54 protein-coding genes (1 of these 54 only partly in view) are annotated in these 56,589 nt (G+C 70.8%); 27 read left to right on the top strand and 27 right to left on the bottom strand.

What is annotated here, in order from left to right; translation table 11 throughout:
* Window positions 1-909: the 3' portion of a DUF5009 domain-containing protein gene (locus VKN16_21215; protein HME96729.1), read on the top strand. Its footprint begins 207 nt before the window's first position; 909 of the gene's 1,116 nt are visible here — the last part of the coding sequence; the start codon falls outside the window, past its left edge; the stop codon is at window positions 907-909.
* Window positions 910-930: 21 nt separating this feature from the next.
* On the opposite strand, the gene VKN16_21210 is transcribed toward VKN16_21215, so the two are convergent.
* The 7 genes from VKN16_21210 to VKN16_21180 form a co-directional block, all read right to left on the bottom strand.
* Window positions 931-1,524 (bottom strand): DNA-3-methyladenine glycosylase, encoded by a 594-nt coding sequence (locus tag VKN16_21210; GenBank protein HME96728.1) that lies wholly within the window; start codon window positions 1,522-1,524, stop codon window positions 931-933.
* Entirely contained in the window at window positions 1,521-3,518 is a 1,998-nt protein-coding gene (locus VKN16_21205; GenBank protein HME96727.1) for an LTA synthase family protein, read from the bottom strand. Before VKN16_21205 ends, VKN16_21210 begins: the two co-directional genes overlap by 4 nt.
* Window positions 3,515-4,888 (bottom strand): hypothetical protein, encoded by a 1,374-nt coding sequence (locus tag VKN16_21200; GenBank protein ID HME96726.1) that lies wholly within the window; start codon window positions 4,886-4,888, stop codon window positions 3,515-3,517. Before VKN16_21200 ends, VKN16_21205 begins: the two co-directional genes overlap by 4 nt.
* A gap of 1 nt (window position 4,889) precedes the next feature.
* Window positions 4,890-5,144: an acyl carrier protein gene (locus VKN16_21195; protein HME96725.1), complete on the bottom strand. Its 255-nt coding sequence runs from the start codon at window positions 5,142-5,144 to the stop codon at window positions 4,890-4,892.
* Window position 5,145: 1 nt separating this feature from the next.
* Entirely contained in the window at window positions 5,146-6,585 is a 1,440-nt protein-coding gene (locus VKN16_21190) for a class I adenylate-forming enzyme family protein (protein ID HME96724.1), read from the bottom strand.
* A 175-nt stretch (window positions 6,586-6,760) separates the two neighbouring features.
* Entirely contained in the window at window positions 6,761-6,982 is a 222-nt protein-coding gene (locus VKN16_21185) for a DUF3185 domain-containing protein (GenBank protein ID HME96723.1), read from the bottom strand.
* 43 nt (window positions 6,983-7,025) lie between these two features.
* On the bottom strand, window positions 7,026-7,175 hold the full coding sequence (locus VKN16_21180) for a lmo0937 family membrane protein (protein ID HME96722.1): 150 nt from the start codon (window positions 7,173-7,175) through the stop codon (window positions 7,026-7,028).
* A gap of 263 nt (window positions 7,176-7,438) precedes the next feature.
* Between VKN16_21180 and VKN16_21175 the strand changes: the two genes are divergently transcribed.
* Both VKN16_21175 and VKN16_21170 read left to right on the top strand, forming a co-directional pair.
* The gene (locus VKN16_21175; GenBank protein HME96721.1) at window positions 7,439-7,786 is read left to right on the top strand and encodes a hypothetical protein; all 348 of its coding nucleotides are present in this window, start codon (window positions 7,439-7,441) and stop codon (window positions 7,784-7,786) included.
* Entirely contained in the window at window positions 7,783-7,986 is a 204-nt protein-coding gene (locus VKN16_21170; protein ID HME96720.1) for a hypothetical protein, read from the top strand. The genes VKN16_21175 and VKN16_21170 overlap by 4 nt, the downstream gene beginning before the upstream one ends.
* Here the strand turns inward: VKN16_21170 and VKN16_21165 are convergent.
* The 6 genes from VKN16_21165 to VKN16_21140 all read right to left on the bottom strand — a co-directional run bounded on the left by VKN16_21165 (window position 7,983) and on the right by VKN16_21140 (window position 16,282).
* Entirely contained in the window at window positions 7,983-9,428 is a 1,446-nt protein-coding gene (locus VKN16_21165; GenBank protein HME96719.1) for a hypothetical protein, read from the bottom strand. The two genes, VKN16_21170 and VKN16_21165, sit on opposite strands and share 4 nt — an antisense overlap.
* The gene (gene treS / locus VKN16_21160; protein HME96718.1) at window positions 9,403-11,082 is read right to left on the bottom strand and encodes a maltose alpha-D-glucosyltransferase; all 1,680 of its coding nucleotides are present in this window, start codon (window positions 11,080-11,082) and stop codon (window positions 9,403-9,405) included. The genes VKN16_21165 and treS overlap by 26 nt, the downstream gene beginning before the upstream one ends.
* A 120-nt stretch (window positions 11,083-11,202) precedes the next feature.
* A complete protein-coding gene (locus tag VKN16_21155; GenBank protein ID HME96717.1) occupies window positions 11,203-13,185 on the bottom strand; it encodes an alpha-1,4-glucan--maltose-1-phosphate maltosyltransferase in 1,983 nt (660 codons plus the stop codon).
* A complete protein-coding gene (locus tag VKN16_21150; protein ID HME96716.1) occupies window positions 13,182-14,417 on the bottom strand; it encodes a hypothetical protein in 1,236 nt (411 codons plus the stop codon). The genes VKN16_21155 and VKN16_21150 overlap by 4 nt, the downstream gene beginning before the upstream one ends.
* Complete coding sequence (locus VKN16_21145) at window positions 14,418-15,620, bottom strand: glycosyltransferase (GenBank protein ID HME96715.1); 1,203 nt, start codon at window positions 15,618-15,620, stop codon at window positions 14,418-14,420.
* Window positions 15,620-16,282, bottom strand: a complete 663-nt coding sequence (locus tag VKN16_21140; GenBank protein HME96714.1) for a DUF5752 family protein — start codon at window positions 16,280-16,282, stop codon at window positions 15,620-15,622. The genes VKN16_21145 and VKN16_21140 overlap by 1 nt, the downstream gene beginning before the upstream one ends.
* Before the next feature lie 29 nt (window positions 16,283-16,311).
* On the opposite strand from VKN16_21140, the gene glgA reads away from it, so the two are divergent.
* On the top strand, window positions 16,312-17,481 hold the full coding sequence (glgA, locus tag VKN16_21135; protein ID HME96713.1) for a glycogen synthase: 1,170 nt from the start codon (window positions 16,312-16,314) through the stop codon (window positions 17,479-17,481).
* Here glgA and treZ read toward each other — a convergent pair.
* From treZ to VKN16_21120, 3 genes are read right to left on the bottom strand one after another with little or no spacing between them, the layout of a single operon-like run.
* On the bottom strand, window positions 17,457-19,298 hold the full coding sequence (gene treZ / locus VKN16_21130) for a malto-oligosyltrehalose trehalohydrolase (GenBank protein ID HME96712.1): 1,842 nt from the start codon (window positions 19,296-19,298) through the stop codon (window positions 17,457-17,459). The two genes, glgA and treZ, sit on opposite strands and share 25 nt — an antisense overlap.
* A complete protein-coding gene (gene treY, locus VKN16_21125; protein HME96711.1) occupies window positions 19,298-22,306 on the bottom strand; it encodes a malto-oligosyltrehalose synthase in 3,009 nt (1,002 codons plus the stop codon). Before treY ends, treZ begins: the two co-directional genes overlap by 1 nt.
* A 5-nt stretch (window positions 22,307-22,311) precedes the next feature.
* Window positions 22,312-23,016 carry a hypothetical protein gene (locus tag VKN16_21120; protein ID HME96710.1) on the bottom strand — a complete coding sequence of 235 codons (705 nt, stop codon included), beginning with the start codon at window positions 23,014-23,016 and terminating at the stop codon, window positions 22,312-22,314.
* 228 nt (window positions 23,017-23,244) lie between these two features.
* Between VKN16_21120 and VKN16_21115 the strand changes: the two genes are divergently transcribed.
* From VKN16_21115 to VKN16_21105, 3 genes are all read left to right on the top strand, one after another.
* Window positions 23,245-23,727, top strand: a complete 483-nt coding sequence (locus VKN16_21115) for a phosphate-starvation-inducible PsiE family protein (protein ID HME96709.1) — start codon at window positions 23,245-23,247, stop codon at window positions 23,725-23,727.
* Window positions 23,728-23,738: 11 nt separating this feature from the next.
* Window positions 23,739-24,188, top strand: a complete 450-nt coding sequence (locus tag VKN16_21110; GenBank protein ID HME96708.1) for a DUF296 domain-containing protein — start codon at window positions 23,739-23,741, stop codon at window positions 24,186-24,188.
* Between the two features lie 215 nt (window positions 24,189-24,403).
* Window positions 24,404-25,789, top strand: a complete 1,386-nt coding sequence (locus VKN16_21105; GenBank protein ID HME96707.1) for a sigma-54 dependent transcriptional regulator — start codon at window positions 24,404-24,406, stop codon at window positions 25,787-25,789.
* A 13-nt stretch (window positions 25,790-25,802) separates the two neighbouring features.
* On the opposite strand, the gene VKN16_21100 is transcribed toward VKN16_21105, so the two are convergent.
* A complete protein-coding gene (locus VKN16_21100) occupies window positions 25,803-26,873 on the bottom strand; it encodes a hypothetical protein (protein ID HME96706.1) in 1,071 nt (356 codons plus the stop codon).
* 235 nt (window positions 26,874-27,108) lie between these two features.
* On the opposite strand from VKN16_21100, the gene VKN16_21095 reads away from it, so the two are divergent.
* The 5 genes from VKN16_21095 (at window position 27,109) to VKN16_21075 (ending at window position 31,584) form a co-directional block, all read left to right on the top strand.
* Window positions 27,109-27,699 carry an ANTAR domain-containing protein gene (locus VKN16_21095; protein ID HME96705.1) on the top strand — a complete coding sequence of 197 codons (591 nt, stop codon included), beginning with the start codon at window positions 27,109-27,111 and terminating at the stop codon, window positions 27,697-27,699.
* A 176-nt stretch (window positions 27,700-27,875) separates the two neighbouring features.
* On the top strand, window positions 27,876-28,229 hold the full coding sequence (locus VKN16_21090; GenBank protein HME96704.1) for a hypothetical protein: 354 nt from the start codon (window positions 27,876-27,878) through the stop codon (window positions 28,227-28,229).
* Between the two features lie 51 nt (window positions 28,230-28,280).
* Window positions 28,281-28,868 carry an ABC transporter substrate-binding protein gene (locus tag VKN16_21085; protein ID HME96703.1) on the top strand — a complete coding sequence of 196 codons (588 nt, stop codon included), beginning with the start codon at window positions 28,281-28,283 and terminating at the stop codon, window positions 28,866-28,868.
* A complete protein-coding gene (locus VKN16_21080) occupies window positions 28,865-29,260 on the top strand; it encodes a hypothetical protein (protein ID HME96702.1) in 396 nt (131 codons plus the stop codon). Before VKN16_21085 ends, VKN16_21080 begins: the two co-directional genes overlap by 4 nt.
* A gap of 50 nt (window positions 29,261-29,310) precedes the next feature.
* Window positions 29,311-31,584 carry a PBP1A family penicillin-binding protein gene (locus VKN16_21075; protein HME96701.1) on the top strand — a complete coding sequence of 758 codons (2,274 nt, stop codon included), beginning with the start codon at window positions 29,311-29,313 and terminating at the stop codon, window positions 31,582-31,584.
* Between the two features lie 15 nt (window positions 31,585-31,599).
* Here VKN16_21075 and VKN16_21070 read toward each other — a convergent pair whose 3' ends face one another.
* Window positions 31,600-31,917: a PilZ domain-containing protein gene (locus VKN16_21070; protein ID HME96700.1), complete on the bottom strand. Its 318-nt coding sequence runs from the start codon at window positions 31,915-31,917 to the stop codon at window positions 31,600-31,602.
* 137 nt (window positions 31,918-32,054) lie between these two features.
* Here VKN16_21070 and VKN16_21065 point away from each other — a divergent pair, with 137 nt between their 5' ends.
* Window positions 32,055-33,425, top strand: a complete 1,371-nt coding sequence (locus VKN16_21065; GenBank protein HME96699.1) for an FAD-dependent oxidoreductase — start codon at window positions 32,055-32,057, stop codon at window positions 33,423-33,425.
* Here the strand turns inward: VKN16_21065 and VKN16_21060 are convergent.
* On the bottom strand, window positions 33,422-34,714 hold the full coding sequence (locus VKN16_21060; protein ID HME96698.1) for a hydroxyacid-oxoacid transhydrogenase: 1,293 nt from the start codon (window positions 34,712-34,714) through the stop codon (window positions 33,422-33,424). The two genes, VKN16_21065 and VKN16_21060, sit on opposite strands and share 4 nt — an antisense overlap.
* Before the next feature lie 131 nt (window positions 34,715-34,845).
* Window positions 34,846-35,871: a rod shape-determining protein gene (locus VKN16_21055; protein HME96697.1), complete on the bottom strand. Its 1,026-nt coding sequence runs from the start codon at window positions 35,869-35,871 to the stop codon at window positions 34,846-34,848.
* Between the two features lie 280 nt (window positions 35,872-36,151).
* On the opposite strand from VKN16_21055, the gene VKN16_21050 reads away from it, so the two are divergent.
* Complete coding sequence (locus tag VKN16_21050) at window positions 36,152-36,904, top strand: hypothetical protein (GenBank protein ID HME96696.1); 753 nt, start codon at window positions 36,152-36,154, stop codon at window positions 36,902-36,904.
* A gap of 11 nt (window positions 36,905-36,915) precedes the next feature.
* Here the strand turns inward: VKN16_21050 and VKN16_21045 are convergent, their stop codons facing one another.
* Window positions 36,916-37,245, bottom strand: coding sequence for a hypothetical protein (locus tag VKN16_21045; protein ID HME96695.1), 330 nt, complete (start codon window positions 37,243-37,245; stop codon window positions 36,916-36,918).
* A 102-nt stretch (window positions 37,246-37,347) separates the two neighbouring features.
* Here VKN16_21045 and VKN16_21040 point away from each other — a divergent pair, with 102 nt between their 5' ends.
* Window positions 37,348-37,737: a response regulator gene (locus VKN16_21040; GenBank protein ID HME96694.1), complete on the top strand. Its 390-nt coding sequence runs from the start codon at window positions 37,348-37,350 to the stop codon at window positions 37,735-37,737.
* Window positions 37,738-38,071: 334 nt separating this feature from the next.
* Window positions 38,072-38,317 (top strand): hypothetical protein, encoded by a 246-nt coding sequence (locus VKN16_21035; GenBank protein ID HME96693.1) that lies wholly within the window; start codon window positions 38,072-38,074, stop codon window positions 38,315-38,317.
* On the opposite strand, the gene VKN16_21030 is transcribed toward VKN16_21035, so the two are convergent.
* Complete coding sequence (locus VKN16_21030) at window positions 38,286-38,810, bottom strand: CBS domain-containing protein (GenBank protein ID HME96692.1); 525 nt, start codon at window positions 38,808-38,810, stop codon at window positions 38,286-38,288. The two genes, VKN16_21035 and VKN16_21030, sit on opposite strands and share 32 nt — an antisense overlap.
* Window positions 38,811-39,160: 350 nt before the next feature.
* Between VKN16_21030 and VKN16_21025 the strand changes: the two genes are divergently transcribed.
* From VKN16_21025 to VKN16_21000, 6 genes are all read left to right on the top strand, one after another.
* On the top strand, window positions 39,161-39,331 hold the full coding sequence (locus VKN16_21025) for a hypothetical protein (GenBank protein ID HME96691.1): 171 nt from the start codon (window positions 39,161-39,163) through the stop codon (window positions 39,329-39,331).
* Between the two features lie 337 nt (window positions 39,332-39,668).
* The gene (locus VKN16_21020) at window positions 39,669-40,034 is read left to right on the top strand and encodes a hypothetical protein (protein HME96690.1); all 366 of its coding nucleotides are present in this window, start codon (window positions 39,669-39,671) and stop codon (window positions 40,032-40,034) included.
* 290 nt (window positions 40,035-40,324) lie between these two features.
* Window positions 40,325-42,067 carry a phosphoenolpyruvate carboxykinase (GTP) gene (locus VKN16_21015; protein HME96689.1) on the top strand — a complete coding sequence of 581 codons (1,743 nt, stop codon included), beginning with the start codon at window positions 40,325-40,327 and terminating at the stop codon, window positions 42,065-42,067.
* Between the two features lie 14 nt (window positions 42,068-42,081).
* Window positions 42,082-42,498 carry a hypothetical protein gene (locus VKN16_21010; protein ID HME96688.1) on the top strand — a complete coding sequence of 139 codons (417 nt, stop codon included), beginning with the start codon at window positions 42,082-42,084 and terminating at the stop codon, window positions 42,496-42,498.
* A 251-nt stretch (window positions 42,499-42,749) separates the two neighbouring features.
* Window positions 42,750-43,151 carry a polymer-forming cytoskeletal protein gene (locus VKN16_21005; GenBank protein HME96687.1) on the top strand — a complete coding sequence of 134 codons (402 nt, stop codon included), beginning with the start codon at window positions 42,750-42,752 and terminating at the stop codon, window positions 43,149-43,151.
* Window positions 43,148-44,035 (top strand): M23 family metallopeptidase, encoded by an 888-nt coding sequence (locus tag VKN16_21000; protein ID HME96686.1) that lies wholly within the window; start codon window positions 43,148-43,150, stop codon window positions 44,033-44,035. Before VKN16_21005 ends, VKN16_21000 begins: the two co-directional genes overlap by 4 nt.
* A 39-nt stretch (window positions 44,036-44,074) precedes the next feature.
* Here VKN16_21000 and VKN16_20995 read toward each other — a convergent pair whose 3' ends face one another.
* On the bottom strand, window positions 44,075-44,386 hold the full coding sequence (locus VKN16_20995; GenBank protein HME96685.1) for an OsmC family protein: 312 nt from the start codon (window positions 44,384-44,386) through the stop codon (window positions 44,075-44,077).
* Complete coding sequence (locus VKN16_20990) at window positions 44,387-44,581, bottom strand: hypothetical protein (protein ID HME96684.1); 195 nt, start codon at window positions 44,579-44,581, stop codon at window positions 44,387-44,389. It abuts the gene before it with no gap.
* Window positions 44,582-44,703: 122 nt separating this feature from the next.
* Here VKN16_20990 and VKN16_20985 point away from each other — a divergent pair, with 122 nt between their 5' ends.
* The 4 genes from VKN16_20985 to pgl are packed head-to-tail and all read left to right on the top strand — an operon-like array spanning window position 44,704 to window position 49,576.
* Complete coding sequence (locus VKN16_20985) at window positions 44,704-45,474, top strand: TIGR04282 family arsenosugar biosynthesis glycosyltransferase (protein ID HME96683.1); 771 nt, start codon at window positions 44,704-44,706, stop codon at window positions 45,472-45,474.
* The gene (locus tag VKN16_20980; GenBank protein ID HME96682.1) at window positions 45,422-48,094 is read left to right on the top strand and encodes a glucosidase; all 2,673 of its coding nucleotides are present in this window, start codon (window positions 45,422-45,424) and stop codon (window positions 48,092-48,094) included. The genes VKN16_20985 and VKN16_20980 overlap by 53 nt, the downstream gene beginning before the upstream one ends.
* A gap of 10 nt (window positions 48,095-48,104) precedes the next feature.
* A complete protein-coding gene (gene rpiA, locus VKN16_20975; GenBank protein HME96681.1) occupies window positions 48,105-48,827 on the top strand; it encodes a ribose-5-phosphate isomerase RpiA in 723 nt (240 codons plus the stop codon).
* A complete protein-coding gene (gene pgl, locus VKN16_20970; GenBank protein HME96680.1) occupies window positions 48,824-49,576 on the top strand; it encodes a 6-phosphogluconolactonase in 753 nt (250 codons plus the stop codon). The genes rpiA and pgl overlap by 4 nt, the downstream gene beginning before the upstream one ends.
* A 13-nt stretch (window positions 49,577-49,589) precedes the next feature.
* Here the strand turns inward: pgl and VKN16_20965 are convergent, their stop codons facing one another.
* A complete protein-coding gene (locus VKN16_20965; GenBank protein HME96679.1) occupies window positions 49,590-51,050 on the bottom strand; it encodes a M20/M25/M40 family metallo-hydrolase in 1,461 nt (486 codons plus the stop codon).
* 137 nt (window positions 51,051-51,187) lie between these two features.
* Between VKN16_20965 and VKN16_20960 the strand changes: the two genes are divergently transcribed.
* Window positions 51,188-52,849: a tetratricopeptide repeat protein gene (locus VKN16_20960; protein HME96678.1), complete on the top strand. Its 1,662-nt coding sequence runs from the start codon at window positions 51,188-51,190 to the stop codon at window positions 52,847-52,849.
* 9 nt (window positions 52,850-52,858) lie between these two features.
* Here VKN16_20960 and VKN16_20955 read toward each other — a convergent pair whose 3' ends face one another.
* A complete protein-coding gene (locus tag VKN16_20955) occupies window positions 52,859-54,820 on the bottom strand; it encodes a FecR domain-containing protein (protein ID HME96677.1) in 1,962 nt (653 codons plus the stop codon).
* Between the two features lie 243 nt (window positions 54,821-55,063).
* Window positions 55,064-56,589 (bottom strand): hypothetical protein (locus VKN16_20950; protein HME96676.1); only part of this gene is annotated, 1,526 nt, incomplete at its 5' end.

Genomic DNA, 56,589 nt, shown 5'->3' with positions numbered 1-56,589 from the left:
CGGCTCGAGGCCGGCGCGGGCGGACTGGTGGCGCGCGTGGTGCGCCGCTCGGCCGTGATCTTCGCCCTGGGCCTGCTGCTGCACGCGCAGCCGTTCTTCCAGCTCTCGACCCTCCGCATCCCGGGCGTGCTCCAGCGCATCGCCCTCTGCTACCTGCTGGCCGCGCTGCTCTTCCTCCTGGGCGGCGGGACCCGGGGCTGGCGGGTCCAGGCGATCGTGGCCGGCGCCCTCCTCGTCGGCTACTGGCTGCTGATGACGCGCGTCGCCGCGCCCGGCCAGGTGGCCGGAGACCTGAGCCCGGCCGGCAACCTGGCCGGCTACGTGGACCGGCTCGTGCTCGGGCCGCGGCACATCTGGCAGCTCTCGAAGTGGTACGACCCGGAGGGCATCCTGAGCACGCTGCCGGCCACCGCCACCACGCTGCTGGGCGTGCTGGCCGGCCACTGGCTCCGGTGGGCGCGGCCGACGGCGCGGCTGCTGTCGGGCCTGGTCGTCGGGGGCGTGGTGGGCGCGGGGCTCGGGTGGCTGTGGGGGCTCTCGTTCCCGGTGAACAAGTCGCTGTGGACCAGCTCGTACGCCCTCATGATGTCGGGCTTCGCGGCGCTGGCCCTGGCGCTCTGCTACTGGGTGATCGAGGTGCGCGGGGTTCGCCGCTGGGCGGGGCCCTTCGTCCTGTTCGGCCTCACCGCGCTGCCGCTCTTCTTCCTGTCCACCGCGATGGCCCGGCTGCTCCTCCTGATCCGCGTGGGGCCGGAGCACATGCGGCTGCACGCATGGCTCTACACGCATCTCTTCGTGCCGTGGGCTGCCCCGGTCAACGCCTCGCTGGCCTTCGCACTGGCCTACGTGCTGCTCTGGTGGGGGCTCATGTGGCTGCTGCAGCGGACTGGTCTAAGATTGCGTGTCTGAATGCGAAATTCCCGCCCTGGCTCAGCCGGGGCTCACGAAGGGGCTGTCGCGTAGCCAGAAGCGCCAGGGGCGGTCGACCCAGGCTTCCGCGTAATCGATGCCGACGCGCGGGCCGCTCGCGATACGCGACGCCGGGATGCGCCGGCCCTCCTCGATCCAGATCCGGTCGCCGAGGAGATCGGCGCGGTCCAGCCGGCGGTCGATCCCCAGCGCGATGCAGAGCTTGCCCGGCCCGCTCGTGAGGCTACGGTCGGTCCCGCCGCCGCGGCGCCGTCGCATGACGGGCACGCCCTCGAGCGGCTCCAGCGCGCGCACCAGCACCGCGTGCGGCACGTCCGCGCCGGCGGTGACCACGTTGAACTGGTAGTACATGCCGTACACGAAATACACGTACGCGGTGCCGCCGCGCCCGTACATCGTCTCGGTGCGCGCGGTCCGCCGCCCGCCGAAGGCGTGGGAGGCGCGGTCCTCGGGGCCGCGATACGCTTCGGTCTCCACGATGATGCCCGAGACCCGCTGCCCCCCGCGCGTCGGGACCACGAGCAGCCGCCCGAGGAGCCGGCGGGCCACCGTGACCACGTCGGAGTCGGTGTAGAACCCGCGGGGCAGCTTCACCGCGCGCGCGGGAACACCCGGTTCTCGCGCATGAGCCGGTCCGTCGTCTCGTAGAGGGCGAGGAACTCGCGCGTCAGGCGCCGGCTCACCTCGGGATGCTCGGCGCTCAGGTTGGTGGGCCGCAGCTCGTCGCCGTGGACCGCGAAGAGATCGGCATCGCCGGAGTGGAGATCGTAGCGCAGGGCGAACCCGTCCTTGAAGTAGAAGGTGTCGGTGCGGTCGCTGGTGATGATCCCGGCCCCGTCCGGGTCCCGCGGCTCGAGCATGCTGCGCCCCATGCCCGCGTACGGTCGCGTCCCGTCGAGCAGGGTGGCGATGGTCGGCAGGATGTCCACCTGGCTCACCTCGGCCTCGGACCGCGCGGGCCAGCGGCCGCGGGCGCGCGTCATCGGCGGGCCGGCCAGCACGAGCGGCACGCGGAGCCGCTCGATCCGCTGGGTGCCGAACGGAATGCTGGTGTGATCGCCGGTGACGACGATCAGGGTCTGGTCGAAGTCGGCGCGCTGAGCGCGGAGCCGCTCGACGAACGCGCGGATGCAGTCGTCGACGTAGCGGAACGTGCCGACCGGCCCGTTGCCCAGCGGCATCGGCGCCCCGTCGGGCACCGCCCAGGGCGAGTGGCTGGTGCCGGTCATCACGTACAGGACGAAGCCGTCCGCGGTCCTGGTCACCGTCGCGGCGGCCTCGCGGAGCAGAGGGCCGTCATGCACGCCGAGCGGGCCCGCATCCGCGGCCGCGCGCGCACCGAGGCGGCCGGTGATGGCCTCGAAGCCGGCGGCCCGGTAGCCGAGATTGCGCGCGAAGCTGACGAAGTCGGCGGTGCGGTGGCGAAAGCCGGAGAAGGCGTAGGAGCGCCGGTGGTGGCCGTCGGTCATGCGCGGCAGCGAGGCGAAGTACGCGCCGAGCACCGACTCGGTGAGCCGGGGGCTGCCGCCGCTGAAGGCGTTGGTCCAGTGCAGGCCGGTCGAGGTGGCGAAGACCGCGCCGTCCGTGGAGAAGAAGCTCTGGTACACGCGCGGGAAGTAGAGGCCCTCGGCGATCAGGCTGCGCACATAGGGCATCACCGGCCCCGACGGCTCGTCGTGCTCGAGCATGGTGGTCCCCAGGCCCTCCACCTGGATCATCACCACGTTGCGGATCCCGACGCCGCCGACGCCGCGCACGGTGCGCAGCAGCGGGTAGGGCCGGTCGCCCTCGGGCACGCCCAGCAGACGCTGGGCGAGCGGGAGCGCCTCGCGCGCGGCGAGCCGATAGGGCGGCCGGCTGCCCGTGATCGCGGCCGGCAGGTACTCGTGCAGCAGGTCCCAGACCGGATTCACCACCGCCTGGTTCAGCACGTAGTCGTCGAAGGCCATCTGATGGCGGCTCGAGATCCAGACGAACTCCACACTGGCGTGGGGGAAGACCCGTTTCACGGTGGTCCAGTGTCCCATCAGGAGCCCGATCAGGATGAGCCCGACGAGCACCCCGACCGGCACCGGCCAGGGTCGCCAGAGGTCGTGGCGATGAGGGCGGAGCCGGCGCGCGTGCGTCACCGCCAGCGCCGCGAGGCCGGCCACGAGGCCCAGCATCAGCGCGACGGTGCCCGGATTCTGGAGCAGGAACGGCTCGAGCGCCACCCAGAGGTCGTGCGGCTCGGCGAGGTTGGCGAAGAGCATCTCCCAGAGATGCTGGTTGCGCTCGTGGTAGAAGAGCAGGTCGATGCCGACGACGAGCAGGTTGATCGTGGTGAGCGTCCACAGCGCGCCGGCGAGCCAGGAGCCGTGGGCGCGGCGGGTGGCGAGGAGGAGCAGGCCGACCGCCACCACCTCCGCGGCGAGCGCGGCCGCGTCGAGGCGGAGCCCGCTCCAGATCACCGCGGCCGCGGAGCCGCGCGCGTGCTGGCCGAACCAGGCCACGAACAGGGCGCGATACGCCGTGAAGATCAGCACGTTGAGCGCGACGAGTCCCGCCGCGTGGGCGGCGAGGCGGAGCGGGCGGGGCGCCGCGGTCATCGCACGCCGAAGAGCGCGAGGAAGAAGCTCACGCGCTGGCCGAAGCCCGCGGCGCTGTCGTCGGCCCAGATGCTGAGCAGCGCGAAGAACGTCCACACCCCCACCACGCGCCGCACCTGCGTGAGCACCGGGACGGACGGAGCCGCCGCCGTCCCGCGCCGGGTCTGCTCGCGCCGCATCGAGAGGTAGATGCCGACGCTCAGGAGCAGGCAGTAGAAGCCGCGCGACAGGAGCCACGAGCCGATGGCGGCCCACCGCAGCGTCAGCACGAACGCGTCGTGCTGCAGCAGGTGGTAGTAGAGATTGCCGAACCCGGCCGCGGCCAGGGTGGCCGCGAAGATGCGCAGGCGCGGAGAGCGGCGGAAGCGGCGCACGTAGGTCGGGAAGAAGAAGAACTCGACCAGCAGCTCCTTGAAGTAGTAGTAGTACCGGTTCCAGAACTCCACGATGGACGGAGCGAGCAGCGGCTTGTAGGTGTTGCGGAAGACGTTGAAGCCGAACAGCCGCAGGATGCCGACGATCTCGTGGCCGCGCGCGGCCAGCTTCAGGACGTCCCACACCAGCGCGACGTAGAGCGACACCCACGCGGTGGCCCACGGCGTGCCCGCCGCCGGCAGCATCTGCTCGAGCCGGGGCAGGCCGAGGCCGTGCCCGCTCCACGCGCCCCGCGGGTCGCCGTAGACCAGCCCGGCCATGAGGGCGAGCAGGCCGTTGTAGATCGCGGCGAGGATCAGCAGCTTGATCCCGGCCAGCTGCGAGCGGGCGAGAGCCTCTTCGCTCGCGGCCTCGTGGCGCGCGAGGTGGTCCAGGCCCTTGCCGTAGGGCGTATTGGTGCCGCCGTAGGCCGGATAGAGGTAGAGCAGGTGATCGCCGAAGCGCGAGCCGGCGACGCGCCCGCGCTGCCCCGACATGAGCAGGTAGCCCATCCGCCAGAGCAGGAACGGCAGGGCCAGCACCAGGCCGGCGAGGGCCGCCGCGCCCGGTCCCCGGTCGTCGGGGACGAGCCACGCGATCGCGACGAGCGCCCAGAACGCGGCGTGGAGCCAGACCTGCGGCCGGCTGCGGATCGCCGCGGGCAGCGACGCGAACCGACCGGCCGCGACGTACACGGAGACGACGGCCGCGAAGCAGCCCACCACGACGATCGCGCCCGCGACGGGCCCTCCGGGCGCTCGCAGATCGACCCCGGGAAACATCTCGCGCAGGGGCTGGCGCACCGCGATGTAGAGCGCGCCCAGGGCCAGCAGCGAGCGGCGCCGCCGCGGCGTGAGCCAGGTGAGCAGCGGGCCGAGCCACGATCGCCAGCGGGCGATGAGCGCGGGATCCTCGTGCAGCTGCCCGAACCGCCGCACCAGGAGAGCGACGGCCACGTCAGGCCCGCGCCTCGCGCTCGATCAGATCGAGGATGCCGCTGACCGAGGTGAGCTGATCGGGCTCGAGGCCCGTCTCCGCGAAATCGATCCGGTACTGCTCCTCGAGAAAGGCCACGATCTCGAGCAGGGCCAGCGAATCGATCAGACCGGCCTCGACCAGGCTGTCGCTTTCGGCCACCGCCTCGAGAGGGCGGTCGGGCTTCTGGATGGTGCGGAGGAAGTCGAGCACGCGCGCGCGGTGGGCCTCGCGCACCTCAGCGTCCCTGGAGGATCCGCGTGAGATCGAGCGGGGGGCGGGCCGCGCAGGCCTCGCGCACCGCGTCCCGGCTCACCTTTCCGCGGTCGGAGCGCGGCATCGCGTCCACCCGCCACCAGCGCGCGGGCAGCTTCGTTTCGGCGAGCCGCTCGCGCATCCAGCGGTAGAGATCGCCCACCGCCTCGTCGCCCTCCTGCCCCATCGTCACCGCCAGGCCCACGTTCTGCCCGTAGAGGGGATCGTCCACCGCGAACGCGCACACCTCGGCCACGCCCGGGCAGCCTTCCGCGGCCGCGTCGACCTCCGCGGGCGCGATCTTCATGCCCCCCTTGTTGATCTCGTCGCGCTCGCGGCCGCGCAGATGCAGCCAGCCGCGCTCGTCCAGCGTCCCCAGATCGCCGGTGGCGAAGTGTCCGTCGACGAGCACCCGGCGAGTCAGGTCGTCGCGTCCGAGGTATCCGCGCATGAGGGCGGGCGTCTCGAGCCATACGTGGCCGGTCTCGCCGGGCGCGCACTCGGCGCCGCCGAGCGCGGCCAGCCCGTCGGCGTCCGCGGCCCGTCGCACACGGATCGTCGCGCCCCACGGCGCGCCGATCAGCCCGTCGGCGGGCGTGAACGGGCCGCCCGAGGTGCCGGCGACCCAGCTGCCGGTCTCCGTGAGGCCGTACGTGTTGAACACCTCCTTGGTGCCGCTCCACCCGCGAATGCCGTCCCACAGGGTGGCGGGCAGGGGCGCGGAGCCACAATGCACCCGTTCGAGCGGCGCCCGACGCGGCGGCTTCGCCACCTTGAGCGCGAGCCGCCACACCGCGGGCACCGACGAGAGGAAGGTGATGTGGTGCTCGTCGATGAGGGCGCCGAGCCGGGCCAGGAGGTCGGGACGAAACGGCGGAGTGATGAAGAGGTCCTGCCCGGCGAGCCACGGGAACAAGCTGTTGCAGATGAGCCCGTGGCCGAAGTGGGTCGGCAGCAGGCAGAGCGTGCGCGCGTACGCGGCGAGGCCCAGGTGATGCCGGAGGGCGGCCCAGCGCGCCCGGAGCGAGGCGTGGGTGTGCACCACGCCCTTCGGCCGGCCGCTGGAGCCCGAGGTGAAGAGGATCAGGGCGTCGGCGCCCGGCTCCGCGAGATCGGGCGGCAGATCGCCGGTGCCGTCGGCCTCGTCGGCTCCGACGACCGCGACCGAAGCGGGCAGGGCGGACGCCACTTCGACGGAATCGTCGACCACCGAGAACCGGGGAGACGCCGCCTCGACCAGTCGCTCCAGCTCCACGCGGGTCAGGCGCGGATCCAGCGGCACCGCGCAGGCGCCCAGGCGCCAGAGCGCGAGCAGCTCGGCGAAGAACTCGAGGCGATTGCCCGAGTGGAGGAAGACCCGATCGCCGGGACGCAGGCCCCGGCGTGTCCATCGCGCGGTCCGGGCCGCGACCGCGCGGGTCACCGCCGGAGCATCCCAGTGTCGGCCGGTCAGCGGCTCGACGAGCCGTCCGACCGTCAGCAGGACGTGCCTCTCCTGGTCACCGTGGCATGATACCGCGGGAGCCGGGAGGCCCGGAAAAACACCACGGGCGCGGCCGAGAAGGGACCGCGCCCGTGGCTACGCCGGCGAGACCGCGCTACCGTCGCGTGGCCGCGACGAGCAGCACCACCCCGCCGGCGAGCGACAGTCCGCCCAGGATCGGCGGCAACGGCAGTGTCTTCTCCTTCTCGGCGGTGGCCTTGATGGGGCCGACCTCGAGCACCTTCTCTCGCGTGGTGTAGGTGATGCCCTGGTACGCGAGCGACACCACGCCGATGGCGATCAGGATGACGGCGATGATCAGCAGTCCGCTCTTCATGCGATGCCTTTCTGGAGCGCCGGGACTTTGCTCGGCCCGGGGCTCATACCGGCCGGCGGCCCTGGATGATCCGGATGAGGACCACCGCGAGCGCAATCAGCAGCAGAAGATGGATGAACCCACCGAGCGTGTAAGAACTCACCATCCCGACCGCCCACAGCACCAGCAGGATCACGAATATCGTCCAGAGCATGTTCATGGCCTCCTGTCTGTCGAATCGCTGGCAGACACGAGGCACACCACGTGCCAGCGTCGCGCGCGGCGCGCAAGTGCTCGGAACTCTTCGGGCCGTCGTGCGCGCGTGGGTTCGAGCGGCCGCGGTGACCGGCCGGGGGCGCGTCAGCTTTACCGGGAAGAACCGACGCGACCCCGCACGCCCCCGCTCGAGAAGTGCCGATGGCACAGGCCTTGCGATTTTCTTCGCGATATCCCATACGACAGGCCAAGGAGAACACCATGAAGCGAGGGATCATCGCATTGACGGCGGCGGGCGCGGCCGCCGGCACGCTGCTCTGGGGCGCGTTCGCACCTGCTGCGGCGGCGATGGCGGCGATCGAGACGGTGCAAGCGCTCGAGGACGAGTCCGACGAGGCGGTGAACGCGGCGATCGAGCGCGCGGTGCAGGCCGCGGTGCGCGGGGCGCTGGCGATGGGGTTGCCGCAGGTCGAGCTGCGCGGGGCCCGGCTCCTGCCCGGCGCGGTCAGCGTGCAGATCCTCGCCCGGGACGCCGAGTTCCAGGCCTCAGACGAGGAGGAGCCGGCCAGCGCGGTGGCGCCGGGCCGGATGGGCAAGCCGACGCTGTGAGCCGATCGGGGCGCGGGGCCGGAGCGGCGCTGCTGGTCGCCGCCCCGGTGCTGACGCTGGCGGGACTGCGCGTCATCGCGGGAGCCGTCGGCGCCCTGCGCGGCCTCGTCCTGGCCGCCGCCGCGGTACCGCTCATGACCGTGGCCAGGAGCGTGGCCGCGCTGGCCGGGTCGCCGGAGCGACGAAGCCGTGAGGGCTAGGCGGCGGCGAGGATCCGGGTGATACCGGCGAGGGGAATGGCCACCCAGTCCGGCCGGTTGTTCAGCTCGTAGCGCAGCTCGTAGCAGGCCTTCTCCAGCTCGAAGGCGGCGCACGCCCGCAGCAAGGCCGGCTCCTCGGCGGGCACCAGCGGCTCCGCGCTCGCGGTGACCGCGGCGCGATAGCCGGCCAGGAACGCGCGGCGCGCGCGGTCCTCCCATGCGGTCAGCGCCGCCAGCCGGGCGGCCCGCTCGCCCTCGGGCGCTTCCCGGCCGACCGCGTGGGCGGCGTAGTCGAGCGAGCGCAGCATGCCGGCCACGTCGCGCAGCGCCGCCTGACGTCGGCGCCGGTCGGCCAGCGGGCGCGCCGGCTCGCCCTCGAAGTCGATGATCACGAAGCCGTCGGTGGTCTTCAACACCTGTCCGAGATGGTAGTCGCCGTGGACGCGGATCTTGACGGTCGCGGTCAGCGGCGAAAGCGCGGCGAGCACCCGTGCGCGCCGGGCCTCCGCCCCGGCGGCCCGACCCGGGCGGTCCCGAAGCAACCGCTGGATGTCGTCGCCGCCCAGATCGCGGGCGATGTCGTCGGTCCAGCGCTCGACGTCGGCCCGCGTGACCGGCTCGGGGGCGAATTCCGCCGCGGAGGGATCGGAGGCGAGCGCGACGTGAAGCCCGCCGGTGATGGCGCCGAGACGGTGCACCTCGTCGAGCAGCGGGTCGGAAGCGCGCTCGATCGCGGCGCCCCGCTCCCGGAGCCTGGCGAGCACGTGCTTCCAGCCGTCGCCCTGGTTGGGCACGAACTCCTGCAGCACCGCGAGCGAGAACGTGCCGCGCCGGCCCTCGTACTCGACCCAGCCGGCGAGGCGCGGCACCTCGCGGAACGCGGTCCGGGTCGTGAGGAATCGCGTGATCTCGAGATCCGGATTGAGGCCGGGCTGGGGCCGGCGGAGCGACTTCAGCATGAGTCCCGTGCCGAGCATCATCGAGGTGTTGCTCTGCTCGCCCCGGTGACGGTCCGCCGGCAGCCGGTCCGGCTCCGGCGGGAACGCCCAGCCCGGCGTGGCGCGGAAGCCGAAGCGCCCGGCCTGGCCGGCCACGTCGCGCCCGGCCGCCATCGCGGCGAGCGCGCGGCGGGCGAAGCGCGGGTCGTCGTGGGCGTCCACCACCGCGTCATCGCCCGACCGGGTGATGACGTCCCCGGCCGCGCTCGCCGCGACGGTGACCGGCACGTAGTAGCGGTCGTCGTCGACGTCGAGCAGCAGGAGCAGGAGCGGCCCGTCCGCGTCCAGCACGCCCCAGTCGGCCACCGCCACCGCGCCGATTCCGCGGGTCTTGGCCGCGAACCACCGCTGCCGCGTCAGATACCGGGCGAGGTCGTCGCGGCCGGTCCCGGCGAGCAGGGCGACGATGGCGCGCGGATCAGAGCGGAGCGTCCTCGATGCCATAGCGAGGCTGGTCGGAGAACGGCGGCTCGAGGCGGAACCAGTAGTAGCCGTACGGGGCGAGGCTGATGACATAGGAACCCGTCCCCACGGTGGGAAAGCGCGTGTCGCCCAGCATCTCGATCGGGGTGTGGCCGCGCCAGGCGCGGAGATCCAGCTCGACCGGCTGGGCGGAGCCGGCCAGGTTGTGGATCGCGATCACGCTCTGCCCCTCGTGCTCGCGCACGTGGGCGAGCACGCTCTCGTTGGCGGGCCGCAGGAAGTGGAGCGTGCCGCGGCCGAAGACCCGCGTCTTCTTGCGCACCTCGATGAGGCGCTTCATCCAGTTGAGCAGTGACGACGGGGTGCGCTGCTGGGCCTCCACGTTGATGGACTGGTAGCCGTAGACCGGGTCCACGATGAGCGGCAGGTACAGGCGGGCGGTGTCCGCGCGCGAGAAGCCGGCGTTGCGATCGCCCGTCCACTGCATGGGAGTGCGGACGCCGTTGCGGTCGCCCAGGTAGATGTTGTCGCCCATCCCGATCTCGTCACCGTAGTAGAGGATCGGGCTGCCCGGCAGGGTGAAGAGCAGGCTCGTGAGCAGCTCGATCTTGCGCCGGTCGTTCTCGAGCAGCGGGGCGAGCCGGCGGCGGATGCCCAGGTTCAGACGCATGCGCGGGTCCGATCCGTAAGCGTAGTAGAGATGGTGGCGCTCTTCGTCAGACACCATCTCGAGCGTCAGCTCGTCGTGGTTGCGCAGGAAGAGGCACCACTGCGCCGACGGCGGGATCTCCGGGGTGTGCACGAAGATGTCGGTGATGGGTCGGCGGTCGCCGTGACGGACGGCCAGGAAGATGCGCGGCATGAGGGGGAAGTGGAAGGCCATGTGGAACTCGTCGCCGTCGCCGAAGTACGGGCGGACGTCGGCCGGCCACTGGTTCGCCTCGGCGAGCAGGACGCGGCCCTGGTACTCGCGGTCGAGGGTGGCCCGGATCTCGCGGAGGAACTCGTGGGTCTCCGGGAGATTCTCGCAGTTGGTGCCCTCCCGCTCGAAGAGATAGGGCACCGCGTCGCAGCGAAAGCCATCGAGGCCCTTGTCGAGCCAGAAGCGCATGACATCGAGCAGTTCGCGGCGCACCTGGGGGTTGTCGTAGTTGAGATCGGGCTGGTGGTGGAAGAACCGGTGCCAGTAGTAGGCCTTGGCCACCGGGTCCCACGTCCAGTTGGACTGCTCGCTATCGAGGAAGATGATGCGGGCGTCGCGGTAGCGCTCGTCGGTGTCGCTCCAGACGTAGTAGTGCCGGTAGGGCGAGTCGGGCGAGCGGCGGGCGGCCTGGAACCACGGGTGCTGGTCCGACGTATGGTTGACCACGAGGTCGGCGATCACCCGCATGCCGTGGCCGTGGGCGGCCTCGAGGAAGCGGTCGAAGTCGGCCATGGTCCCGTAGTCGGGATGGATCTCCCGGTACTCGGCCACGTCGTAGCCGTCGTCCCGCAGCGGCGAGCGGAAGAAGGGCAGGAGCCAGATGCAGTCCACCCCCAGCTCCCGCAGGTGGCCGAGCTGGCTGGTGAGCCCGATGAAGTCGCCGATCCCGTCGTCGTTGCCGTCCCGGAACGCGCGGACGTGCAGCTCGTAGAAGACCGCGTCCTTGTACCAGAGCGGGTCGCGATCGCTCACGCTCGCCTCACGGGTCGTGCGAGCGTCCGGTCGTCCGCTCCCAGCCGAGCGTCCGCAGCGGTGGCCCGGCGAGGTGCAGCCGAAGGCGAGCCGAGCGGATATATAAAGCCTTTAAGGGTTTCACGCATAGTAATCGAAGTCGCGCTCGCGGCGGCGCCAGCGAGCGACCCGGTAGACGTGCGCGGGCGCGACGCGCGGGTCCAGCGCGACGGTGTGGGTGGCGCCGCGCATGAGGCGCCGCTCGCCGCCCAGCAGCTCGTGCAGCTCGTAGGTCTCGTCGGCGGCGATGCCGATGTCGCCGAGCGGGATGTCGAGGGTGGACTCGTGGATCGCGAACGGGTCCAGGTTGACCGCGGCCAGCACCACGCTGTCGCGCGCCGGGGTCATCTTGCCGTAGAAGATCACGTGGGGGCTGCTGGACGAATAGAACCGGAGCCCGCTCATGGACTGCAGGGCCCGGTTCTCTCGGCGGATGACGTTGAGCCGCGCCAGGTAGTCCTTGAGGTTGCCGGGGGCGTCCCAGTCCCGGACGCGGATCTCGTACTTCTCGGAGTGCTGGTACTCCTCGCTGCCGGGGAGGGCGGCGGACTCGCCCAGCTCGAAGCCGCTGTACACGCCCCACAGCGACGACAGGGTGGCGGCGAGCGCCGCGCGCATGCGGAAGGCGGGCGGCCCGCCGCGCTGGAGCACCTCGGGCAGGATGTCCGGAGTGTTGACGAAGAAGTTGCCCCGGAAGTACTCGACCATCTCGGTGCGGGTCAGCTCTTCGAGATAGTCGGTCAGCTCCTCCTTGAAATTGCGCCAGGTGAAGTAGGTATAGGACTGCGTGAAGCCGGCCTTGGCGAGGGCGCGCATGATTTTGGGACGCGTGAAGGCCTCGGAGAGGAAGATCACGTCCGGATCGCGGTCCTGGACCTCCCGGATCAGCCACGCCCAGAAGTCGAGCGGCTTGGTGTGGGGGTTGTCGACCCGGAACGTCCGCACGCCCTGATCGATCCAGAATCGCACGACCGAGAGCAGCGCGTCCCAGAGCGCCGGCCACGCCGGGCTCGCGAAGTTGATCGGATAGATGTCCTGGTACTTCTTGGGCGGGTTCTCCGCGTACTTGATGGTGCCGTCGGGCCGCGAATAGAACCACTCCGGGTGCTCGCGAACCCACGGGTGATCGGGCGAGCACTGGATCGCGAAGTCGAGCGCGATCTCGAGGCCGAGCCCCTGGGCCGCCTTCACCAGGCGACGGAAGTCGTCGAGCGTTCCCAGCTCCGGGTGCACCGCGGTGTGGCCGCCCTCCGGTCCGCCGATGGCCCAGGGGCTGCCCGGATCGTTCGGGCCCGCGTCGAGGGAATTGTCGGGCCCCTTGCGCGCGGTGCGGCCGATCGGATGGATCGGCGGCAGGTAGACGACGTCGAAGCCCATCTGCCGGATGTCGGGCAGCCGCTCGATGCAGTCGTCGAAGGTCGCGTGTCGGCCGGGCACGCGTCCCTGCGAGCGCGGGAACAGCTCGTACCACGAGGCGTACGCGGCGGCCGGACGGTCCACCACCGCCTCGAGCTCGCGGTCGTAACGGGTCAGGTCGCTCCGCGGCGCGGCGCGGAACATGAGGTGGCCGAGGTCGCCGTCGAGCAGCACGTCGAGCCGGCCGTCCCGCGAGGTGGCGGCGGCCAGCCGGTCGAGCGCGCGGCCGAGCGCCTCCGCGTCGGCGCCACGGGCGGCCGCGCGCGCCTGGGTGACCAGGGCGCCGCCCTCGAGCAGCTCGCTGGTCAGATCGGTCTGGCCGCCGGTGATGCGCCGGCGCATCTCCTCGACCCACGAGCCGAAGACGTCGGTCCAGGCCTCGACGGTGTAGACGTAGCGGGTATTGGCCTCGAGCGGAACCTGACCGGCCCAGCCGTCGTTCTCCACCAGCCGCATCGGCGCCTCGCGCCACTCCGCCCCCGCGCGGCCGCGGTAGCAGACCCGGGCCGCGAGCAGGTCGTGCCCCTCCTTGAAGATGTCGGCGGTGACGGTGAGGGTGTCGCCCACGATCCGCTTCACCGCGTGGCGACCGTCGTCCACCGCGGGACGCACGCGCTCGATCACGATCGGCCGGCGGGCCGGCTTCATCGCCAGCGATCCACCAGGTACGGCTTCTCGTCCTCGAACACCCCGCACAGCCGCGTCGCGCTCTGGGCGACGGCGGCGGGGGCGCGCGACTGCGTATCGAGGATCACCGAGGCGGCCCGGCCCAGGTAGAGCGGAGCCAGGGACTGCGCGGCGTGGCTGCGGTAGACCGTGCGGGCCCGGTAGGCGAGGAGGAAGTCGTACACCACGCGGGTCCAGAGGCGATCGGAGAAGCGGAAGCGCTCGAGGGGACGGTCGCTCAGCTCGAGCACCTCGCCGAGGTTGTCCGGCGCGATGATGCGCTCCCACACCGGCAGCAGATCGCGCACCCCCTGCACGAAGCCCACCTGCATGCGCGAGGGGTCGACGGCGGGACCACCGGGCAACGGCTCGGGCGGGACGCCGAAGCTCACCACCGGCTCGGAGCCGCGGATGTCGAGCCAGAGCGGCTCCGCGCGCTCGGCCAGCGCGAACAGCGCGCTCGCCACGCGTCCCACCGTCGGACCGAGCGGCGTGGGCGGCTGCGCCGAGGGCGCGATGGTCCGCGGACCCAGCACCGCCTGGCTGACCGGCAGCCCGTGCTCGACGGCCGCGACGGGCAGCCAGAATTCGAGGCCGTGGCGCCCGAGGTCGGTCTCCCACACCGTGTCCTTGAGAAAAACCTCGGCGGCGGAGGCCGAGCAGGCGAACTCCTCGGCGATCGGATGCGCGAGCTGGCGGCCGAACAGGCTGCGGATCAGCGGGACCACCAGGGCCTGGGTTAGGGTGCCGTCGTACCGGAAGCGCCGGTAGAGCGGCAGCACCAGGGCGTAGTCCTCCTTGAGCACCGGGGAGGCGAGACCGCGCAGCCACTCGCCGGTCATGCTCGCGAGGTCGGCGTTGAGCATGACGATGGCGCGCGCCTCGAGCATCCGGCCCACCGTGAGGACCGCGCGCACCGCGGCCGACCAGTCCAGCGTGTCGTCCTTGCCGGCCACGGGTCCGACCGAGACCACCCGGAGGTCGCCAAGGGCCTCGGTGACCGCCGCGGTCGTCGTCTCGGACCGCGCCTGGTCCACGTGGGCGATGGCGGCCGCCTGCCCGGGGAAGTGCGTATCGAGGCCGGCGCGCACCGCGGCGGTCACCGCGGCCAGAGCCGGCGCCGGGCCGGCGGTGGCCAGGCCGACGACCAGATCCGCGGTGCCGATGCGCTCGACGGCGGCGCGGGCGTCCTCGGAGAGCACGGCCGGGTCCATCTATCGCGTGAGGTGCGCGAGCAGGGCCAGGTAGTCGCTCACGTGGCGGGTGACCAGGAAGTTGCGGCGCACGTGCTCGCGGCCGGCCGCCCCCATGCGGCCGATCATCTCCGGATTGCTCAGGAGCTGCCGGATGCGAAACGCGGCGCCCTCCACGGTTTCCACGGTATACCCGGTCACCGTCATCACCATCTGAAATGGGATGCCGCCCGCGATGGTGCCGATCACCGGCTTGCCCTTCCACATGGCGGTGGCGACCTCGATGGCGAAGTCGGCCTTGAGGGGCTTCTGGATCGCGATGGTGGCGGCCCGCTCCAGCGCATTGAGCTCGATCTGCGGGTCGGGCGGCAGCACCACCACCGAGATGTCCGCGTCGTGCGAGGCGGCCTCCTGCACGTCGGCCAGCCCGTCCGCGCCGGGGGGTAGCGGGGGGCCGGCGAGCACCAGGCGCACGTCGTGGTGCTTCTTGACCAGCCGGTACGCGTTGATGACGCCGAGCGGATCGTGCTGCCGCTCGAAGGGGCCGATCTGCAGCAGGATCGGCTTGTCGCGCGGGACGCGGAGGCGGTCCATCACCGTCGCCTGCTCGGCGCGCGTCATCTCGCGGTTGCGCTCCGAGAGCGGATCGATCGACGGGTAGACGATGAAGCGCGGGATCGACAGGGGCGCCGCGAAGCGGGCGAGGGAGAACACCGAGGCGTCGTACCGCTGCACCACCGGCCGCAGCGTGTTCCACAGCTGGGGCTGGGCGGAGGACAGGTCGTGGTGGCAGAGCCAGAGCCAGCGGCTCGCCTCCTTGCGCTGCTCCACGAGGTACAGCGGCGGCGCGTCGTGGACCACGACCAGATCGGCGTCGAGCTGCAGCCGTCCCGCGTTGTCGATGCCGGTCTCGCGCAGCCGGCTCAGCATCAGCTCGGTGATCACCTGCTCGGTCCCGGCGAGGGCCTTGCCGACCGCGCGGGTCACCTGGTCGAAGTCCGCGGTGCCGATGGTGATCTCCCAGGTGGTCTCCACGCCCAGGTCGTTCAGCAGGGGTACCACCCGGTTGAGGACCTCGACCACCGGGCCGCCGTAGCGCGACGCGCTCACGTGCACCAGGCGCTTGCCGCGCAGGCGCTCGCCGATGCGCATGAGGAAGTCGATGGTGCCGCGGGGCGCCACCCGTCGGTAGTCGTCGAGCTTGAGCAGCGAGCCCTGGGCCATCAGGCGCCCTCCCCGGAGATGGCGTCGCTCAGCACGCTGAGGTGCCGATCGCGGATGCGCTCGAGGCTGCCCGCGTGCGGATCGATGTGGGCCAGGCGGTCGGCGAGGTCGGGCAGTCCCAGCGCCCCGCCGACCCACTCCGCGAAGTCGCCGCGGCCGCGGCCGGCTCGGTAGCGCGCGGCGATGGTGTGATAAAAGAGCGCGCTCACGTCCACCTCGGCCAGCGCGTCGCGGAACTCGACGAGGGTGCGCGCCTGGTGGCCGGTCGGCACCGGGACCAGGTGGACCTGGAAGAAGCGGAAGCGCTTGCCCTGGGTGCGGGCGGCCGCCGCCCCCAGATGCTGCAGGTGATCGGAGATGGTGGCGATGATGTCTTCGCGCACGCGCTCCATGGAGCCGGCGTGGAAGGCGTCGATCGCGGCGAGCCGCTCGGCCAGCCGCACGTCGCGCACCTCGCTGCCGACCCAGAGGGAAAAATCGTTGGGATACGCCTCGGCGAGCACCGGCCGGTGCAGGAGCGCGGCCGAGGTGTGGCAGAAGATGGACTCGATCGGCACGTGCGCCACCTGCTCGAGCAGCTCGCGGGCGTCGTGGGCCTCCTGGGGCAGCAGCTCGTTCAGCTCGAGACAGCCGAGGAAGACGAAGGGTTGCGTCGCGCTCATGCGGTAAGCTCTCTCGGAGGACCTGACCGGTGAACGTCCTGCTGCTGAGCCGCGAGTATCCCCCGCACGTGTACGGCGGCGCGGGGGTGGTGGTCGACCACCTGAGCCGAGCGCTCGCCCGGCGCGCCTCGGTCGAGGTGCGCTGCTTCGGCGACAACGAGCAAGCGCGAGCGAACCTCGCGGTCCACGGTTACGCGCCGTGGGAGCGCCTGGCCGGCGGCCCGGAGGTGGCCTATGCCCCGGCCCTCGAGGCCCTCTCGGTGGGGCTCGCGATGGCCCGCGATGCAGTTCGCGCCGATGTCGTGCACACCCACACCTGGTACGTGGGGCTGGGCGGCATGCTCGTGCAGGCGATTCACGGCCTGCCGCTCGTGGTGACGCTGCACAGCCTCGAGCCGCTGCGCCCGTGGAAGGCCGATCAGCTCGGCACCGGCTATCTCGTCTCGACGTGGGCCGAGCGCCTGGCCGTCGAGCGGGCGGACCGGGTGATCGCGGTCTCGGCCCAGATGCGCGCGGACATCCTGGCCAACTTCCGCGTGGAGCCCGAGCGCGTGGTGGTCCTCCACAACGGCGTCGACGCCGAAGCCTTCACGCGCACCGAGCGGCGCGACGCGCTCGATCGTCACGGCGTGCGGGAGCCCTACGCACTGTTCGTGGGGCGCATCAGCGAGCAGAAGGGCATCTTCCAGCTGCTGGACGCCGCGCGCCAGCTGCCGGAGACCGTGCAGCTCGTGCTCTGCGCGAGCAGCCCGGACACTCCCGAGCTTCTGACCCGGCTGCAGACCGCGGTGAGCGGCCGGCCGCAGATCCGGTGGATCAATGCGATGCTCCCGGTGGAGGAGGTCGTGCAGCTCTACAGCCACGCCGCGGTGTTCGTCTGCCCGTCCATCTACGAGCCGTTCGGCATCATCAACCTGGAGGCCATGGCCTGCGGCACCCCGGTGGTGGCCAGCCGGGTCGGCGGTATCCCGGAAGTCGTGCAGGACGGCGAGACCGGCTGGCTGGTCGAGCCGGGCGACCCCGCCGCGCTGGCCCGGGCGCTGCAAGCGGCTCTGGCCGATCCCGCGCGCGCCCGGCGAATGGGCGAGGCCGGCCGCCGTCGCGTCGAGGCGCACTTCTCGTGGGACCGCATCGCCGCGCTCACGATGGACGTGTACCAGCAGGCGATCGACGATCACCGCCGCGCTCCCGCGAGATAGAAGGCCAGGCTCCAGGGCGGCAGATCGGTCCACGGTCCGTCCGGCAGCCGCAGGGCGAAGAGCTGCCGGCCCCAGTCCCGCTGCGGGCCCGGATGCGCCGTCGCCGACGACCCGAGGTTCGCCACGAGGCGCAGCCGGCCGCCCGGAAGATCCCACGAGACGTCGAGCGCGGTGTCGCCGATGGCCTTCCAGGCCGCGGGGGGGACCGGCTCGCCGGCCAGCCGCGGCACGATCGCCTCGGCGCGAAGCCGTAGCAGGTCGCGATGGAAGGCGAGCCACTCGCGGTGGTCCGGGTCGGCGAGCCGACGCCAGTCGAGGATCGAGCGCTCGTAGGTGGCGGGGGCCTGCGGATCCGGGATGCGCTCGCGCACCGCGGGGCTCGCGAACTCCGGGAAGCGCGCGAACTCGCGCCGCCGACCCTCGGCGACGGACGGGCCCAGATCGGGCCCGAGGTCGGTGAAGAACAGGAACGGCTCGCGGGCGCCCCACTCCTCGCCCATGAAGAGCAGGGGCATCGCGGGCGCGAGCAGCACGATCGCGGTCGCGGCGCGCACCGCCTCGCGGGCGGCCAGCGCGGTGATGCGCTCGCCGAGGGCGCGATTGCCGATCTGGTCGTGGTTCTGCAGGAAGCTCACGAACGACGTCGGGGGGAGGTGGGCGCTGGGCTGACCGCGGAGATCCCCGCGATACGCGGACCGCTCGCCCTGGAAGGCGAAGCCCTCGGTGAGGCAACGGCCCAGATGCGGCAGCGGAGGTTGGTAGTCCTCGTAGTAGCCGCCGGTCTCCCCGGTGAGCAGCACGTGCAGCGCGTGGTGGATGTCGTCGTTCCACTGCGCCTGGTAGAGCGGCCGCCGGCCCGCCGCGCGCTCGAGATAGCGCACCTCGTTGGCGCCGTTCTCCAGCACGAGGTGCACGGGGCGCTCGCGTCCCGGCCCCTCGGCCACCGCGCGCCCCAGCTCCACCAGCAGGTGAGTGGGCGAGTCGTCCACGATCGCGTTGACCGCGTCGAGGCGCAGGCCGTCGAGGTGGAACTCCTCGAGCCAGTAGAGGGCGTTGTGGATCATGAAGGCGCGCACGACCTCTGAGCCGGGGCCGTCGTAGTTGATGCCGTCGCCCCAGAACGAGCGGTGGCGCGGCGTGAAGAACCCGGGAGCGTACCGGTGCAGGTAGTTGCCCTCGGGGCCGAAGTGGTTGTAGACCACGTCGACGAAGACGGCGAGGCCGCGCTCGTGGGCCGCGTCGACCAGCGCCTTCAGGTCCTCGGGCCGGCCGTATGCCGAGTCGGGCGCGAAGAGCAGCACGCCGTCGTAGCCCCAGCCGCGGCGGCCCGGGAAGTCGGCCAGCGGCATCAGCTCGATCGCGGTCACGCCGAGCGCGGCCAGGTGATCGAGCCGCTCGATGACGCCCGCGTAGGTGCCGGCCGGAGTGAAGGCGCCCACGTGCAGCTCGTAGAAGACGAGCCGCTCGGGCGGCAGGCCGCGCCAGGCCGCGTCGCGCCACGCGTAGGCGAGCGGATCGACGACCTCACTCGGCCCGTGCACGTCGCCCGGCTGGAACCGCGCGGCTGGATCGGGCACCAGCATCTCGCCGTCGATGCGATAGCGGTAGCGGGTGCCCGCGGGGGCCTCGCGCGTCACGTATTCGGCCCAGCCGCCTGCATCGCGGGACATCGGGAAGGCACGCCCGGGCTCCTCGAGCCACAGGTCGACCTGCGCGGCCCCGGGTGCCCAGAGGCGGAACCGCGTGGTGCCGTCCTCGCGCACGCTGGCCCCGAACGGCATGCCGTGCGCGCGCCGGGCCGCGACGGCGGGGCTCATTAGCGGGAGGCCTCGCGCTCGAGCAGCGCGATCGGGAAGTGGCCGAACAGAGTCGGGCAGGCGAGGGCAGGGGCGCCGTCGCGCCGCTCCGTCTCGACCCTGAGCCCGGTGAAGCGGTCACGGTAGACGCCGGCGAGGTCGTCACCGAGCGCGATCCACGTGTGCTCCCACACCGCCTCGCCCAGCGGGATGGCGCCGGTGAGCCCGGCGAGGCGCGCGGTGAGGCGCGGCGCCGCGGCCACCACCACGTCGGCGCCGTCGCGCCGGGCCAGCGCCACGACGTGCTGGGCGTGCTGGCCGCCCCCGACCAGCGCCTCGTAGGCGCCCACCGCGAAGAGGCGCGTGCGCTCCCGCCGGAGGGTCAGGGCGCGATGGGTCACGTAGAGCTTCACGCGCCCGTCGGTCCACCGCTCGAGCAGCTCGCGGCACAGCCCGGTGAGATCCGATCCGGCGGCGCCGATGCGGGCGCGGAGCGCGTCGAGCAGCTCGCGGCGCCGTGCGAAGTCGACCGGACGGCGATTGTCCGGATCGACCAGCGACAGGTCCCACAGCTCGGTGCCCTGGTAGAAATCCGGGACACCGGGGGAGACCGCCTTGAGCAGGGTCTGGGCCAGCGAGTTGACCGCGCCGTGGGCGGCGACCAGCCGCTGGAACGGCTGGAAATAGGACAGGAAGGGGCCGCCCGGCGCGAGGAGGTGGCCGACGAAGTCCCGCACCGCGGCGTCGTAGGCCTCGTTGGGGTTCACCCAGCTGGTGCGCCGCTTGGCCTCCTTCGTGGCCTTCTCCATGTAGCCGACGATCCGTCCGGTGAAGGCTTCGAGCGTCTGCTCGCCATCCGGCGGCCACGCGCCGATCAGGGTCTGGTAGAGCAGATACTCGTCGTTGCTGTCCGGGGCGGCGTGGCCGTCGATCTCCCGTTTGAAGCGCCGCGCGTGGGCGCGCCAGCGCCGCACCTCGGCGGCCCAGGTGGCCGGCACCTCCGACAGCACGTTGATGCGGGCGCGCACGTCCTCGCCGCGCTTGGTGTCGTGGGTCGCGGTGGCCAGCATCGACTCGGGCCAGCGCTCGAGTCGGCGGGCGTTGCGGGCGTGGAAGGTGGCGGCCCCCTCGCCGTAGCGGCCGGGGTCTCCGCCCACCTCGTTGAGCGAGACCAGGCGGTTGTAGAGATAGAAGGCGGTGTCTTCGACGCCCTTCGCGGTGACCGGCCCGGTGGTCTGCTGGAACCGCATCGCGAAGTGCCGCTGGGCGGCGCGCTCGTCGGGCGCGCGGCTGACCGGGTCGCGGAGCAGCAGCACGTCGCGGAGGAAGTCGAACACGGAGGCATTGACCGTCGGGTTCCGCCGCCGCGCCTCCGCCACCGCCGCCTCGATGTAGCCGCGGTCGCGCGGGCTCGGCTCGCCCGCCTCGTCCCCCACGTAGGTGCGGTAGATCGAGAAGGCCGCGACCACCTCGCGGATGGCGCGGATGAGGCTCGCGAGGGTGAAGTCGCGCGAGAGCCGGTTGCGCTCCGACATGCGATCGAGGTGGTGGCCGAGCTGGGTGATCTCGCTGGCCATCGATACCTGCATGATGAGGCGCTTGGACGCGTAGGAGTGGTCGGCCATGGACATCGTGTCGCCCACGAAGCGCGCATAGACCGTCGTCATCTGCCTAGAGGTCTCTCGGTCCACGAAGAGGCCGTTGACCGAGGCCAGGAAGTCGTAGCCGGTGGTGCCGGCCACCGTCCACCAGTCGGGCAGCTCTTCGCGCGGGGCCAGGATCTTCTCGGCGGCGATCCAGATCGGCCGCGCGTCCGCACCCGCCGCGCGGTCGCCGGCGCGGGCCTGGTGGAGCGCGGCGAGGGCCTCCGTCTCGGTCTCGCCGATGTCGGGCAGGAGCCGGCGGGCGGTCGCGATCAGGGCGCCCTCCTGCAGCCACCGGAAGTACTCGCTCGGCGCGTAGAGCCCGTCCGGATGATCGACGCGGAGCCCGTTCACCTTGCCCTCGCCGACCAGGCGGAGCACCAGCTCGTGGGTGGCGTCGAACACCGGGCGGCGCTCCATGCGGATGGCCGCGAGATGGCTCACGTCGAAGAATCGCCGGTAGTTGACCTCGTCGCCCGCGACGCGCCAGTCTGCGAGGCGGTAGGTCTGCCCGGACAGCAGGTGGTCGAGCGCGTCGAAGCTGGTGGGGTCGCCCGGGGTGCCGTTGAACCGGCGCACCGTCTCCTCGATGTGCTCGCGGACCTCGGGCGATTCCTTGGTCAACGTGGTCAGGCGCCGCTTGACGATCTCCTTCTCGCGCAGCCGCTCCTCGATGCGACGCGGATCGGTCTCGGTCCGCCCGGGAAGGTGCTCCAGCGCGGTCAGGACGCTACGAAGCTCGAGCAGCGCGGGGTCCTCGGCGCCCAGCCGCTGGGCGAGGGCGTCGAGCCGGTCGGTGAGCACCAGGGCGTACGTATCGGGGGCGATCGGCAGCCGCGCGCCCGCGTAGCGGAGGTGGAAGGCCCCGTCGGCAAACTCGAGCTGCAGCTGCTGCGACTCGAGCACGCGCCCGTACTGCTCGGGCAGGATCGGCAGGAGCACGCGATCGCGCAGCTCGGGCTTCACCGGCGTCCAGTCGATGTCGAAGAACTCGGCCCGCGGAGACGCGGGGCCGTTTTCGAGCACGTCGAGCCACCAGGGGTTGGCGTCGCCCGCGATCCCCATGTGGTTGGGCACCACGTCGAGGATCAGGCCCAGGCCGCGCGCGCCCAGCTCGGCGGCCATGCCGTCGAAGTCCGCCGCGCTGCCCAGCTCGGGATTGAAGGCGTTGTGGTCGGTGACGTCGTAGCCGTGCGAGCTGCCCGGCCCGCTCCGGAAGCACGGGGAGAGATACACGTCGCTGACGCCGAGCGCGTCCAGGTACGGGCCGAGCGCGGCGACCGCCTCGAAGCCGAGCGCGCTCCCGAGCTGCAGGCGGTAGGTCGCCCGGCGGGCGCGCCGGAGCGCGGCCACCGCCTGCTGGTAGAGGACGTCGGCGTCGATCATGCGGCCTACAGGTGGGTCAGGGTCTCGCGCGGGTGCGGCTCGCGATTGCGGATGTGCTGCTCGAGAATCTGCCGGGCCAGCCCGCGACCCCCCAGCCCGAAGGCGAGCGACAACGCGAAGATGAGCCCGCCGAACGTGATGCCGAAGGCCACCAGCACCATCTCCTTGCCGATGCCGAGATGCGTGATCGCGGTGGCGCTCGCGAAGAGCAGCACGCCCCAGCGGATGGCGCGGGCGAGGAGCCGGGCCTCGGGCACCCGCGCGTTGACCGCCGCGATCAGCGCGCCCTCGCCGAGGAAGTTGGCCACCAGCCATCCCACCAGCAGGATGAGGGCGGCCCCGAGGACCCGCGGCACCCAGGAGAAGACGAACTCGGTGAGGCGGCCGGTGCCCGGGATCGCGAGCGCGTCGATGGCGACGGGCAGGAAGAGCACCAGCACGCTCCAGAACACGATGAGTCCCAGCACCTGGGACGGCGGCCTCCGCACGCCGGCTCGATGGAGCGCGGCCACGATGCCCCACGTCTCCGCGCGGCGATCGAAGGCGACCGCCTGGGCCAGGCGCCGAATCACTCGCGCCCCGATCCACGCCGCCGCGAAGCCGACCGCGGTGAGCGTGAGCATCGCGAGAATGCCCGGCAGCACGAGCATGAGCCTCGTCTTGAGGTCCGCGAGAGCGGCCCACACGAGATCGCCCCACATGTCCGTCATGATTGCCGCCTCCCAGGAGAGCAGTGTCGTTCGACCTCACGGTATCACGCGGGCAAGGTCCCAGAAAGGCGCGACGGACGTGGCGCGGCGGTCGTCGTTACCGACTCGCGGCCGGTAATGGTTACCGCAGCGCCGAGGAGGACGCGATCGACGAATAGCGCCCCGTCGCGTTTTCCCGTTCTTGTGGTCGCGCGCGGGCTGGCACAACGCTTGCCCGCAGGGTGACTCATGAGGAGCGGGCGGGCGCCGGCGCTGCGCGAGCGCATCGCGCAGTCGTTCACCCAGGTGGAGGACGTCCTCTACGTCGGCCTCGCCGTGATGCTGGCCCTCGGGGCGGTGGTGCTGCTCCTGAACGCCGGCTTCCACTTCGCGCAGAGCCTGCTGGCGGGCGCAATCGGCACGGGCTTCATCGCGGTGCTCGACCAGCTGCTGCTCATCCTGATGATCATCGAGATCCTCTACACGGTCCAGGTGTCGTTCCGCGAGCATCTGCTGGTGCCGGAGCCGTTCGTGCTGGTGGCCATGATCGCCGCGGTCCGGCGCATCCTGGTCATCACCGCCGAGTTCGGCACCCTGATGGAGCAGGGAGAGAGCGCCTTCCGGTTCGCGCTCATCGAGCTGGCGCTGCTCACCGTGATGACCGGCGTGCTGGTGGCCTGCCTGGTCGGGCTCCGCAAGCGGGACAAGGCGGCGGTGGCCGAGCGGGCCTGAGGAGCCATGTCATGAAGATCCGGCCGGTGGACGAGACGGACGGGCGGCGAACCTTCGTGCTGGTGTGTGACCGCCACGACGACCCGGTCGAGGCCCTCGCCGGGGCGGCCAAGCGCTTCGACCTGCGGGCCGCCTCGCTGAGCGGCATCGGCGCCTTCTCGGGCGTCACGATCGGCTTCTTCGATCGGTCCCGGCGCGACTACATCCGCCGGGTCATCCGCGAGCAGGTCGAGGTCCTCTCGCTCTTGGGCAACATCGCGCTCGATCAGGGAGAGCCCCGGGTGCACGTTCACGTCGTTGTCGGCCGGGCGGATGGGACCGCGATGGGTGGGCACCTGCTGGGGGGAAGCGTCGACCCGACCCTCGAGGTGACGATCGTCGAGTCCCCGGCCACGCTGCGGCGCCGGACGGATCCGGGCAGCGGTTTAGCCTTGATTGACCTGGATTGGAGAAACGGGTAGGTCGCACTTACACGGTAATAACTTCCGCCACTGGCGCAGCGTCGGCACGTGTCCTATCATGTCCGCTCGCAGCCATATGGATCTAAAGCGTCAGCCTGCATCGCCGATTCGCCAGCCGGTGCCCAGCCTCGTGGAGCAGGCATATCGATTGCAGACGGCCGGGCCGACGGTTCTTCCTCCACTCACGCAAATTTCCCGGAAAAGGGGAACAGGCCATGAAGCATCGGATCTTGATTGCCGACGACGATGAGTCGGGCCGGAGCGGGCTCGCCGCGCTCCTCTCCATGTGGGGCTACGAAGTCCAGGAGTGCGTGGACGGCAAGGACGCGCTCGAGCGGGCTCCCGGGTTCCGTCCGTCGGTGGTGATCGCCGACATGATCATGCCGGTGATCGACGGCATCGGGCTCCTCAAGCCCCTGGCGGCCGCGGTGCCGGATGCCGCGGTCATCCTGCTCACGGCCCACGGGTCGATCGAGACGGCGGTCTCCGCAATGCGCGAGGGGGCCTACGACTACATGACCAAGCCGGTCGACCCGCGGCGGCTGCGGGTTCTGGTCGAGAAGGCGGTGGAGAAGGTCCAGGTCAACCGAGAGGTCACGGTGCTCCGACGCCAGCTGAAGGAGACGCGCGGCCTCGGGCCGCTGCTCGGCGTGAGCGCGGCGATGCAGGAGGTCTACCGGCTGATCGAGATGGCGGCGCCGAGCCCGGCCCCGGTGCTCATCCTGGGCGAGACCGGCACCGGCAAGGAGCTGGCCGCGCGGACGATCCATCAGCTCTCGCAGCGGTCGAAGGGTCCCTTCGTGGCGGTCAACTGCTCGGCCATCCCCGAGACGCTGCTGGAGAGCGAGCTCTTCGGGCACGAGCGCGGCGCCTTCACCGGCGCGATGGCGCGGCGGCCCGGCTACTTCGAGCTGGCCGATGGCGGCACGATCTTCCTCGACGAGATCGCGGAGATGAGCTCCAACCTGCAGGCCAAGTACCTCCGCGTGCTCCAGGACAGCCAGGTGCGTCGGATCGGCGGCCATGAGGAAGTCTCCGTCGACGTGCGCGTGCTGTGCGCCACCAACAAGGACGTGATGAAGGCGGTGCAGGACGGCACGTTCCGGGAAGACCTCTACTACCGGGTCAACGTGCTGCCGATCCCGCTGCCGCCGCTGCGGCGCCGACCCGAGGACATCCCGCTCCTGGCCGATGCCTTCATCGCCGAGTTCAACGACAAGTACGGACGGGCGGTGCGCGGGCTCGACGACACGGCGCTGAAGCTGCTGGGCGAGCACTCGTGGCCGGGGAACGTCCGCGAGCTGCGCAACGTGATCGAGCGGGCCGTCGTCTCGTGCGAGGGCGGCCTGATCACTCCCGAGGCGCTGCCGCTCGCGCCGCTGGGCGCCCCGCGCGCGGAGCGGGCCAACGTGGTCGTGCTGCCGGTCGGCACCACGCTGGACGACGGGGAGCGCGAGCTCATCCTGAGGACGCTGCAGTCGGTGAACAACAACAAGACCCGCGCCGCCGAGATCCTCGGGACGACGCCGAAGACGCTCCACAACAAGGCGCGGCGCTGGCGGGAGCTGCAGGCGGATCGCGACGCGCTGAAGCGGGCTTGAGGTCGGGCGCGGCCTAGCGGCGGCGCCCGCCGCCGCTAGGCTGACTGCCGATCCACACGACCCACGGTCGTGTGGACGATGCTTCCTGGCGGATCTCCACCGGATAGCCCTGGCGCTCGATGCTGCTGGCCAGGCGCGCGGCCGCGTCCCGATCGGCGAACGCCGCCGCCGGAGTCCAGTCGCTGGCTCCCTTGCGGGCGTCGCTCTGCGCGCGCGGAGGATCTGGCGTGGCCGCTGCGTGCCGCGGCGCGGGGACCGATCGCGCCTCGAGCACCGGCTTCGACGTCGGGGCCTTCCGCTCGGGGTCGGGCACGCGCGAGGCGGCCGGGGGCAGCGACGGAGCCGTCGAGCCGGAGTCAGAGCCCGCGGAGCCAGAGCCCGGTGACTGGCGGGATACGCTGGTCCCGGGCATCGGCTCGCCCGTCTGCTCGCGCGAGCGCGCCTCGTCGCCCAGAGCGGCGGCAGTCTCGGCCCCCCGGGTCGACGCCGAAGGGATCGGGCTCTTCGCCGGTGGCGCCTCGGCCGTCGCCGAGAGCGAGGAGGCGGCAGGTGCCGCGGCGGCCGGTGGAGCAGAGGCAACCGGCGGCGCCGCCGGAGGTGCCGGTGTCGCGGGAGGGGCAGCGGGGACCGGTGGCGTCGTCGCGACGGCGGGAGGAGCCGGCGGCGCCGGCGACGGAGCCGACTGGGGCCGATCGAACGGACCGCCGCGGAGCGCCTCGGACAGCGATTTGGCGAGTGACCACTCGGAGTCCGACTGCGGATCCCGAGCGTAGGCGACCGTCGAGCTGTCTGGCGTCCGCGCCAGCGAAGGCCCCTCCAGCAGGTACGGCACACCGAAGAAGACGAGCAGGAACGTCGGGACGAACGCGGCGGCGGCGATGGCCAGCCCGCGCGTGTCGCTCAGGATGCTCCAGCGACCCTCTCGCGGGCCGTCGTCCTCGAAGTCGTCGGCGTCGGCGAGGGATCCTGAGTCGAACGCCGGGTGATCGCGGAAGGTTTCTTCGAACTCGCCGGACGCGGCCTCATCCACCGCTCCATCGGCCATGGAGTCGTCGGGTTCACCTTTGAGCCTGAGCATGGCCACGGAGCACGCAAGTGACGTGCCATTACGCGAGTCTCGGCGATAACTTGCAAGTCGGCTGCTCGGTGCCCGACTGTTGCGTCCGGAAGCGAGGAGTTCTGAACTAGGGCGGATAAATTTTCCTCGGTGCATCGGGCAATTCCTTCCCGGCCGGCGTGACAGGGTCCGTCCTGATCAGTCTTCGCGCGCTTGGCAATGCTGGCATGCGGGTTGCGACGCGGCCCGCGGGAGGGTCGCAATGAGAGTGATCGGCAGGCCGTTGCAGGGGACCGTGCCGCGCTGGCGGGTGGCGGTCCTCGAGGGCGATGCTTCGTCCCGGGCGGTGCTTCGCACCGCGGTCGAGGACTCGGGCGGGACGGTGGCCGTGGAGGCGCCACTCCGGCTCGACGCAGTGGACCTCATGCGCCAGACGCGGCCGGACGTGCTGATCATGGCACCCAGCCTCTCCGGACGCCGGGAGCCCGCTCTGATGCCTCGAATCACGGCGGTGGTCGATTGTCCGGCCGTGCTCTACACTCGCGACACCGGGCCGGCCCTGGTCAAGCAGGCCAATCGCGCGGGGGTCATGGGCTTTCTCCTCAAGCCGCTCCGCGCCGCCGAGCTGGCGCCCACGCTGGACCTGGCGCTCGCCCGGTTCCGGGATCTGCGGCGGCTGCAGCGCGCCCGCTCGGAGCGGCCGATCGTGGACCAGGCAAAGGGCAAGCTGATGATGGATCGTCGCCTGAGCGAAGAGGAGGCCTTCCAGTGGCTGAGACGGCGGGCGATGGATTCGCGCCAGCGGTTGGGCGACGTTGCCCGCGTCGTCCTCGGCGATCCCGGCTCGCGATGACCCAGGGCCTCTTCGAGTGTAGGCTTTACACGACTCCACGGGAAATTCCTACAAATCGGCCCGACCGGGGCGCTCCCGGCGCGAAGGAGCGTTTCGCGACGACTACTTGGACGCATCGTGCCGCATGATTCCTGGCATGTGCGATGCACCAGCCCTCGCGGCAGGAGGTGCCTACCATGGAAATCATCGTCGTCGCTGCGATGTTGGCCCTGGTCGTGTTGCTCGGGATCGCCGTGAAGCTCTATGACCTCAAGCGCAAGCGTGAGGAGGAGGCGGTGGCGGCTCAAGCGAGGATCTCCGACGCGCTCCTGATGGACGCAACGCTGTCGGGCCTGCCACTGACCCCGACGGCGCACATCCCCCTGTGGAGCGGCACGCCGCTCACGCTCGAGATCACCGGCTCGGTGCCGAAGACGGAGCTGCGCGAGGCGGCCCTCGGAGTAGCCCGCCGCGAGATGGCACGAAGCCGGGACGACTTTCGCATCGAGGACCGGATCGCGGTGGATCCGGGGCTCCCTCGGGCCGCCTGACGCATGCCCCAGCGCCTCACGGCACTTGCGGCACGACTCACGACGGTTGCGGTGGCGGGGCTCCTGGCCTGGGCTCCGGCGTCGGCGGACGCCGGGGCTCCGACCGATCAGCTCAGGACCGCGGTCGAGCAGATGGTCAAGATCCTCGAAGATCCCACCCTCAAGGCCGCGGAGAAGGAGAAGGAGCGGCGCGCGGCGATCCGGCGGGAAGCCGAGACCGTCTTCGACTTCGGCGAGACCGCCAAGCGCGCGCTGGGCCGTCACTGGCAGGCGCTGGCCGAGAAGGATCGACAGGAGTTCACGTCGCTGTTCACCGATCTCATCGAGCGGGCCTACATCTCGCGGATCGAGCGCTACAGCGGCGAGCGCGTGACCTATACCGGCGAGAGCGTGGACGGCGCGCTCGCCTCGGTGCGCACCCGGTTCGTCACGAAGCAGGGAACCGAGATTCCGATCGACTATCGCATGCAGCAGAGAGGAGATCGATGGCTCGTGTACGATGTAGTGGTCGAAGGGGTCAGCTTGATCAACAACTACCGGACGCAGTTCGACAAGATCATCCAGACCTCCTCGTACGCCGAGCTGGTGCGCCGGCTGAAGGCGGCCGAGGTGACGGCGCCTTCCGCTCCGAAGTCGTGAGGACCGCGGACGGTCGCGCCCGACGGCTCGGGGCCGCGGCCGCGCTCATCCTCTTCTCCCTGCTGCTCGTGCTCCCCATCCCCGCCGCCTTGGCGGGAGGGCGCCGAGCGGGCACTGTCCTGGCGGTAGACCCGCAGTCCCGCGTCCTCGTGCTGGACGAGTTCGGGGCCAACGCCGAGCGCCGGGCCCTTCGCGTGCAGGTGCCGCCTCAGGCGGTGGTGCTGCTGTCGCAGCGAAACAAGGACGGTCGGGATCTCACGGACTCGTTCCGGGAGAGCACGATCACGCTCTCCGACATCCGGCCCGGCGACTTCGTCGTCGTGGAGCTGTCGAGCGATCCGGACGTGGCGCGCCTGGTGATGGTCACGCTGCGAGGACGTGCCGGATCGTAGACGCCGGGCATCGAATGACGCGCCAGGGTGTATGGGGCCGGATGCGAGGCATGCGCCGCCTGAGCCTCGTCGGGCTGGTCCTCCTCGGCTTCATCGCCCTGGTCGTCACCGGGACGGCGCTGTACGCGGCGCGTGCCCTCTCCCGCTTCGAGCGGGTGGAGGCGCGCCGGTCGACCCTGCTCTACGCCGCCCCGCCCATCCTCAAGTCGGGTGTCAACGTCACCGCGCTCGACCTCGCCGGGCTCCTGGGCCGCCTGGGCTATCGGGAGACCAAGGGCGCCGGCGGGCCGGGGCAGTTCGCGCGGACGGACGGCGCGTGGGATATCCGCGTCGACGGTACCGCGGCGGGCCGCGTGACCCTGAGCGTGGCCGGCAATCGCATCACGCGGCTGCGTCGGGGCGGCGCCGACGTGGAGAGCGTGGCCCTGCCGCCCGAGCTGCTGGCCAGCGCGGGAGCGGACATGGGCGAGAGCATCCGCCCGGTGCGCCTGGCCGACGTGCCGGCCGACCTCCGCGCCGCGGTGCTCGCCACCGAGGACGTGCGCTTCTATGAGCACGGCGGTGTCGATCCCCGCGGGATCCTGCGCGCCATGTGGACCAACGTGCGGAAGGGTCGCGTGGCCGAGGGCGGCAGCACGATCACCCAGCAGCTCGTGAAGAGCCGGCTGCTGACGCCGGAGCGCACGCTCAGCCGCAAGATCCACGAAGCGCTGCTCTCCACCGTGCTCGAGTGGCGTTACGGCAAGGATCAGATCTTCGAGGCGTATCTCAACGAGGTCTACCTGGGGCAGTCCGGTGGCTCCTCGGTGCGCGGGATCGGGGCGGCGGCGCGCGCGTACTTCGGCAAGGAGATCCACCAGCTGACGCTGCCCGAGTCGGCGCTGCTGGCCGGGATGATCCGGGCGCCCAACAGCTACTCGCCGGTGAGCAATCCGGAGCGCGCGCGGGAGCGGCGTGACGTCGTGCTCGCCCGCATGCGCGAGCTCGACAAGATCTCGGAGGCGGACTACCGCAAGGCGCGCAAGGAGCCGGTGCGCGCGCGCAAGGCGCCCGCCGACGGGCTCACCGCGCCGTACTTCGTCGACTACGTGCGCGCCGAGCTGGAGCGCGCCACCGACGTGGAGCTGGCCAACCAGCACGGGCTGCGCGTGTACACCACGCTCGATCCGGTGCTGCAGCGGCTCGCGGAGGCGGCGGTGGTGAGAGGCCTCGACCGGCTCGAGACCTCGCGGCCGCGCCTGCGGCGCAAGAACCAGGAGGAGCGCCTCCAGGCGGCGATGATCGTGCTGGATCCGGCGAGCGGACAGGTCCGCGCGCTGGTCGGCGGGCGCGACTATCGGACCAGCCAGTTCAACCGGGCGGTCCTGGCCCGCCGTCAGCCCGGCAGCGCGTTCAAGCCGTTCGTGTACCTGGCCGCCATCACCCCGCGGCGCGACGGCCCGCTCTTCACCGCCGCCTCGATGCTGGACGACTCGCCGCTGACGATGGTGGTGGACGGCAAGCCGTGGACGCCCAAGAACTACGACGAGCGCTACCAGGGGCCGGTCACGGTGCGCCGCGCGCTGGAGGGCTCGATCAACACCGCGACGGTGCGGCTCGCGCAGGCGATCGGGCTGCCCGCGGTGATCGACACCGCGCGGGCCCTCGGGGTCGAGGGCGATCTCAAGCCGGTGCCGGCCCTCGCGCTCGGGGTCTTCGAGATCACGCCGCTCCAGCTCGCGCGCGCATACCTGCCCCTGGCCAACGGGGGCCTCGCGCCCGCGGGAGGGGTGGTGGACACCCTCACCGACGACGCCGGCGCCGCGTTGTGGAGCGCCGGCCGCGAGAGCCGGCCGGTGATCGGCGCGCCCGAAGCCTACGTGATGACTTCGCTGCTCGAAGGCGTGATCAACGCGGGCACCGGAGCGGCCGCGCGCTCGCTCGGCGTGCCCGGCGCGGTGGCGGGCAAGACCGGCACCACCAACGAGGGCCGCGACGCGTGGTTCGTCGGTTATTCGCGGAACCTGCTCGCACTGGTGTGGATCGGCTTCGACGACGGCACGCCGGCCGGACTGTCGGGCGCGGAAGGTGCGCTGCCGATCTGGTCGGAGTTCATGCGGCAGGCCCTCGATGTCTATCCGGCCGGACCGTTCGCGGAGCCGACCGGCATCACCCACGCGAAGATCGATCTCACCAACGGCCGGACCGCGACGGCCTACTGCCCGCTGGTGGCGACCGAGGTGTTTCTCGCGGGAACCGAGCCGCCCGCGTGCGTGGAGCACGGCGGGGTGACCGAGCAGATCGGTCGGTGGTGGGACAAGGTCTGGGACTGGTTCAGGAAGTAGCGGAACGGAACGAGATCAGGTCGCGAGCAGCCGGCCGAAGCGCCGCAGCCGGTCCTGGATGTCCCCCATGAAGAGGAAGGCGAGGCCGTCGGTATCCGCGCGCCACACCAGCGCCGGCACGTTGAACGGCGATCCGTCGGGTGGACGGAACCGAAGCTGGGCGGGCGTCCCGATGTCCAGCCGCTCCTTCGGTCTCACCTTGGCGCCACGGGCCGAGATGTCCATGGTCTGCAGGAGGAATCTCCGCTTCCCGGCTTCGACGACCACGAGCCAGGAGACGTCGGTGCGCGGGTGACGACGGCGGTCGTTCTGCCTCGTGGGTGGCGTGGTCATGGCCCCGGCCTCAGCAATGTACGTGCCGCGCCTCCAGGGTCGCCAGCCCGCATGGTTACACTGCGTCATCCCTGTCGGCACTGTTTCCACGCTGACACTGTCGACGAGACGCCAGGGGTGATAGCATCGGCCCCGTCGTGGAGACCACCGCGGAGGTCGTGATCTGTGGCGCCGGGATCGCCGGCGTGGCGGCGGCCTATCACCTGACGCGGCGGGGCATCACCTCGATCGTCCTGGTCGACGAAGGCCCGCCGCTCTCCCTTACCAGCGACAAGTCGGCCGAGTCCTATCGCAACTGGTGGCCGGGCCCCGGTAGCGACATGGTGTCGCTGATGAATCGCAGCATCGACCTGATGGAAGATCTGGCCCGCGAGAGCGGCAACGTCTTCCTGATGAACCGACGGGGCTATCTCTTCGCCACCGCCCAGGCGGAGCAGGTGGAGCACTACCTCCGCGCCGCCGAGGAGGCGGCCGTCCTCGGCGTCGGGCCCGTTCGGATCCACCGCTCGCCAGGAGACGACTACCGGCCGGCGCCCACCGTCGGCTACGAGGGCCAGCCGACCGGAACGGACGTCATCACGGACCGCAGCGTGATTCGCCGGCACTTTCCGTACCTCGCCGAGGACACGGTCGCCCTGCTCCACGCGCGACGCTGCGGCTGGTTCAGCGGTCAGCAGCTCGGCATGTACATGCTGGAGCGCGCCCGCGCTCGAGGCGTTCGGCTGATCGAGGGACGCGTGGAGCGAATCGAGACCGCGGGAGGGCGCGTCAGCGGAGTGAAGGTGGCCGGTCCCGGCGGCAGCCGCACCGTCGGGACCCCGCGCTTCGTGAACGCGGCCGGCCCGTACGTTCGCGACGTGGGGCGGCTGGTGGGCGTCGACCTGCCTGTGTTCTGCGAGCGCCACGCCAAGGTCGCCTTCCACGACACGCTCGGCGTGGTGCCGCGGCACGCGCCGATGACGATCTGGACCGATCCGGTCCGCCTGCCGTGGTCTCCGGAGGAGCGCGCGGAGCTGCAAGGGTCAGACGCCTTGCGCCATCTGCTCGACGAGATGCCGGCGGGGGTGCACGGCCGTCCGGAGGGCGGCGCCGACAGCCCGATCGTCCTCGGCGTGTGGACCTACGACGTCGAGCCGATGGAAGCGCGATTTCCCGTCGAGTTCGATCCCGCGTATGCCGAGATCGTCCTCCGCGGTCTCAGCCGGCCGATCCCGGGGCTCGCCGCGTACCTGTCGCGCCTGCCGAAGTGCTTCGTTGACGGCGGCTACTACACCAAGACGCGGGAGAACCGCCTGCTCGCCGGGCCATTGCCGCTCGAAGGCTCGTTTCTGATCGGCGGCCTCTCCGGGTACGGGATGATGTCCTCGAACGGCGCGGCGGACCTGCTCGCCGACCACATCGCGGAGCGGCCGCTGCCGTCTTACGCCCCCGCCTTCCACCTGGACCGCTACCAGAATCCCGCCTACCGGGCCCTCCTCGCCGAGTGGGGCGACTCCGGCCAGCTCTAGCCCCAGTACTGCATCGCGTCCCGGATGATCAGCTCGAGCTCCGGCGCGCCCACCGGCCGCGGGGCTCCCGACAGCAGGCGCGGCTGGCGCAGCGTGCCGTCGATCAGAGCCGGGATGTCGCGCTCGGTGTAGCCGATCGCGGTGAGCCCGTTGGGGATGCCGATGTCCCGCATCAGCCCGAGGAGAGCGCGCGGCAGGGCCTCGCGCTGTTCGGTCTCGTCGAGGTCGGCGACCGGCGCTCCCAGGAGCTCGGCCGCGCGCAGGTGGCGCTCCGGGGACGTGGCGAAGGTGAAGCGGAAGGCGGCCGGCGCGGTCAGGATCACCGACATGCCGTGCGGCACCAGCGGGTGGCGCGTGCGATACCCGCTCGGCACGTAGTCGCGCACCAGGCCCGCGATCGGGTAGGCCACCGCGTGGGGGATATGCACCCCCGCGTTGCCGAAGCCGATGCCCGCGTAGTTCGCGGCCAACGCCAGATGCAGTCGGGCCTCGACGTCGAGGCCGTTGAGCACCGCGCGGCGAAGATAGCGCGCCGCGTACTCCATGGCCTTCTCGCACCAGATATCGCTGGCCGGGTTCGCGCCGATGTAGGCCGGCCGATCCGGTGGGTGGTGCTTCGCCCGCGCGTGGTACGGGCGCGTGGTGTAGGACTCGATGGCGTGCGTGAGGATGTCGGCGCCGGCCGCCGCGGTGACTTCCGGCGGGGCGGTGAGCGTATTGAGCGGGTCCACCACTCCCAGCGCGGGGCGGAGCAGGCGATGCGAGACGCCCGCCTTCACGTTCTGATCCACGATGTGAGTGACCGCGACCGCGGTGGTCTCGCTCCCGGTCCCGGCGGTGGTGGGGACCGCGATGAGCGGCCGCATCGGGCCGGGCACCGGCACGCCCTTGCCGACCGGCTTGTTGATATAGTCCAGCAGCGGCGCCGGATAGCAGGTGAGGAGATTGGCCGCCTTGCAAGTATCGATCGTGCTGCCGCCGCCGACCGCGATGAGGCCGTCGAAATCCTTGCTCCGCGCGTACTCGCCCGCCTCCTCCATGGAGCGATCGGTCGGCTCGACCTCGACCCCGTCCCAAACGTCGGCCTTGATGCCCTGCTCCTCGAGCAGATTGCGCACCCGCTCGGACAGGCCGAGCTCGGCCACGTGCCGGTCGGTGAAGATCAGCGCCTTCTTGATGCCGAGGCGGCTGGCGTCGAAGCCGATCTCGTCCATGGCGCCCAGCCCGAACTTGATCGGCGAGTTCTCCATCACGAACACGGTCTCGGTGGGAAGGGTGACGCCTTTCATGCGGCCTCCATTGGGGTGCGGCTCTGGGATCCGGGCTCGCTGGAGATTATAGAAAACGCGGGACGCCTGCGATACCCTCGGCGCGCCCGAAGCCCGTGAGCCTCCGCGCGTCGCCGCGGTGCCTACACGAACTACGAAGGCAGCGCGACGCGGGCGAGCAGCTTGACGTCGTCCAGCAGCGCGCCGGCGCCGCGGACCACGCAGGTGAGCGGATCGTCGCTCACGCGGATCGGGAGCCCGGTCTGCTCGTGGAGGAGGGAATCGAGTCCGCGCAGCAGCGCGCCGCCGCCCGAGACCATGATGCCCTTGTCCACGATGTCGGCGGCCAGCTCGGGCGGGATTTGCTCGAGGCAGGTGTGCACCGCACTCACGATCGCCATGATCGGCTCGCGGAGTGACTCCCGGATCTCCTCGCCGGTGACCAGGATGGTCTTGGGGATGCCGACGATCAGATCGCGGCCCTTCACCTCCATCGTGAGGTGCTCGTCGGGAATCGGGTACGCCGAGCCGAGCCGGAGCTTGATGTCCTCGGCGTGGCGCTCGCCGACCAGCAGGCTGTAGTTCTTGCGGATGTGCTGGATCACGGCGGTGTTCATCTCGTCGCCCGCGATCCGGACCGACTTGCAATACACGATGCCGGAGAGCGACATCACCGCCACCTCGGTGGTGCCGCCGCCGATGTCGACGATCATGTTGGCGCCCGGCTCGGCCACCGGCAGCCCGGCGCCGAGGGCCGCCGCGATCGGCTCCTCGATCAGGTAGGCCTCGCGGGCGCCCGCCTGCTTCGCCGACTGCCGCACCGCGCGCTTCTCCACCTGCGTGATGCCGGAGGGCACCGTGACCACCACCCGCGGGTGCACGAGGCTGCGCCGCTGGCGCGTCTTGCTGATGAAGTAGTGGAGCATCTTCTCGGTGGAGTCGAAGTCGGCGATGACGCCGTGCCGCAGCGGCCGGACGACCGAGATGTGCCCCGGCGCGCGGCCCAGCATGGCCTTGGCTTCGTGGCCGGCCGCGAGGACCGTGCCGTCCTTCATGGCCACGATCGACGGCTCGTTGAGGACGATGCCCTGGCCTCGTACATACACGAGGGTGTTGGCGGTCCCCAGGTCGACCGCGAGGTCGTCGGCGAGGAAGCCGGTGAGGGAAGTGAGGCGCATGCCGACTCCTTTCGGGCGACGCAGAGGACGCAACGGATGTGCCAGCGGACGGTGTGAAACCGACGACGCGAAGTGGGTAGCCCAGGTTCGTTCTCCCACAATAGGCGGGGGATCAGGGCGCACGGACCCGAGCGATGGTGTCAGGTCGTGTAGCTTTTACATGACACTCGTGTAAAAGGTACGTGCCAGGAGCTTCGTGACGACCCTTGTCAGCGGTCCGCCCGCGTCGTAATCTTGGGCCTCGCGCCGGCCGGAAGCGGGCGCGTGGAAAGGGATTCGGATGGAGGTCACCCGCAAGCCACCGGCCAAAATCGAGGGGCGCAAGCGCATGCAGGCCAGTGGTCTCACGGTGTCCTGGTACGGGACGCGGAGTCTCAAGGACTGGGTGGCCTACCTCGAGGACACGGGCGCCGACGGTCGCCTGGTGCTCGCTCAGCAGGTGTCCGAGCGATCAGTCAAGAGCCTTCTGGCTCGCATCCAGACGCTCTCGCGTGACGATCTCCGGGCGATGGGCCGTCCCGTGGAGGCGGCGGCTCAGCACGACGGGGGCCCGACGGCGCGAGGCGCGAGCGATCGCGCCGTCGCTTCGGGCGACGGGTTGACCGCTTCCCCCACGTCGAGGCGTCAGCTGATGCTGACCGGCAATGGCGACGGCCAGCCGGCGGAGCGTCCCCGCCGACACCGGATGGCCGGGGTCGGGACCGGGTCGCCGGGCGAGGCGCGTCGTCCCGCGCGCCCGTCGTCCCGGGACGTGGCGGGCACGCTGCGGCAGCTTCGCTCGCGCATCGAGACACTCGAGAACGAGCAGGAGCACCTGCGTGCCGAGCTGGCGGTGCTGCGCGGAGAAGCGGACGGCTACGACGGCGCGCCCAGCATCTTCGTGACGGGATGGTTTCGCGCGACGCTGGTGCTGATCGTGCTGGCCATCGTGGTGGTGATCACGGTGCCGTGGCTGATGGACGTGTTCGACGGCGGCGCGCGGGAGGCCTCGCCGCCGGTGCGAACCGAATCGACCGCTTCGCCGACCCGCTGATCCGGGGGGGCTTACGGCTGTTCCGCGCAGCGCAGCTCGGCGCGGGCGTACACGAGGCCGTCGCGGTAGTAGTGGATGATGCCCGAGTTCGCGCCGCCCTCGAATGGCTCCGAGGACCAGCTGTCGTTGATGGCCTTGAGTGTCCCGACGTGCCGCTCCAGCGCCGCCTTGCACTCGTCCGACGTGGCGTAGGTGCCGGCGAGGATCTGATCCGTCTGGAACCGCGGCACGCCCGCAAGCCAGCGCAGCATCACGGTGTCGAGGGGATTGTCCCTGGCGATGATGGAGAGATCGGACCACAGCAACCAGACGAGGCTCAGCGCGCCGATCCATTTCCTCATGGCGCCCCGACTCTAGGACCGCCCGGCGGGCCTGTCAAGGTTCGCGGCAACGGGAACCAACGTGCCGCGCCGCCGGTTGCGGCGGGGTAGAATAGGCCGCGAATGGAGACGATTCTGGTGGTGGACGACGAGAGCCAGGTGCGAAACCTGGCGCGAGACATTCTCCTGGGCGCCGGCTATCGGGTCCTCGAAGCCGAAGACGGCGAGCAGGCCCTGCGCCTCGCCGAGCAACACCCGGGAGCCATCCACGTTCTGCTCACCGACATCATGATGCCCGGAATGAACGGCAAGGAGCTGGCCGACCGCATGGCCGCGACCCGTCCGGACACCAAGATGATCTTCATGTCGGGACGCGCCGCCGAGGTGATCAGCGAAGCCGGCGTGCTGATCCCGGTCGACGCGTTCCTGGCCAAGCCGTTCACGGTCGACCGCCTGCTCAACAAGGTCCGCGAGCGGCTCGAATACCGCTCGCCGTTTTCCCGCCCTCGCTAGCCGCGCCCGCGGCGGCTCGTCACACCGGCGTGGCGAGCGTCCCCGATAGTGATCGCGGCGCTGAAGGCGATGGGGTGTCGGGCACGACCGATGCGGTCGCCCCGCTCGTCATCGTGCACGGGCCGATTCGCCGAGCGCTCGACATCAACGCGGGCGGTGGCATCTCCGGGCCCGGCTGGCGGACCAACCCCACGATCCCCCGCGCGGTGCGGCTATGCTCGGTCGCGCTCGTCTTCTCGCCGGAGCACGCGAAGACACTAGCCGACGACGGCTGTCGAAGGCGCAGGCGCGGCAGTTCCTGTGGCAGTGTCGCCGGAAGCCGGCGCGCGATCTGGTGCCCGGGCCGGACGGCGGCGAGGGCCTGTCCGATGAGATGCTGGCCACGTTCCCGGACGGAACGCGGAGCGAGACCCTCCTGTCGAAATTCCAGACGCCCGAGAGCCTCGAGCTGCTGATCGTCGGTGGCACGGCCGGGCGGTTCACCGCCATCGTGCCGGGTTCGCCGTTTCGCGACGCGCCCTCCCGGCTGGTGTTCCGGAAGATCGGCTCTAGCCGCTGTCCATCTGGGCCGGCCGCTTGACCCGATCGCCCGGCCGCAGGTTCAAGATCGCCTCGGGGAAGATGCGGGCCAGCCAGCCCATCACGTCGTTGACGGTCACGATACCGATCGGGCGATGCTCGGCGTCCACCAGCGGCACGGTACGGTAGCCGGCGGCGTGCATTCGGTTGACCGCGAAGCAGACGCGGTCGTCCAGCGCAAGGGCTTCCGGGTCGGGCGTCATGACGTCGGTGAGGCGGGTTCGCCCGAGATCGCGGCCCTGGTGCACGACCCGGGTGAGCAGATCGCGCTCCGTGAAGATGCCGATCAACCGCCCGCCGGCGTCCACGATCACGACGCCGGCGCGCCGGTTGTCCACCATGCGGGTGACCGCATCCGCCACCGAGGCGTCGGCCGCCAGCCGGATGGGCTCGCTCGGGGCGAGCAGCCGGACCTCGTCGCTCAGCAGCGCGTCTTCGAGCTTGCGAAACTCGGCGTCCAGGGATTCGGAGTACTCGTCGTGGAACTCACTCATGTTGTCACCTCGCGGCTTGGCCGCATGCTAGGACTGGCTCTTGGGCCTGTCAAGGCGACGGCTGCCCTCGGCGCTAGGCAGGCATCTTCCTAGTCAGGGAGTGATGCCGCCCAGGCACGGTCGAGCGATTCCCATCGAGGAGGGGCGCAACTTGCGCACCGCCCGAGATGTACGACGCGGCCATGCTCATGTATTGTGTCCGTGTTCATCCTCTAACAGACTGACATGCATACGCTATCTAGAATCGTAGCGACCGTGCATCTCGGCGCGGGGAACGCGTCGCGGCTCACGGAGCAGAGACCCGGTTGAGTACGTCCACGTGGCACCGAGTTTGCCGAGTATCGGATGCCTTGAAAGTCATCTGTCCCCGGTGCCGGCAGGAGGACAAACCCTCCCTCCTGGTCACCATCGACACACCCGGCGACGATCGAGAAGTGCCCGGTCTGTGCTGGACCCACCGGCTGCGCATTCTCGGCAAGGAGCCGGACGCGGGCGAGGGGAACGAGCCGGGGGCGCGGTGACATGCTGCTGGCCGGTCGCTTTCGCCGTACTTGCTTCTGGCTCTGGACCAGCCCGTCCCGGAGCCCCTTGCTCGTCGTGGTCCGCCCGGACCGGCCGTCCCTGGTAGAGCGGATGCGGAGCCTCTTCATCGGAGAATCGAGCGAGGTCGAGGTCCTCCTCGACCGGCGGCGAGGCGAGCGGCGGGTCGTGACCGGGGCTCACAGGTCGGAGCGGCGCCGCGGCGAGCGGCGGCGGAGCGCGGCCGGGAGGGCCCGAGTCGGCTCGGTGGTGATTGACCGCAAGTCGCCGCTTCAACTGGATTACACTCCTCCCACTCGTACGAAAGGAGACGATCGAATGATCAGTGCCGAGTCAAAGCAGGGGCGCGACCACGACGAGGTCCGGCGCTGGCTCGAGTCCGGCCAGACCCAGCTCGCCTCGCTGCTGGAGCTCCTGCACGAGCATGAGCGCCTGCGGGACCGGGTGGAAGCGTCCGAGCGCGAGAACGAGCGGCTCCGCGGGGTCACGTACGAGAACGAGCAGCTGCGCAACCGGCTCGAGACCTCCGAGCGGCAGGGCGATCAGCTGCGCCAGACCATGGGCGAGCTGCGCGCCGAGAACGATCGCCATCAGAAGGAGCGGGAGGAGGCGGCCGAGCGGCTCAACCATCTGGTCAACGAGATTGCGCAGCGCCTACGCCCCGCGGGAGCCCCGCGCTCCTGAGCGACGTGCCGAGGGCGCCACGCGGCTCGCGGCGTTGAAAACTTTCTCGGAAGCTTTTCCGCTCCCGCCGGCGGTCGAGCCGGTGGGCGGCGGCGTCCCTCGAATACTTTTCCGTGGTTTCAAGGGCGGGTTCCGTGGCACCTGTCCTGCAATCGATCGCGCGCGCTCGTGGACGACTGCTCGCCGACCGGGCGGCTGGCCCCGTGATTTCGCCGAGCGTTTGACAGCCGCGCGGCCGGCGGTGAGTATGGGTTGCTACGTTCGAACACTCCGGTGAGAGGGGAGCATCCATGAGCGGCACGCAGCGGGTGGAGACGTGGGTGGATGAGGTCGCGGGCCTGACCCAGCCGAACAAGATCGCGTGGGCGGACGGGTCGAAGGCGGAGTACGACCGGCTCATCGACGACATGCTCCGGGACGGGACGTTGCTGCCGCTGAACTCGCGGACCTACCCCAACTGCTATCTGCACCGGAGCCATCCCTCCGATGTGGCGCGGACCGAGCAGTTGACGTTCATCTGTACGGGCGCGCGGGACGACGCGGGCCCCACCAACAACTGGATGGCGCCCGCCGAGGGCAAGGAGAAGGTCGGTCGTCTGCTTCGCGGCAGCATGCGCGGCCGGACGATGTGGGTGATCCCGTACTTGATGGGTCCGGCCGGCTCGTCGATGAGCCGGGTGGGTGTCATGGTGACCGACAGCGCGTACGTGGTGGCCAGCATGCACATCATGACCCGGGTGGGTTCGGTCGCGCTCGAGCACATGCGCGATGCCGACGACTTCGTGCGCGGACTGCACTCCTTGGGCGATCTCTCGCCGGATCGCCGGTTCATCCTGCACTTCCCGGAGGAGCGGCTCATCTGGAGCGTGGGCTCGGGCTACGGCGGCAACGCGCTACTCGGCAAGAAGTGCCACGCGCTGCGCATTGCGTCCTCCCAGGCCCGGCAGGAAGGATGGATGGCCGAGCACATGCTGATCCTCGGCCTCGAGGACCCGCAGGGGCGCGTCACCTACCTGGCCGCCGCGATGCCGAGCGCGTCGGGCAAGACCAACCTGGCGATGGTGGTCTCGAGCCTGCCGGGCTATCGGGTCTGGACGGTCGGCGACGACATCGCCTGGATCCACGTGGACGGCAACGGCCAGCTTCGCGCCACCAACCCCGAGCGCGGTTTCTTCGGGGTGGCGCCGAACACCAGCGCCAAGACCAATCCCAACGGAGCGGCGATGGTGCGCTCCAACACCATCTTCACCAACGTGGCGCTGACTCCGTCGAAGGAGCCGTGGTGGGAGGGTATGGGGCCCGAGGCGCCCGAGGGCTTGCTGGATTGGCAGGGCAAGCCGTGGGCGCCCGGCGGCGGTCCGGCCGCGCACCCGAATTCGCGCTTCACGGTGCCCGCTCAGCAGTGCCCGTCCATCGCGCCCAACTGGGAAGACCCGCAGGGCGTGCCGATCTCCGGCTTCATCTTCGGATCGCGGCGCGCCCGGGTGGTGCCGCTGGTGTTCGAGGCCTTCGATTGGCAGCATGGCGTGTTCCTCGGATCGGCGATGGGCACCGAGACGACCGCAGCCATCACCGGCAAGGTCGGCGTGGTTCGACGGGACCCGATGGCCATGATCCCGTTCTGCGGCTACAACATGGCCGACTACTTCGCGCACTGGCTGTCCTTCGGTCCCCGGCTGAAGAATCCGCCGAGGATCTTCCGGGTGAACTGGTTCCGCCGCGACGAGCAGGGCCGCTTCCTGTGGCCGGGCTACGGCGAGAACGTGCGAATCCTGAAGTGGATCGTCGAGCGCATTCACGGCGGCGGCGGGGCGGTCGAGACGCCGATCGGCTACGTCCCGGCGCCCGGCGCGATCGACACCCGCGGACTGCAGGTGCCGCCCGGCGCGCTCGAGGCGGCCCTGCGCGTGGATCGTGAGGAGTGGGGGCAGGCCCTCGACGAGCTGGGCGAGTTCTACCAGCAGTTCGGCGACCGCATGCCGCCCGCGATCTGGAACGCGCACGCCGAGACGACTCGCCGCTTCGGTCTCTGAGCGTGGTGGCGAAGATGAGTCGGAGGCCTCGCGCGCTGTGGATCGCGCTGGCGGCGCTGCTGGGCGCGCTCGGTGGGTGCGTGAGTAGCGATGCGGAGTTTCCGCCTCCCGAGCCGCCCGCCGCGGCCATTCACTTCAAGGCGACGCCGCCCGGCGAGTTTCCGGTGGACGTGTATTTCGCGGCGTGGCGTGACGGCTACGTGATCTATACCGCGGGCGCGGCGCCGCTCTATCTCATCCCGGACAAGCAGGGCGGCTACATCATCCAGAGCCCCGGCGAGGGCACGCGCTGGGTGGTGGAGCGGTCGGACGGCAGCGGCTGGAACATCCTGTCTCCGAACCGCCCCGCCGTGTACTTGCTCAAGCAGGAAGGCGGCGGGTACATCCTCCAGCCGCCCGGTGAGCTGCCCACCCTGATCGTGCCCGACTGAGACTGTCTCGCCCCTGACAGAGCGTCTGTCAGGGACGTCAGCCCCAGCCGGCCGGCTCTCCGCTCGGCTTCGAATTCAGCAACGAGTTCGACGACTTGAGTGATGGTCCGTCCCGTGGCAGGGGCCTTGCTCGCGAGTGGTTCGCCTTTCAAACCGCCGACGCCGCGAGGAGCCCGTCATGTTCGGACGCAAGGTAGCCAGCCCGACTGCTCGCGTGAGCGGGCGCCCCTAGCGGTCGCCCCGTGTGGCCCTTGAAGCGTCGCGCCGCCGTCGCCACCCGGAGAAAGCTCACCGCCTTCCTCGACGAAGGATCCGAGATCGAGGGCAAGTACACGTTCTCCGGCACCGTCCTCCTCAACGGGAAGTTCCAGGGTGAGATCGCGTCGCCGGACACGCTCATTATCGGCGAGCGCGGCGTGGTGAACGCGAGCGTGCGCGCGGGCACTCTCGTGGTGAATGGTGAGCTGGTCGGCAACGTGCACGCCAGCGACCGCATCGAGCTGTCGGGCAAGGCCCGCGTCTTCGGAGATCTCGAGTCCCCGATCATCGTGCTCGAGGAGGGCGTGATGTTCGAGGGCCACTGCCGGATGCCGAAGCCGGAGGCGTCCGACTCGGCCCGCGACGTCGCGGTGGTTCCCCTGAAGCGCTCATGAAGCGCCGCGGCGGCGTCACGCTCGTGCTGGTCCACGGCGGCGGCACCCGCATGCTGCACGTGGGCTGCCCGCGCGGATTCCTGCTCAGCGCGCTGCTCGGCGTCCTGCTGGGCGTCGGTCTGCTCGGCGGCACCTGGTGGGACTACTTCGCGCTCAAGCAAGCTCAGCTGCAGGCCGCGAGCGTCGAGCGACGGGTCGAGGAGCAGCGGGCGCTGCTGGACACGTTCGAGCAGCGAGTGGCCGAGATCAACCGGGAAGTCAGCGGATGGCAGGACGCACACGTCCGCGTGTGGGACACCTTCGGTCCGTCGCCGGGCGGCACCAGCAAGGGCACCGGCATGGGCGGCGCGGTGGCGGGGCTGCCCATGGTCTTCGCCAGCGAGGCGCCCGCGCTCCCGCAGGCGCTCGCGCTGCTCGGCAGCAACGTGAGCGAGAGCGGCCAGAGCCTGCGCGCGTTCGAGCGCTTCATGGAGCGGACCCGGCCCGCGTTGATGTCGGTGCCGTTCCGCTGGCCGGTGCGCGGCGTGCTGAACTCCCGCTTCGGCATGCGGCCCTCGCCCTGGACGGGTGACCAGGAGTTCCACCGCGGGCTCGACATCAGCGCCGGCCGGGGTACCGCGGTGCTCGCGCCGGCGTCCGGATCGGTCTACTTCGCGGGCAACGGCGGCGAGTACGGGACCACCGTCATTCTCGACCACGGCCACGACCTGCGCTCCCTCTACGGCCACCTCCAGGAGATCCGGGTCAAGCAGGGCCAGCACGTCGAGCGCGGCCAGGTCATCGCGCTCACCGGTAACACCGGACGCACCTCGGGTCCGCACCTGCACTACGAGATCCAGGTGCGTGGCCAGGCCGTCGATCCCCGCCAGTACCTCTGGAACTAGCTCCGGCCGTCGCGCCGCGCCCGCCTTGCCGACCGCCGGCTACTCGGCCGCCTCGGCGCCTCCCCGCAGGTCGACGATCTCCTCGCCCAGCCGGACCCGTGCATCCCAGGTAACGTCGATGGCGCCCTGCACGCTCTGATGCGCCGGGCAACCCTGCGGATGGAGCGCGAGCGCGCGCTCGGTGGCCTCGCGGCTGTCCGGCGAGACCGCCAGCTCGTAGTGCAGGTGAATGGACTTGATGCGGATGGTCTTGCCGACCCCGACGATACGGCCTTCCACGGTGGCGGTGAAGCCGTCGCGGTCGAACGCGATCTTGCGCCCTGCCAGGGCGCCGCGCAGCGTGCCGTACATTCACCCCGCGACGGCCGCCACGATGTGGTCGAGGGTGGAGGCGACCGGCGGGCCCTCCTTGACGCCGTAGTACTCGCGTAGCCGGCCCTGCACGCCGTACACCACCGGGGCCGGTACGTCGCCCAGATAGGCGTGACGGTAGCCGTGGCGGTATTCGAGGCGGGCGCGAGAGACGTACTCGAAATCGTCGGGCATCGAAGCCTCCTGGGCGGGGCACTGTCGTGTTGATGGATGGTATCAGAGCCGACCGCGGAGCGGCCGGATCTCCCGGCGCAACGATCGGGCGGACCACCGGTCGGGCGTGGCATGATGACGTCATGCTCGACGGGCGGCCCGTGGATCCGGCGGTCGGACTGGCGGTGATGGCGAAGGCGCCGCGGGCGGGCACGGTGAAGACGCGCCTCTGCCCGCCGCTCCGCGCGGTCGAGGCCGCGGAGCTGGCGCGCTGCTTCCTGCTCGACGCGGTCGAGCGCAGCGCCGCGGTCGCCGGCGTGCGGCCGATCGTCGCCTACGCCCCGGTGGAAGCGCGCCCCGACTTCGAGACGCTGGCGCCCGGCTTCGCGCTGGTCGCGCAGCGAGGCGGCGACCTCGGAGAGCGCCAGGAGGCGCTGGTCGAGGATATTCTCGCGCTCGGCCACGAGGCCGCGCTCTTGATCGGCACCGACTCGCCCACGCTGCCCCCCGAGACGATCGACGAGGCGGTGAGCCTGGTGATGGCGCCGAACGTCGATGCGGTCTTCGGCCCTACCGCGGACGGCGGCTACTATCTGGTCGGCGTGCGCGCCCCCTGTCCGGAGCTGTTCGAAGCGATGCCGTGGAGCACCTCCGCGGTGCTGTCCCTCACGCTCGACCGGGCGCGACGGCTCGGACTCCGCGCGGTGTGCCTGCCCACGTGGTACGACGTCGACACCGGCGCGGATCTGGCTCGGCTCGAATCCGACCTGCGCGCGCTCGCCGGCCCGCGGCCACGTCATACCCGGGCGTTCCTCGCGCGCCGGGCGCTCGCCGACCCTGCCTTCGTCCGTCCTACCGATCATGAACGACACGCTCCGGACGGCGGAAGAGCGGCGGCTTCGCGCGGCCGCTGACCGCTCGGCCTACTGGACGCGCTGGGGGCCCTACCTCAGCGAGCGCCAGTGGGGGACGGTGCGAGAGGACTACAGCCCCGGCGGCGCGGCCTGGGAGTATTTCCCGCACGAGCACGCGCACGTCCGGGCGTACCGCTGGGGAGAGGACGGCCTCGCCGGAATCTCGGACAACCATCAGCGGCTCTGCTTCGCGGTGGCGCTGTGGAACGGACGTGACCCGATCCTGAAGGAGCGGCTGTTCGGGCTCTCCGGGCCCGAGGGCAATCACGGCGAGGACGTCAAGGAGTACTACTTCTACCTGGACTCCACTCCCACCCACTCGTACATGAAGTACCGGTACAAGTATCCGCACGCCGCGTTTCCCTACGCGCGGCTGCGCGAAGAGAACCGGGCGCGGGGGCGCGGGGCACCCGAGTTCGAGCTGATCGACACCGGGATCTTCGAGGGCGACCGCTACTTCGACGTGCAGGTCGAGTACGCCAAGGCCGGGATCGACGACATCCTCATCCGCATCGAGGTCACCAATCGCGGCCCGGAGGCCGCGGAGTGCCATCTGCTGCCGACGCTCTGGTTCCGTAACACCTGGTCGTGGGAGCCGGGGAGCCCGAAGCCACGGCTGACCGCCGTCGGATCGGCGGTGGTGGAGGCCGACCACGAATCGCTGGGACTGCGCTGGCTCGCGTGCGGCGGAGCGCCGCGCCTGCTCTTCACCGAGAACGAGACGAACGTCCAGCGACTGTACGGGGTCGAGAACCGCACGCCGTACGTCAAGGACGGCATCAACGCGTGTGTGGTCGAGGGGCGCGACGAGGCGGTGAACCCGGCGAGTGCAGGGACCAAGATGGCGGCCCACTACCGCCTGCGCCTGGCTCCGGGCGAGACGGCGGCGGTGAAGCTGCGCCTCGGCAACACGCCGCCCCATGGCGAGGGCCTGGGCGCGGACTTCGAGGCCCTGTTCCGCGTCCGCGGGCAGGAAGCCGACGAATTCTACGACACCGTAATTCCCGAGGGCCTCGACGCCGACGCGCGGCAGGTGATCCGGCAGGCCTTCGCGGGCCTCCTGTGGAGCAAGCAGTTCTACCACTACTACGTGCGTCGCTGGCTGGAGGGCGACCCGGCCTCTCCGCCGCCGCCGCCCGAGCGGTGGCAGGGACGCAACCATGAGTGGACGCATCTCTACAACGAAGACGTCATCTCGATGCCCGACAAGTGGGAGTACCCGTGGTACGCGGCCTGGGACCTCGCATTCCACTGCGTGCCCCTGGCGCTGGTCGATCCCGACTTCGCCAAGCATCAGCTCGTGCTGTTCCTGCGCGAGTGGTACATGCACCCCAACGGCCAGATTCCCGCCTACGAGTGGGCGCTCGGCGACGTGAATCCCCCGGTGCACGCCTGGGCGGCCTGGCGGGTGTACAAGATCGAGAAGCGCCGTCGAGGAGCCGGCGACCGTCGCTTCCTGGAGCGGGTGTTCCACAAGTTGCTCCTGAACTTCACCTGGTGGGTGAACCGCAAGGACGCCGATGGGATGAACGTGTTCCAGGGCGGCTTCCTGGGCCTCGACAACATCGGGGTGTTCGATCGCTCCCGGCCCCTGCCGACCGGCGGACACATCGACCAGTCGGACGCCACCAGCTGGATGGGCATGTACTGCCTCAACATGCTCGCCATCGCGCTGGAGCTGGCGGACGAGAATCCGGCCTACGAGGACGTGGCGAGCAAGTTCTTCGAGCACTTCGTCTACATCGCCCACGCCATGGATCACCGCGGCGGTGAGGACGGCACCAGCCTCTGGGACGACGTCGACGGGTTCTTCTACGACGTCCTGCGCGTGCCCGGACGCCCCCGCCGGCGGATGCGGATCCGCTCGATGGTCGGCCTCATCCCGCTCTACGCGGTCGAGACGCTCGAGCCCGAGATCGTGGACCGGCTGCCCGGCTTCAAGCGGCGCATGCAGTGGTTCATCGATCACCATCCGGACTTTCGCGAGCACGTCCAGGAGGTGGAGGAGCCGGGACGCGGGGTGCGGCGGCTCCTCTCGATCGTCACCGACGCGCAGCTGCCCAAGCTGCTGGCCGTGATGCTGGACGAAAGCGAGTTCCTCTCCGCCTACGGCGTCCGCGCGCTCTCGCGATATCACCGCGAGCATCCGTTCGTCGAGCGAGTCGACGGCGTCGAGTACCGCGTGGCCTACGAGCCGGCCGACTCGTCCACCGCGCTGTTCGGCGGCAACTCGAACTGGCGGGGCCCCATCTGGTTCCCGGTCAACATCCTGCTGATCGAGTCGCTGCAGCGGTTCCACCACTTCCACGGTGACCGGGTAAAGGTGGCGTGCCCCACCGGCTCGGACCGGCTGATGTCGCTGTGGGATGTGGCCGCCGAGCTGGAGCGCCGGCTGACGAGCATCTTCCGGCGCGGCGTTGACGGCCGTCGGCCCGTGTTCGGGACCAACGAGACCTTCCAGACCGACCCGCACTGGCGAGACCTCATTCCGTTCTACGAGTGCTTCAACGGGGACACCGGCGCCGGCGTCGGCGCCAGCCATCAGACCGGATGGACCGCGCTCGTGGCCAAGCTGCTCCAGCAGCTCGGCGCGTTCCAGCCGGGCCGCCGTCACCCATGAGCCGGCCTCGATGACGCCGGGAAGCCCGATGGACGCCGAGGCTCTGGAGCGCCTGGCCGCCCGCGCGCTGCGGGAGGTGCCGGACGGCGCGCTGATCGGGCTCGGCTCGGGCCACACCGCGGCGGCATTCGTGCGCGCCCTCGGCCGGCGGGTGCGTGAAGGCCTGCGGGTGCGCGGGGTGCCCACCTCGGTGGCCACCGAGCGTCTGGCGCACGAGGTCGGCGTGCCTCTGGCCACCCTCGACGAGGGCGTCCTCGACCTCACCATCGACGGCGCCGACGAGGTGGATCCTCACCTCGACCTGATCAAGGGCTATGGCGGTGCGTTGGCCCGGGAGCGCATCGTGGCCGCGTCGGCGCGACGCTTGGTCATCCTGGTGGAGAGCGAGAAGCTGGTGCCGGTCCTGGGGCGGCGCGGGCGACTCCCGGTGGAGGTGATCCCGTTCGCGAGGCCGCTCGTGATGCGGGAGCTGGCCGGGCGTGGATGTCGCCCGGCCCTCCGCACGGTGGACGGCAAGACCTTCGTGAGCGACAACGGCAACTGGATCATCGACTGCGCGGTGCGACCGATCGAGGCGCCCGCGCCGCTCGCGCAGGACCTCCGCGCGATTCCCGGCGTCGTGGAGACCGGGTTGTTCCTCGGCATCGCGGAGCTGGTGCTGGTCGCGGAGGCGGGGCATATCCGCGAGCTCCGGCGAGGGGAGAGCGACCGCGTGACCACGGCCGGGCCGTGAGGACCATCCGGCGGTTTCCGGACGCGGAGGCGGTGAGTCGCGCCGCGGGCCAGGACCTGGTGGAGCTGGCCCGCGAGGCGATCGCCGAGCGCGGCCGGTTCTGCGTGGCGCTCTCGGGCGGCACCACGCCGCGCCGCATGTACGAGATCCTGGGCGAGGCGCCGCGGTGGGCTCAGATCGACTGGCGGCGCGTCGAGTTCTTCTGGGGTGACGAGCGCGCGGTTCCCCCCGAGCACCCGGATTCGAACTACGGGGTCGCGGCCGCCGTGCTCCTGCGAAAGCTGAGCGTGCCGGCCGAGCGGGTCCATCGCATCCGGGGCGAGCTGGAGGCGGAGGAGGCCGCCACGCTGTACCAGGACGAGCTGGCGCGTGTCTTCGCCACGCCGACGGAGGGGCTCCCGCCCATCTTCGACCTGATCCTCCTCGGCATGGGCGCCGACGGCCACACCGCCTCTCTCTTCCCGTACAGCCAGGCGCTGACCGAGCGTCGGCGCTGGGTGGTCGGCAACACGGTGCCGAGGATCGGCAAGTCACGCGTCACGATGACCTTCCCGATCCTGAACCGCGCAGCCGAGGTGCGCCTCCTGGTCACCGGCTCCGACAAGGCAGCGGCGCTGCGAGAGGCGCTGGCCGGCCCGCGCGAGCCGGAGCGGCTGCCCGTGCAGGCGGTGGTGCCCGAGGGCGGACGGCTCATCTGGCTCGTCGACCGGGCCGCGGCGGCCGAGCTTCCGACCGAGCGGCCGGCCTGACGTCCGGCCGACCTCAGCCGAGGTCGTGCAGCAGCTGGGCGGTGGTGCGCACGCCCTGAAAGAGATGATCGAGGCGCAGGTGCTCGTTCGGGCTGTGCTGACGGTTGTTGGCGTTCGCGTACGGCACCACGATCGTGGGCAAGCCGAGGATGTCGGTGAAGGCCCAGAGGGGCACGCTGCCTCCCATGGTCGGCAGGACCACCGCGGGCTCTCCGCCGTGCGCCCGCTCCACCGATTCGATCACCGCGCGGGAGATCGGCAGATCCGCCGGCGTCTTGGCCGGATCGTACCCACGATGCTCGACGACCCGAATGGCGCGGCCGCGCAGCTCGTCCGGGATCGGCGCATCGGCCGATTCGATCACCGTGAAGCCCTGGCCTCGGATGTGATCGAGGATGCGCCGGTAGACCGTCTCGACCCGTTGATTCTTCACCAGCCGCGCATCGAAGGCGACGGTGGCCTGGTGCGGGATGATGGTTTGCGCCTCGCGGCCGGTGAACCCGCTCTTCAAGCCGCGGATCGTGAGCGTGGAGCGGAACATCAGCCGCTCGAGGTACTCGGATGGAAGCGCCACCCCCAGCTCCTTCTCGATGGCGGCGCGGTCGAGCGGGATGCGGCCCATCAGGTCGCGCTCTGCCGCGGTGGGCGGCACTACCCCGTCCTCCAGTCCCTCCACCAGCGGCGTGCCGTCCGGCGCCGCCATCGAGGCCAGGAGACCGACGAGACGCCAGGCCGGGTTGGGCACGCTGAAGTTGCCGGAATGGACATCGCGGCGGGCGGCCTCCAGCGTGAGCTCGAGCGAGAGCACGCCCCGCGCACCGAAGGCGACGGTGGGCCGGCCCGTCGCGTCCTTGGGCCCGTCCATCACGAGCGCGACGTCGGCGGCCAGCAGATCGCGGTGAGCCTCGGTGAACGGGCCGAAGTGCTGGCTTCCCGTCTCCTCCTCGCCGTCGAAGATCAGCTTGAGGTTCACACGCGGGGCGATGCCCTGGGCCCGCATGAGCTCCAGCGCGGTGAGGTGGGCCCAGATCGGCCCCTTGTCGTCCGAGGAGCCGCGTCCATAGAGGCGATGCTCGGCCAGGAGGTGATCCGGCACCTGCGCGAGCTCGAGGACCGGAGCGCCTTCCTCCGCCGTGCCTCGGCGCAAGACCGGCAAGAGCGGCGAGGGCTGCAGCCACCCGGCCGGCGGCGCGGGCTTGGTGTCGTAGTGGCAGTAGATGAGGACCGTACGGCGCGCACCCGGCAAGGGGACGGCGCCGTACACGGCTGGGTTGCCGCCGGTCTCGAGGACCTCGGCCGTCAGGCCGCGGGAGCGCATGGCCTCGATCAGCCAGTGCGCGCCGGCCCGGACTCCGTCGGGGTTCTGGGTGACCGTGTCGTGCCTGAGGAACTCGGCGAGCCCTTCCACGATCGATCGTTGCCGAGCCGTCACGGCCTGCGTCAGGCGCTGCCAGTCGGGGTGGACCGTGGTCACGGGCTCACCTTACCCCTCGATGACGCCCTGCGCCAGCCCCTGGCCCGGCCGTCTCAAAGGTGGACTATTCGGGACCGGTCTCGGTACAGTAGCCGCTCACGCGAGGTTCCGGCTGGGTTCGGCGCCTCGAGTGCGAGATGAGCACGCTTGGCCGGCAACGAGGGGCGAGGATACGGCGCGCGCTTCTGGCGCTGACGCTCGTGGTGGATTTCTGCGCCGCCAGCGCGACGCTGCTCACCGTCAGTGCGAGCCCGGTGGCCGCCCAGCAGTCCGAAGCCGACGTCTTCGTGGCCCAGGCCATCCTCGCCTACGACGCCAAGCGCTATGACGAGGCCCTCGGCCTGCTCAAGGAAGCCCTGGCCCAGGATCCGAAGAACGTCGAGGCCCTCTACTACAGCGGCCTCGTGCTGATGGCCCAGCAGAAGACCGAGCAGGCGGTGGAGGCGCTCGAGAAGGCGCGGGCGTTGGCGCCGCGCGACCTGTCGATCCAGTTCCTCCTGGGCGTCGCCTACTTCGCGCTCGAGCGCTACGACCAGGCCGAGGTCCCGCTCACGAACGTGCTCAACGAGCGACCGCAGACCGAGGGTGTCGGCTACTACGTCGGCCTGATCCGGTACCGGAAGAAGGACTACCAGGGCGCGCTCAAGGCGTTCCGGGCCGAGACCTCGACGAACCCCAACATCCAGCAGCTGGTGAAGTTCTACTCCGGGCTCACGCTGGCCATCCTGGGCCTGCCCGATCAGGCGGTGGCGGAGGTCGACGCCGCAATCCGGCTGCAGAAGGGCTCGGCCCTGACCGGCCCGGCCGAGCGTCTGCGGGATACGCTCACCACGTCGACCGAGACGGAGCGGCGCCTTCGCGGGGAGGTGCGCGCCGGGTTCCTGTACGACACCAACGTCAAGGTCATCCCACAGCCGAGCCACGATCCGACCGCCGAGTCGCTGCGGTACGCCAATACTGCCTCCCCGGGCGAGCTGTTCTCGCTGAGACTGGAGTACGCCTGGCTCCGCACCGGGCCGTGGGAGTCGACGGTTTCCTACTCGTTCTTCCAGACCGTCATCAACAACTTCTCCTCGTTCAACGTGCAGGACCACCTGCTGACGGGCGGGGTGTCGTACCGGGGCGCTTTCGGCTCGATGCCCTACCAGGTGGGTGCCCAGTATTCGTGGGACTATCTCACGCTCGGTGGCGACTTCTTCCTGCAGCGCAACACGGTGACCCTGTTCGGGACCCTGGTCGAGAACCAGGCGAACCTCACCACGATCCTGGGGCGCTTCCAGGCCAAGGAGTTCACCGCGTCCGCCTCGGGCGGCATCCCGGACGAAGACCGGGACGCGAAGAACTACATGGCCGGCTTCACCCACGTCTTCCGCTTCGCGCAGGACCGGCACTACATCCGGCTCGGCTACCAGTTCGACTACGAGGACGCGGACGGGCGGAACTACACCTACGCGGGCAACCGCTTCCTGGCCGGCGGGCAGTACACGCTCCCGTGGGGCACGACGCGGCTGAAGTACGACTTCGACCTGCATCAGCGCAACTATCAGAACAAGAACACCTTGCTGCCCGCCATCAATCCCAACAGCCGGAAGCGGTGGGACCTCGAGCAGAACCACGTGTTCCGCATCGAGCAAGTGCTCGCCCAGAATCTGGGGCCGAACTCGATCGGCTGCGCGCCGACCGCGCCGTGTCCGCTCACCCTGGCCGCGGAGCTGCTGCGGACGGTGGCGGACTCGAACCTGGCGGTGTACGACTACGTTCGGAACGTCTGGTCGCTGAGTCTGTCCTGGCAGTACTGAGCGGGGGCGCTACGGGCCCTGCTTGACCTGGGCTCCGCCGGTGACCGTGATCACCGCGGACCCGGGCGCGATCGCCAAGGTGTTGCCGCCCAGATTGACGATCGGATTGGTGAGGCTGATCGACCCGCCGCCCGTCACCAGCACCGGCAGGTGTCCGACCATCGTGCAGGCTCCACCGCAGAGGTTGTTCGAGATCGACAGCGTGTTGCCGCTGCCGATGAAGTTGACGAGGGCGCCCGCCACGCTCAGCGTGGATCCGCCGCTCAGGCTCAAGAGCGCGCCGTTGGTCACGGTCAGCGTGCTGCCGCCGGCGAGCCGGAAGAGATCGCCGGTCACGCTGAGCCGGGCCCCGTTGGTCACGGACAACACGTGGCCCTTCACGGCCAGGCTGCTCGCGGTGAGCGAAGCCAGCTGACCGACACGCGCCGACACGCCAGCCGAGAGATCCACGAGATTCCGCTCCGTGGTCAGGGCCGCGCTCCGGGTGAGGGCCAGCAACGGGGCGCTGGCATTGAGCAGCTCCAGCAACGCGCCGCCGCTGGCCGAGAGCAGCCCGCCGGTCATGTGCGCCGCCGTGCCGGCCAGGTCCACCACGGGCGCGGCCCCGCTGGCGGAAAAGCCCGCGCCTCGGGAGAGGCGAAGGGCGTCGGACGTGAGATCGAGCGAGCCGTCCTGGTCCTGGAAGAGGCTTCCGCTCAGGCTCAGTCTGGCCCCGCCGCTGAGCGTGAGGAGGCTGGACGCGCTCAGCTTGCTGGTGCGCAGGCCGAGCGCCGGGACCTCGTCGGTGCCGGTGAAGGTGCTTCCGCCTGTCAGCCCCATCAGACTCTGACCCACGGTGAGCGAGCTGGCGTTGGATTCGAGCCCGGGTCCAACGAGGATGTCGGTCTGTCCACCCGTCAGCGTGTAGAGGCTTCCTCTCAGCGCGACGGTCTGGCCATCGTATGTTCGCCACGCCTTTCCGGTCGGCCAGGGGCTCGGTGGACCGCCGGGACCGGCCGGCGAGCTCGGAGGCGTGTTGCCGGGCGGGGCGGTGCCCGGCGTTAGGCTCGAGGGTCCGGAGGCCGGGGTCATCGCCGCGGCGATGCTCGGAGTCATCGGAGGCTGGACGACCGAGGGCGAGTCCGCACCGACCGTCGCGCCGCTGAAAGCCGACGGCTCGCCGCCGTCGCCGCCACCGGTTGCCTTGCTGATCTCGGGCGCGAGGAACTCGGCCACCGCGACGGCCCGGGCCTGCTCGCGGACCGTCACCGCGTGCATCAGCTCGCTCGGGCCCTCGGCGATCTGCGGGGCGGAGCGGAGATCCGCGAAGATCTGGTTGGCCGCCCCCCGGCTGAGGGGAATGACGGCCGATGGGTCGCTACCGGAACGACTCCACGACTCGAGCGTGCCGACCGTGGTGGGCGGCGCGCCCGGATTGTTCGGATCGGAGACCTCCACGAGGCCGTGGAGCACGTGCACGTTGGTGGTATAGCGGGCGGCGCCGCCGACGGCTCCCGGCGCGCGAGTGAGCTCGACCACCAGCACGGTCCCTCGGATCGCCGCGATGGCGTTCGGCGTCCGGATCTCGATCACCTCGCCGGGTCGCATGCGCTGACGCAGGACGCCCATCGCGATCTTGCCCGACGTGAGGTCGACGGTGGACCGGCCGGTCTCCTCGGTGATGGTGAGGGTCGACAGCTCGCGGACGGTGACCAGCGCCTTGCCGCCCAGGAGCACGCGCACGATCGACTTCTCGGCGGTGCTGATCCGGTCGCGCAGGAAGACGTCGTCCTTGAAGCGCAGCGGTTGCGGCGCCGGGAGCGCGGCTCGCGCGACGCTGGCGGAGCCGCTGAGGGTCGTGATGACGCCCACGCCGCGTCCGCTGCCACCCCGCCCGGCGAGCGCGGGCTCGGCGCCCACGACCGACGCCGATCCGAGCGTCGGCCCGAGAGCCAGCAGCGCGATCACGACGGCTCGACGGCGGCTTCGCATTGGACCGAGATCCTCCGTGCACCGGTTGCGTGGTGCGTCTGGTCTGCCGGTGCATGAAGGAGAGCAATCTCGCTGCCACGCGTGGGGGCCTGCAAACCGCCGACAGGTGAAGCGAAATCAGGCGAGCAGGATCGGGAAGAAAGACCTCGAATTCACACTCCGCGACGCGAGGGCGACAGGAAATGTCGGTCGCGCAGAGCGGAATGAGCAGGCGACGGGATGGGCCCCCGCCGCCGCTCCGAGCTACATGCCGTTGATCGTGACCTTCGTGGCGGCGCCGTCCACGCGGATGACCGCTGCGTTGGGCGTCAGATTGAGCGCACCCAGGTTGCCGTTCTTGATCGCCCCGGTGATGCTCACGTTGGCGGCGACGGCTCCGCCCGTCAGGCTGACCGGAAGGCCGCCGATGGAGGTGCAGGGGCAGAGACTATTGGCCACCGAGACCGCATTGCCGCCCACGCCGCCGAAGCCGATCAGCGCGCCGTTGACGCTCAGGATCGAGCCGCCGCTGAGGCTGACCAGCGGGCCCCGCATCACCGACAGCGTGCTGCCATTGGCCAGGCTGAAGACATCACCGGTCACCCGCAACACGCTGCCGCCGCCCACGTTCAGCGCCGCGCCCGAGGCGACGACCATCGCGCTGCGGTCGAGCTTGACGAGCGAGCCCAGGCTTGCGACGCGGGCCTGATAGGAGAGCTGGACGGCGTCGGCGGCGGTGGAGAGCTTGCTCCCGTTGCGGAGGTTGAGGAGCGGCGCGGTGGCCTCGAGCAGTGCGGTGTCGATGCGCACCGCCTGGTGCGCGCTCACCGTCGCGTTGGAAGTCTCGAGCAGGGGGCCGGCGTGCTGCAGTGGCCGGTCGGTGCCGAGCGTGAGACCGGTCTGGGCGTCGGTCGCGGAGCTCACACCCCAGATGTCGAAGATCGGCAGACCGACGCTGCCGATCGTGTGGCGGCCGTTGTCGAGGCGGACCAGGGGCTCGGACGTGGACGTGGAGAGCGAGCCGCCCTGATAGACGCTCAGCAGGCTGAACGGCACCGTGAGATCGCTGTCCAGCGCGGCCAGCAGCGGACCCGCCAGCGTGACGCGCCCGCCGCAGCAGACGACCATCGCGGAGTCGAAGGTGCTGGGCGTCGAGGTCAGCCGCAGCAGCGGCTCGGTCTGAGTGCGGGTCAGTGTCTCGCCCTTCTTGACGAAGAAGAGCGGCGGATCGGTGAGGATCGACACCGAGTCGATGAGCGCGGCGGAGTCGACGCCGGTGTCGCCCACGTCGAAGATGTCGAAGACCAGCTGGGCCGAGCCGGACCCCGTCGGGGTGAACGAGAACGAGACGTCCTTGAAGCCGGTCACCCCGCTGCCCGTGTCGATCGTGAACCCGCCCGCGGTGGCGGTCTCGGGCGAAACGGAGTTCGGGGTGAACGACGTGTTGTGCGTCTCCTGCGCCACCTGGATCGGTGTCCCGGAGCCCGGATCGAGCAGCCGTATCTGGAACGTGTCATTGAACGCGGCCGACTGCGTCGGGAACTCGTTGCTCAGGAAGTTGTACTTGAGCCGCAGCACCAGCGCCGTGCCCGCATCGACGCTGAAGGTCTGGCTGAGCGTGCTGGTCGTCTCACCCACGGAGCCGGTGCCCGTGAAGATCAGGGCCATGCCGGTGCCGAAATTGCCGTTGAGAATCTTCTCGACCGCGCCCGCCTTCGGTATCGCCGGTGGCGGGGGTGCCGCGATCGAGCCCAGGTTGGCGATGACGCTGCCGACACCGGTGAGGGTCC

The organism is Candidatus Methylomirabilota bacterium, assembly GCA_035315345.1.
Classification (GTDB): Bacteria; Methylomirabilota; Methylomirabilia; order Rokubacteriales; family CSP1-6; genus CAMLFJ01.
Note: the sequence above shows the minus strand (reverse complement) of the source record. Positions and strands in the feature narration are given on the sequence as shown.

Coding starts and splice junctions, on each gene's coding strand:
- VKN16_21205 (HME96727.1), bottom strand. CDS start 3,518: ATGACCGCGGCGCCCCGCCCGCTCCGCCTCGCCGCCCACGCGGCGGGA.
- VKN16_21185 (HME96723.1), bottom strand. CDS start 6,982: ATGAAGAGCGGACTGCTGATCATCGCCGTCATCCTGATCGCCATCGGC.
- VKN16_21180 (HME96722.1), bottom strand. CDS start 7,175: ATGCTCTGGACGATATTCGTGATCCTGCTGGTGCTGTGGGCGGTCGGG.
- VKN16_21175 (HME96721.1), top strand. CDS start 7,439: ATGAAGCGAGGGATCATCGCATTGACGGCGGCGGGCGCGGCCGCCGGC.
- VKN16_21165 (HME96719.1), bottom strand. CDS start 9,428: ATGGCATCGAGGACGCTCCGCTCTGATCCGCGCGCCATCGTCGCCCTG.
- VKN16_21155 (HME96717.1), bottom strand. CDS start 13,185: ATGAAGCCGGCCCGCCGGCCGATCGTGATCGAGCGCGTGCGTCCCGCG.
- VKN16_21150 (HME96716.1), bottom strand. CDS start 14,417: ATGGACCCGGCCGTGCTCTCCGAGGACGCCCGCGCCGCCGTCGAGCGC.
- VKN16_21145 (HME96715.1), bottom strand. CDS start 15,620: ATGGCCCAGGGCTCGCTGCTCAAGCTCGACGACTACCGACGGGTGGCG.
- VKN16_21140 (HME96714.1), bottom strand. CDS start 16,282: ATGAGCGCGACGCAACCCTTCGTCTTCCTCGGCTGTCTCGAGCTGAAC.
- treZ (HME96712.1), bottom strand. CDS start 19,298: ATGAGCCCCGCCGTCGCGGCCCGGCGCGCGCACGGCATGCCGTTCGGG.
- treY (HME96711.1), bottom strand. CDS start 22,306: ATGATCGACGCCGACGTCCTCTACCAGCAGGCGGTGGCCGCGCTCCGG.
- VKN16_21120 (HME96710.1), bottom strand. CDS start 23,016: ATGACGGACATGTGGGGCGATCTCGTGTGGGCCGCTCTCGCGGACCTC.
- VKN16_21115 (HME96709.1), top strand. CDS start 23,245: ATGAGGAGCGGGCGGGCGCCGGCGCTGCGCGAGCGCATCGCGCAGTCG.
- VKN16_21110 (HME96708.1), top strand. CDS start 23,739: ATGAAGATCCGGCCGGTGGACGAGACGGACGGGCGGCGAACCTTCGTG.
- VKN16_21105 (HME96707.1), top strand. CDS start 24,404: ATGAAGCATCGGATCTTGATTGCCGACGACGATGAGTCGGGCCGGAGC.
- VKN16_21095 (HME96705.1), top strand. CDS start 27,109: ATGAGAGTGATCGGCAGGCCGTTGCAGGGGACCGTGCCGCGCTGGCGG.
- VKN16_21090 (HME96704.1), top strand. CDS start 27,876: ATGGAAATCATCGTCGTCGCTGCGATGTTGGCCCTGGTCGTGTTGCTC.
- VKN16_21075 (HME96701.1), top strand. CDS start 29,311: ATGCGCCGCCTGAGCCTCGTCGGGCTGGTCCTCCTCGGCTTCATCGCC.
- VKN16_21070 (HME96700.1), bottom strand. CDS start 31,917: ATGACCACGCCACCCACGAGGCAGAACGACCGCCGTCGTCACCCGCGC.
- VKN16_21060 (HME96698.1), bottom strand. CDS start 34,714: ATGAAAGGCGTCACCCTTCCCACCGAGACCGTGTTCGTGATGGAGAAC.
- VKN16_21055 (HME96697.1), bottom strand. CDS start 35,871: ATGCGCCTCACTTCCCTCACCGGCTTCCTCGCCGACGACCTCGCGGTC.
- VKN16_21050 (HME96696.1), top strand. CDS start 36,152: ATGGAGGTCACCCGCAAGCCACCGGCCAAAATCGAGGGGCGCAAGCGC.
- VKN16_21045 (HME96695.1), bottom strand. CDS start 37,245: ATGAGGAAATGGATCGGCGCGCTGAGCCTCGTCTGGTTGCTGTGGTCC.
- VKN16_21040 (HME96694.1), top strand. CDS start 37,348: ATGGAGACGATTCTGGTGGTGGACGACGAGAGCCAGGTGCGAAACCTG.
- VKN16_21030 (HME96692.1), bottom strand. CDS start 38,810: ATGAGTGAGTTCCACGACGAGTACTCCGAATCCCTGGACGCCGAGTTT.
- VKN16_21020 (HME96690.1), top strand. CDS start 39,669: ATGATCAGTGCCGAGTCAAAGCAGGGGCGCGACCACGACGAGGTCCGG.
- VKN16_21015 (HME96689.1), top strand. CDS start 40,325: ATGAGCGGCACGCAGCGGGTGGAGACGTGGGTGGATGAGGTCGCGGGC.
- VKN16_21010 (HME96688.1), top strand. CDS start 42,082: ATGAGTCGGAGGCCTCGCGCGCTGTGGATCGCGCTGGCGGCGCTGCTG.
- VKN16_21000 (HME96686.1), top strand. CDS start 43,148: ATGAAGCGCCGCGGCGGCGTCACGCTCGTGCTGGTCCACGGCGGCGGC.
- VKN16_20995 (HME96685.1), bottom strand. CDS start 44,386: ATGTACGGCACGCTGCGCGGCGCCCTGGCAGGGCGCAAGATCGCGTTC.
- VKN16_20990 (HME96684.1), bottom strand. CDS start 44,581: ATGCCCGACGATTTCGAGTACGTCTCTCGCGCCCGCCTCGAATACCGC.
- VKN16_20985 (HME96683.1), top strand. CDS start 44,704: ATGCTCGACGGGCGGCCCGTGGATCCGGCGGTCGGACTGGCGGTGATG.
- VKN16_20980 (HME96682.1), top strand. CDS start 45,422: ATGAACGACACGCTCCGGACGGCGGAAGAGCGGCGGCTTCGCGCGGCC.
- rpiA (HME96681.1), top strand. CDS start 48,105: ATGACGCCGGGAAGCCCGATGGACGCCGAGGCTCTGGAGCGCCTGGCC.
- VKN16_20960 (HME96678.1), top strand. CDS start 51,188: ATGAGCACGCTTGGCCGGCAACGAGGGGCGAGGATACGGCGCGCGCTT.
- VKN16_20955 (HME96677.1), bottom strand. CDS start 54,820: ATGCGAAGCCGCCGTCGAGCCGTCGTGATCGCGCTGCTGGCTCTCGGG.